At 73.5% G+C, this 54229-nt stretch carries 51 protein-coding genes and 1 pseudogene (1 of these 52 cut by a window edge); 20 read left to right on the top strand and 32 right to left on the bottom strand.

What is annotated here, in order from left to right:
• On the bottom strand, nt 1–542 hold the 5' portion of the coding sequence (locus ACQ5SO_RS13730) for a 3-oxoacid CoA-transferase subunit A (protein WP_430942180.1). Its footprint begins 160 nt before the window's first position; 542 of the gene's 702 nt are visible here — the first part of the coding sequence; it begins with the start codon at nt 540–542; the stop codon falls past the left edge of the window.
• Nucleotides 543–995: 453 nt separating this feature from the next.
• On the opposite strand from ACQ5SO_RS13730, the gene ACQ5SO_RS13725 reads away from it, so the two are divergent.
• From ACQ5SO_RS13725 to ACQ5SO_RS13695, 7 genes are all read left to right on the top strand, one after another.
• A complete protein-coding gene (locus ACQ5SO_RS13725; protein WP_430942179.1) occupies nt 996–3014 on the top strand; it encodes an FAD-dependent oxidoreductase in 2019 nt (672 codons plus the stop codon).
• Between the two features lie 13 nt (nt 3015–3027).
• The gene (locus ACQ5SO_RS13720) at nt 3028–4554 is read left to right on the top strand and encodes a cytochrome c3 family protein (protein ID WP_430942178.1); all 1527 of its coding nucleotides are present in this window, start codon (nt 3028–3030) and stop codon (nt 4552–4554) included.
• A 59-nt stretch (nt 4555–4613) separates the two neighbouring features.
• A complete protein-coding gene (locus ACQ5SO_RS13715) occupies nt 4614–5192 on the top strand; it encodes a Tll0287-like domain-containing protein (RefSeq protein WP_430942177.1) in 579 nt (192 codons plus the stop codon).
• The gene (locus tag ACQ5SO_RS13710) at nt 5192–5650 is read left to right on the top strand and encodes a c-type cytochrome (RefSeq protein WP_430942176.1); all 459 of its coding nucleotides are present in this window, start codon (nt 5192–5194) and stop codon (nt 5648–5650) included. The genes ACQ5SO_RS13715 and ACQ5SO_RS13710 overlap by 1 nt, the downstream gene beginning before the upstream one ends.
• Complete coding sequence (locus ACQ5SO_RS13705) at nt 5647–6108, top strand: globin family protein (protein WP_430942175.1); 462 nt, start codon at nt 5647–5649, stop codon at nt 6106–6108. The genes ACQ5SO_RS13710 and ACQ5SO_RS13705 overlap by 4 nt, the downstream gene beginning before the upstream one ends.
• A 447-nt stretch (nt 6109–6555) precedes the next feature.
• The gene (locus ACQ5SO_RS13700; protein ID WP_430942174.1) at nt 6556–8808 is read left to right on the top strand and encodes a hypothetical protein; all 2253 of its coding nucleotides are present in this window, start codon (nt 6556–6558) and stop codon (nt 8806–8808) included.
• 96 nt (nt 8809–8904) lie between these two features.
• Nucleotides 8905–10047 carry an acyl-CoA dehydrogenase family protein gene (locus tag ACQ5SO_RS13695; protein ID WP_430942173.1) on the top strand — a complete coding sequence of 381 codons (1143 nt, stop codon included), beginning with the start codon at nt 8905–8907 and terminating at the stop codon, nt 10045–10047.
• Nucleotides 10048–10163: 116 nt separating this feature from the next.
• On the opposite strand, the gene ACQ5SO_RS13690 is transcribed toward ACQ5SO_RS13695, so the two are convergent.
• Nucleotides 10164–11051: an NAD(P)H-binding protein gene (locus tag ACQ5SO_RS13690; protein WP_430942172.1), complete on the bottom strand. Its 888-nt coding sequence runs from the start codon at nt 11049–11051 to the stop codon at nt 10164–10166.
• A 109-nt stretch (nt 11052–11160) separates the two neighbouring features.
• On the opposite strand from ACQ5SO_RS13690, the gene ACQ5SO_RS13685 reads away from it, so the two are divergent.
• On the top strand, nt 11161–11820 hold the full coding sequence (locus ACQ5SO_RS13685; protein ID WP_430942171.1) for a TetR/AcrR family transcriptional regulator: 660 nt from the start codon (nt 11161–11163) through the stop codon (nt 11818–11820).
• An 87-nt stretch (nt 11821–11907) separates the two neighbouring features.
• Nucleotides 11908–12840, top strand: coding sequence for a hypothetical protein (locus ACQ5SO_RS13680; protein ID WP_430942170.1), 933 nt, complete (start codon nt 11908–11910; stop codon nt 12838–12840).
• Between the two features lie 185 nt (nt 12841–13025).
• On the opposite strand, the gene ACQ5SO_RS13675 is transcribed toward ACQ5SO_RS13680, so the two are convergent.
• The 12 genes from ACQ5SO_RS13675 to ACQ5SO_RS13620 form a co-directional block, all read right to left on the bottom strand.
• The gene (locus ACQ5SO_RS13675; RefSeq protein ID WP_430942169.1) at nt 13026–14186 is read right to left on the bottom strand and encodes an amidohydrolase; all 1161 of its coding nucleotides are present in this window, start codon (nt 14184–14186) and stop codon (nt 13026–13028) included.
• A gap of 443 nt (nt 14187–14629) precedes the next feature.
• Nucleotides 14630–16606, bottom strand: coding sequence for a sensor histidine kinase (locus ACQ5SO_RS13670; RefSeq protein WP_430942168.1), 1977 nt, complete (start codon nt 16604–16606; stop codon nt 14630–14632).
• A gap of 421 nt (nt 16607–17027) precedes the next feature.
• Nucleotides 17028–18377, bottom strand: a complete 1350-nt coding sequence (locus ACQ5SO_RS13665) for a sigma-54-dependent transcriptional regulator (RefSeq protein WP_430942167.1) — start codon at nt 18375–18377, stop codon at nt 17028–17030.
• 28 nt (nt 18378–18405) lie between these two features.
• Nucleotides 18406–19170: an SDR family oxidoreductase gene (locus ACQ5SO_RS13660; RefSeq protein ID WP_430942166.1), complete on the bottom strand. Its 765-nt coding sequence runs from the start codon at nt 19168–19170 to the stop codon at nt 18406–18408.
• Nucleotides 19171–19253: 83 nt separating this feature from the next.
• Nucleotides 19254–19412: a hypothetical protein gene (locus ACQ5SO_RS13655; RefSeq protein WP_430942165.1), complete on the bottom strand. Its 159-nt coding sequence runs from the start codon at nt 19410–19412 to the stop codon at nt 19254–19256.
• A 13-nt stretch (nt 19413–19425) separates the two neighbouring features.
• Nucleotides 19426–20787 (bottom strand): formate dehydrogenase subunit gamma, encoded by a 1362-nt coding sequence (locus ACQ5SO_RS13650; RefSeq protein ID WP_430942164.1) that lies wholly within the window; start codon nt 20785–20787, stop codon nt 19426–19428.
• 250 nt (nt 20788–21037) lie between these two features.
• On the bottom strand, nt 21038–21631 hold the full coding sequence (gene fdh3B / locus ACQ5SO_RS13645) for a formate dehydrogenase FDH3 subunit beta (RefSeq protein WP_430942163.1): 594 nt from the start codon (nt 21629–21631) through the stop codon (nt 21038–21040).
• 12 nt (nt 21632–21643) lie between these two features.
• Nucleotides 21644–24538 carry a formate dehydrogenase subunit alpha gene (locus ACQ5SO_RS13640; RefSeq protein WP_430942162.1) on the bottom strand — a complete coding sequence of 965 codons (2895 nt, stop codon included), beginning with the start codon at nt 24536–24538 and terminating at the stop codon, nt 21644–21646.
• A gap of 141 nt (nt 24539–24679) precedes the next feature.
• Nucleotides 24680–24874 carry a twin-arginine translocation signal domain-containing protein gene (locus tag ACQ5SO_RS13635; protein WP_430942161.1) on the bottom strand — a complete coding sequence of 65 codons (195 nt, stop codon included), beginning with the start codon at nt 24872–24874 and terminating at the stop codon, nt 24680–24682.
• A gap of 73 nt (nt 24875–24947) precedes the next feature.
• The gene (locus ACQ5SO_RS13630) at nt 24948–25583 is read right to left on the bottom strand and encodes a TorD/DmsD family molecular chaperone (RefSeq protein WP_430942160.1); all 636 of its coding nucleotides are present in this window, start codon (nt 25581–25583) and stop codon (nt 24948–24950) included.
• A gap of 28 nt (nt 25584–25611) precedes the next feature.
• A complete protein-coding gene (locus tag ACQ5SO_RS13625; protein WP_430942159.1) occupies nt 25612–26379 on the bottom strand; it encodes a DUF3306 domain-containing protein in 768 nt (255 codons plus the stop codon).
• A complete protein-coding gene (locus tag ACQ5SO_RS13620) occupies nt 26376–26927 on the bottom strand; it encodes a DUF3305 domain-containing protein (RefSeq protein ID WP_430942158.1) in 552 nt (183 codons plus the stop codon). The genes ACQ5SO_RS13625 and ACQ5SO_RS13620 overlap by 4 nt, the downstream gene beginning before the upstream one ends.
• 381 nt (nt 26928–27308) lie before the next feature.
• Between ACQ5SO_RS13620 and ACQ5SO_RS13615 the strand changes: the two genes are divergently transcribed.
• Nucleotides 27309–29270 carry a 4Fe-4S binding protein gene (locus ACQ5SO_RS13615; protein ID WP_430942157.1) on the top strand — a complete coding sequence of 654 codons (1962 nt, stop codon included), beginning with the start codon at nt 27309–27311 and terminating at the stop codon, nt 29268–29270.
• 20 nt (nt 29271–29290) lie between these two features.
• Here the strand turns inward: ACQ5SO_RS13615 and ACQ5SO_RS13610 are convergent, their stop codons facing one another.
• Nucleotides 29291–30040: a hypothetical protein gene (locus tag ACQ5SO_RS13610; protein WP_430942156.1), complete on the bottom strand. Its 750-nt coding sequence runs from the start codon at nt 30038–30040 to the stop codon at nt 29291–29293.
• An 80-nt stretch (nt 30041–30120) separates the two neighbouring features.
• Between ACQ5SO_RS13610 and ACQ5SO_RS13605 the strand changes: the two genes are divergently transcribed.
• The 5 genes from ACQ5SO_RS13605 (at nt 30121) to ACQ5SO_RS13585 (ending at nt 33670) form a co-directional block, all read left to right on the top strand.
• The gene (locus tag ACQ5SO_RS13605; protein ID WP_430942155.1) at nt 30121–30327 is read left to right on the top strand and encodes a DUF6494 family protein; all 207 of its coding nucleotides are present in this window, start codon (nt 30121–30123) and stop codon (nt 30325–30327) included.
• Complete coding sequence (locus ACQ5SO_RS13600) at nt 30324–31409, top strand: Mrp/NBP35 family ATP-binding protein (protein ID WP_430942154.1); 1086 nt, start codon at nt 30324–30326, stop codon at nt 31407–31409. Before ACQ5SO_RS13605 ends, ACQ5SO_RS13600 begins: the two co-directional genes overlap by 4 nt.
• Nucleotides 31410–31432: 23 nt before the next feature.
• Nucleotides 31433–32161: a DUF4444 domain-containing protein gene (locus ACQ5SO_RS13595; RefSeq protein WP_430942153.1), complete on the top strand. Its 729-nt coding sequence runs from the start codon at nt 31433–31435 to the stop codon at nt 32159–32161.
• Between the two features lie 4 nt (nt 32162–32165).
• Nucleotides 32166–32651: a DUF6505 family protein gene (locus ACQ5SO_RS13590; RefSeq protein WP_430942152.1), complete on the top strand. Its 486-nt coding sequence runs from the start codon at nt 32166–32168 to the stop codon at nt 32649–32651.
• Between the two features lie 203 nt (nt 32652–32854).
• The gene (locus ACQ5SO_RS13585) at nt 32855–33670 is read left to right on the top strand and encodes a hypothetical protein (protein ID WP_430942151.1); all 816 of its coding nucleotides are present in this window, start codon (nt 32855–32857) and stop codon (nt 33668–33670) included.
• A gap of 20 nt (nt 33671–33690) precedes the next feature.
• On the opposite strand, the gene ACQ5SO_RS13580 is transcribed toward ACQ5SO_RS13585, so the two are convergent.
• The 5 genes and pseudogenes from ACQ5SO_RS13580 to ACQ5SO_RS13560 form a co-directional block, all read right to left on the bottom strand.
• Entirely contained in the window at nt 33691–34182 is a 492-nt protein-coding gene (locus ACQ5SO_RS13580; RefSeq protein ID WP_430942150.1) for a cupin domain-containing protein, read from the bottom strand.
• 174 nt (nt 34183–34356) lie between these two features.
• Nucleotides 34357–35172: a substrate-binding domain-containing protein gene (locus ACQ5SO_RS13575; RefSeq protein WP_430942149.1), complete on the bottom strand. Its 816-nt coding sequence runs from the start codon at nt 35170–35172 to the stop codon at nt 34357–34359.
• A 211-nt stretch (nt 35173–35383) separates the two neighbouring features.
• Nucleotides 35384–35771, bottom strand: a pseudogene (locus tag ACQ5SO_RS13570) (ATP-binding cassette domain-containing protein); the annotation flags it as partial.
• 104 nt (nt 35772–35875) lie between these two features.
• On the bottom strand, nt 35876–36580 hold the full coding sequence (locus ACQ5SO_RS13565) for an ABC transporter permease (RefSeq protein ID WP_430942148.1): 705 nt from the start codon (nt 36578–36580) through the stop codon (nt 35876–35878).
• Nucleotides 36581–36790: 210 nt separating this feature from the next.
• Nucleotides 36791–37312, bottom strand: coding sequence for a DUF2478 domain-containing protein (locus ACQ5SO_RS13560; protein ID WP_430942147.1), 522 nt, complete (start codon nt 37310–37312; stop codon nt 36791–36793).
• A 99-nt stretch (nt 37313–37411) separates the two neighbouring features.
• On the opposite strand from ACQ5SO_RS13560, the gene ACQ5SO_RS13555 reads away from it, so the two are divergent.
• Genes ACQ5SO_RS13555 through ACQ5SO_RS13535 form a run of 5 tightly spaced genes read left to right on the top strand, consistent with a single transcriptional unit; the run spans nt 37412 to nt 41751 of the window.
• Nucleotides 37412–38278: a formate dehydrogenase accessory sulfurtransferase FdhD gene (locus tag ACQ5SO_RS13555; RefSeq protein WP_430942146.1), complete on the top strand. Its 867-nt coding sequence runs from the start codon at nt 37412–37414 to the stop codon at nt 38276–38278.
• Nucleotides 38275–38820 (top strand): hypothetical protein, encoded by a 546-nt coding sequence (locus ACQ5SO_RS13550; RefSeq protein WP_430942145.1) that lies wholly within the window; start codon nt 38275–38277, stop codon nt 38818–38820. Before ACQ5SO_RS13555 ends, ACQ5SO_RS13550 begins: the two co-directional genes overlap by 4 nt.
• A complete protein-coding gene (mobA, locus tag ACQ5SO_RS13545; protein WP_430942144.1) occupies nt 38817–39440 on the top strand; it encodes a molybdenum cofactor guanylyltransferase MobA in 624 nt (207 codons plus the stop codon). The genes ACQ5SO_RS13550 and mobA overlap by 4 nt, the downstream gene beginning before the upstream one ends.
• Nucleotides 39437–39961, top strand: a complete 525-nt coding sequence (gene mobB / locus ACQ5SO_RS13540) for a molybdopterin-guanine dinucleotide biosynthesis protein B (protein ID WP_430942143.1) — start codon at nt 39437–39439, stop codon at nt 39959–39961. Before mobA ends, mobB begins: the two co-directional genes overlap by 4 nt.
• Nucleotides 39958–41751, top strand: a complete 1794-nt coding sequence (locus ACQ5SO_RS13535) for a molybdopterin-binding protein (RefSeq protein WP_430942142.1) — start codon at nt 39958–39960, stop codon at nt 41749–41751. The genes mobB and ACQ5SO_RS13535 overlap by 4 nt, the downstream gene beginning before the upstream one ends.
• A gap of 9 nt (nt 41752–41760) precedes the next feature.
• Here the strand turns inward: ACQ5SO_RS13535 and ACQ5SO_RS13530 are convergent, their stop codons facing one another.
• The 12 genes from ACQ5SO_RS13530 to ACQ5SO_RS13475 all read right to left on the bottom strand — a co-directional run bounded on the left by ACQ5SO_RS13530 (nt 41761) and on the right by ACQ5SO_RS13475 (nt 54075).
• The gene (locus tag ACQ5SO_RS13530; RefSeq protein WP_430942141.1) at nt 41761–41991 is read right to left on the bottom strand and encodes a sulfurtransferase TusA family protein; all 231 of its coding nucleotides are present in this window, start codon (nt 41989–41991) and stop codon (nt 41761–41763) included.
• A 278-nt stretch (nt 41992–42269) separates the two neighbouring features.
• On the bottom strand, nt 42270–42485 hold the full coding sequence (locus ACQ5SO_RS13525; protein ID WP_430942140.1) for a formate dehydrogenase subunit delta: 216 nt from the start codon (nt 42483–42485) through the stop codon (nt 42270–42272).
• A 16-nt stretch (nt 42486–42501) separates the two neighbouring features.
• Nucleotides 42502–43293 (bottom strand): formate dehydrogenase accessory sulfurtransferase FdhD, encoded by a 792-nt coding sequence (gene fdhD, locus ACQ5SO_RS13520; RefSeq protein WP_430942185.1) that lies wholly within the window; start codon nt 43291–43293, stop codon nt 42502–42504.
• A 77-nt stretch (nt 43294–43370) separates the two neighbouring features.
• Nucleotides 43371–46262, bottom strand: coding sequence for a formate dehydrogenase subunit alpha (gene fdhF, locus ACQ5SO_RS13515; RefSeq protein ID WP_430942139.1), 2892 nt, complete (start codon nt 46260–46262; stop codon nt 43371–43373).
• 13 nt (nt 46263–46275) lie between these two features.
• A complete protein-coding gene (locus ACQ5SO_RS13510) occupies nt 46276–47787 on the bottom strand; it encodes an NADH-ubiquinone oxidoreductase-F iron-sulfur binding region domain-containing protein (protein ID WP_430942184.1) in 1512 nt (503 codons plus the stop codon).
• 5 nt (nt 47788–47792) lie between these two features.
• Nucleotides 47793–48272 carry a formate dehydrogenase subunit gamma gene (locus ACQ5SO_RS13505; RefSeq protein WP_430942138.1) on the bottom strand — a complete coding sequence of 160 codons (480 nt, stop codon included), beginning with the start codon at nt 48270–48272 and terminating at the stop codon, nt 47793–47795.
• Between the two features lie 87 nt (nt 48273–48359).
• Nucleotides 48360–49256, bottom strand: coding sequence for a LysR family transcriptional regulator (locus tag ACQ5SO_RS13500; RefSeq protein WP_430942137.1), 897 nt, complete (start codon nt 49254–49256; stop codon nt 48360–48362).
• Between the two features lie 294 nt (nt 49257–49550).
• The gene (locus ACQ5SO_RS13495) at nt 49551–50591 is read right to left on the bottom strand and encodes an RDD family protein (protein WP_430942136.1); all 1041 of its coding nucleotides are present in this window, start codon (nt 50589–50591) and stop codon (nt 49551–49553) included.
• Nucleotides 50588–51652 (bottom strand): stage II sporulation protein M, encoded by a 1065-nt coding sequence (locus ACQ5SO_RS13490; RefSeq protein WP_430942135.1) that lies wholly within the window; start codon nt 51650–51652, stop codon nt 50588–50590. Before ACQ5SO_RS13490 ends, ACQ5SO_RS13495 begins: the two co-directional genes overlap by 4 nt.
• Complete coding sequence (locus ACQ5SO_RS13485) at nt 51649–52947, bottom strand: DUF58 domain-containing protein (protein WP_430942134.1); 1299 nt, start codon at nt 52945–52947, stop codon at nt 51649–51651. The genes ACQ5SO_RS13490 and ACQ5SO_RS13485 overlap by 4 nt, the downstream gene beginning before the upstream one ends.
• Nucleotides 52948–52952: 5 nt before the next feature.
• Nucleotides 52953–53906, bottom strand: coding sequence for an AAA family ATPase (locus ACQ5SO_RS13480; protein ID WP_430942133.1), 954 nt, complete (start codon nt 53904–53906; stop codon nt 52953–52955).
• The gene (locus tag ACQ5SO_RS13475; RefSeq protein WP_430942132.1) at nt 53896–54075 is read right to left on the bottom strand and encodes a hypothetical protein; all 180 of its coding nucleotides are present in this window, start codon (nt 54073–54075) and stop codon (nt 53896–53898) included. Before ACQ5SO_RS13475 ends, ACQ5SO_RS13480 begins: the two co-directional genes overlap by 11 nt.
• Nucleotides 54076–54229 lie beyond the last annotated feature (154 nt).

Below are 54229 nucleotides of genomic sequence, written 5' to 3'. Positions count from 1 at the left end.
ATCAGCGGCGAGAAGTTGCGCGCCAGCTTGTCGTGGTCGAGGTTGCCCCAGCGGTCCCCGCGCCGCGCCTTGATCAGCGCGAACTGGGCGGGCAGGGCGTATTCCAGCACGTGGCCGCGGCCGTCGAACTCGCGGGTCTCCTTGCCCTCGGCCACCACGGTGCCGAAGGAGGTCGGGGTGTAGAAGGCGGGGATGCCCGCGCCCGCGGCCCGGATCCGCTCCGCCAGCGTGCCCTGGGGCATGACGTCGAGGGTCAGCTTGCCGGCGCGCACCAACTCCTCGACCTGCGCCGCCATCGCGCCGCGGGGGAAGGAGCAGACCAGCTTCTCGACCCGGCCCGCCAGCAGCAGGGCGGCCATGCCGTGGGTTCCTTCCCCGGCATTGTTGGAGATGACGGTGAGCCCCCGCGCCCCGCCGTCGAGCAGGGCGGCGAGCAGGCGGTTGGGCCGCCCGGATTCGCCGAATCCTCCGACCATGACGGTCGCGCCGTCCGGAATGCGGGAGACGGCCTCTTCCGGGCCGCCCGCGCGTTTGTCGATCATGTCCGCCCTCCCTGTACGCAGCGATCGCGGCGGGTCCGCCCGCCGTTTCGCGGCAGGGTAGTTTGCAGAATAGAATATCGCAAAGCGAAACTGCCCATGGCGCCGTCCTGTGGAACGGGGGCGGCGGCGGGGCGGCGGGGCGGGGCTGATTCGCCGCCCTTGCGCCGCCGCGCCGGGGGTTTGGCGCCTGAAAAGACGGCGCCGGAAGCTGATTTGATCTGAATCAAGGCGCCGATAACGGGCCGCGCCCCGCAATGCAGCAAAAGGTGCTTGCGTCGTGAATGTTTTTGACGAAAGCTTGAGACATCGCCAATGACGGCGATGACCTGCGGCCCAATGGCGGGACGCGCGACGACGAACCCCCCGGCGCCTGCCGGGCCGCCGCACACGCGGACGGCCGGGCGCACCGGGATCCCGCCAGCCCCCGCCAGCTTTCACAGGTCATCGCCCGCCATGCACATGCAGGCCGTCCCCTCCGCCCAGGATCCGTTCGACTGGACCGCGCCGCCCGCGTCCCGGGCCGCCCGTTTCGACGCGGTGGTGATCGGCGGCGGCCCCGCCGGGTTCAAGGCGGCGCAGGAGCTGACCCGCCGGGGCCGCTCCGTCGCGCTGCTGAACGCCGAGGGCTGGGCCCCTTACAACCGCGTCAAGCTCACCCCGCTGCTGGCCGGAGAGGTCCAGATCGGCCAGGTCATGCAGCCGCGCGACCCGGAGGGCGACGGGCTGGGGCGCCACTATGTCGGCGCGCGGGTGGTGGAGATCGACCGCGACCTGCGCATGGCGCGCACCGCGGGCGGCCGCTGGTTCGCCTATCGCGACCTGCTGATCTGCACCGGGTCCCGCGCCTTCATCCCCGCCATCCCCGGGGTCGAGGCGCGCCACGTCTACACCTTCCGCAATGTCGACGACGCCCAGGCCCTGCGCGCGCGCAGCCGGCAGGCCCGCGCCGTCGCGGTGATCGGCGGCGGGCTGCTGGGGCTCGAGGCCGCCCGCGCGATGGCCGCCCACGGCGCCGCCGTCACGGTGATCGAGCACGAGCCGCGGCTGATGCCGCGCCAGCTCGACCCCGCCGCCGCCGCCATGCTCGCGGACCAGCTCGCCGCGCTCGGCGTCGCCGCCCGGTGCGGGGTGCGGGTCGAGAAGATCGTCGCCCCCTTCGGCGCGGTCGACGGGCTGCTGCTGTCGGACGGGCGGATGCTCGACGCCGACACCGTGGTCATCTGCACCGGCCTGCGCCCGAACAAGGAGCTGGGCGCCGCGGCCGGCCTCGCCCATGGCCGCGCGATCAAGGTGGACGCGCGGATGCGGACCTCGGACCCGCATGTCTTCGCCGCGGGCGAATGCGCCGAGATGGACGGGCGCATCGAGGGGCTGGTCGGCCCCTGCCTCGCCCAGGCCGAGGCCGCCGTGCGCGCGATCTGCGGCGAGGACGGGCCCTACGCGCCCCCCGCGCCGTCCACCAGGCTCAAGGTCGTGGGGGCCGAGGTGTTCTCGGTCGGCGACATCGAGGCGCTGGAGGCGGCGCCGGGCGTGCGCGACGCGGTGTGGCGAAACGAGGCGGAGGGGCTGTACCGCCGTATCTTCGTGGTGCGCGGGCGCATCGCCGGGGCCATCGGCGTCGGCGCCTGGCCCGAGGCGCACCGGGTCCAGCAGGCCGTCGCCCTGCGCCGGCCGCCGCCGCCCATGGGCCGCTGGCGCTTCACGCGCCATGGCTGCCTCTGGCCCGAAAGCGCCCCGGCCTCGGCCGCGGCGCTGCCCGCGGCGGCCACGATCTGCAACTGCACCGGGGTCACCCGCGGGCGCATCGGCGAGGCCGTCGCCCGCGGCGCGGACAGCGTCGAGGCGATCCAGGCCGAGACCGGCGCCGGCGCCGTCTGCGGCTCCTGCCGCCCGCGGATCGAGGAGATCCTCTCGGGCGCCGCGGCCCCGCGGGCGATCCGCATGTGGAAGCCGCTGGTCTGGGCCTCGACCGCCGCGCTGGCGCTGGCGCTGCTGTCGCTCCTGGCGCCGCGCATCCCCTTGCCGGGCGGCTATGCGCCGGGGAGCTGGGCCGAGACGCTGTGGCGCGACGACATCGCCAAGCAGTGGACGGGCTACACGCTTCTGGCCCTCTCCGCGGCGCTGGGCCTGCTGGGCCTGCGCAAGCGGATCGGCGTGCTGAAGCGGCTCGGCGGCTATGACTGGTGGCGGATCGTGCATCTCGGCCTCGGGGCCGCGGCGGCGCTGGGGCTGGCGGTGCATACCGGCTTCCGCCTCGGGCATGGCCTGAACATGTGGCTGATGCTGGCGATGCTGGCGGCGATGGTGTTCGGCGCCGCCGCGGGGCTGGCCACCGGCGGCGCCCACAAGCTGCGCGAAGCGGGCGTGCAGGGCGAGCGCCCGCGCACCATCCCGCTCTGGCTCCATATCCTCGCGCTCTGGCCGCTGCCGGCGCTGCTGGCGGCGCATGTCCTCGCCGTCTACGCGTACTGAGGGGGCACGGACGATGCGCAACGCCCTTCTCTGGATTCTCTGGCTGACGGCCACCCTGCTCGGCGCCGGGGCGCTGGGCGCCGCCGTGTTCCTCGGCGGCGACCGCTCGCCGCTTGCGCCGGGGGAGACGACGGGCGTCCACCACCAGGTCGAGCTGGCCTGCGAGACCTGCCACGCCGCCGATCCCTGGGATGATTTCGCGGATTCCAAGGCGCAGCTGAAGGATCTGAACAAGACCTGCCGCGGCTGCCATGACGACGAGCTGAAGGTCTCCAACGACTCCCACCCGCGCAAGAAGTTCCGCGACCCGCGGATGGCGGATTACTGGGCGAAGATCGACGCGCGCGACTGCACCTCCTGCCATGTCGAGCACGCGCCGGAGATCACCCGCCCGATGGGCGTCACGCTGGCCGAGGATTTCTGCGTCGCCTGCCATTCCGAGGGCGACCAGGACGTGCGGGTGAACCGTCCCTCCCATGCCGGGCTGGGCTTCGACACCTGCGCCTCCGCCGGCTGCCACAACTTCCACGACAACCGCGCGATCTACGAGGATTTCCTCGTGAAGCACGCGGACGAGCCCTGGCTGAAGGACCATGCGGTGCTGCCGCTGCGCGCCGCGCGGCTGGAGGGCGGCGAGCCGATCGCAAAGATCCGCGGCGACGCGCTGACGCTGGCGCAGGCCGACGCGCCCGCCGAGGCGCTGGAGCGGACGCTGGAGGCGCAACTTGCGGGCTGGGAAGGCTCGGCCCATGCCGCGGGGGGCGTGAACTGCGCCGGCTGCCATGCGCCCAAGGGGGCCAAGAAGGGCGAGGCGGAGAAGATAGCCGCCGAATGGGACGACGCGGTCGAGATCAAGACCTGCGCCAAGTGCCACCGGTCCGAGGCGCAGACTTTCACCGAAGGGCGCCACGGCATGGCGTTCAACAAGAACGTCGAAGGGCCGCGCAAGCTCAAGAAACGCCTCAAGGCCGTGGGCCTGAAGGGGATGGAGGAGGAACTGCCCGCGGCGATCCTCGCCTTCCTCGACGACCCGTCCCCCGAGGACGTGCCGATGCAGGTCTCTCGCGCCCGGGTCGCGCTGGCGCCCGACGCGCCCCATGACGCGCTGACCTGCGCAAGCTGCCACGACCCGCACACGGCCGACACGCAATTCGCCCGGGTCGAGGCCTGCGCCTCGTGCCACGTGGACGATCACAGCCGGGCCTATTTCGACAGCCCCCACTACGCGCTGTTCCAGGCCGAGGCGGCGGGCGAGGGCGCCCCCGGCTCCGGCGTCGGCTGCGCCGACTGCCACATGCCGCGCCTCGAGCATCCCGACACCGGCCAGGTCTTCGTGACCCATAACCAGAACGAGACCCTGCGCCCGAACGAGAAAATGATCCGGCCGACCTGCCTGAGCTGCCACGGGCTCGGCTTCTCCATCGACGCGCTGGCCGACGCCGCGCTGGTCCGGGGGAATTTCGCCGGAAAGCCTTCCGCCCGCATCGAGAGCATCGACTGGGCGGTCAAGAGAGTGACGACGGAGGGTTCACGCCAATGAACGCCCCCCGCCGTCCTCGCCGCCCGCAAACTGCATCGCCGACAGAGAGGTCCCGAGAAATGCGCAAAGTTTCCGTGAAAAGCAAGCTGCTCGCCGCCGCCCTCGCCCTGCCCATGGGCGTCGCCGCCGCCCCCGCCGCGGCCGAGGGCATCCCGCCGCAGGACGTGGCCGACATGCTCCATGCCGTCATGAACTCCGACCGCACCGTCTACACCCGCATGGTCGTCGGGCGCCTGGCGAACAAGGAGAAGGTGATCAAGGCCTCCGAGCACTTCCAGGACGACAAGGCCCTGCCGCTGCCCGCGCAGATGTTCCGCTTCGGCGCCGAGATGGTCGCCGACAAGACCGAGAAGTTCTCCTACTCGCTCCTCTCCATGTGGCCGATCAACGCCCAGAACGCGCCCAAGACCGAGGCCGAGAAAGAGGGCCTCGAGTACGTGGCCGAGAATATCGGCGAGAACTGGTACGGCGAGGAAGAGCTGGGCGGGACCACCTATTTCACCGCCGTCTACGCCGATACCGGCGTCGCCGAGGCCTGCGTGAGCTGCCACAACGATCACAAGGACAGCCCGAAGACGGATTTCGAGCTGGGCGACGTGATGGGCGGCGTCGTCATCCGCATCCCGATGGACGACTGATGCGCGCCCGCGCCCCGATGGCGGCGCTCGTCCTGGCCCTGGCGGCCGGGGCGGGCGCCGCCGCGGGGGCGCCCGCCGACCCGGCCTCGCCGGCCGGCATGGCGGGCCCCGTGAAGGCCGACCGGCTGCCCCCGACCCCCCATCCCGCGCTGGAGACAGGCCGCGCGGTCTGGGCCGGGCGCTGCTTCGCCTGCCACGGGATCTCGGGCGATGCGGGCGCCCCGAAAATCACCCGCCGAAAGGCCTGGGACACCCGAATCGCGCAGGGTCTGCCGGTCCTGTTCGACCACGCCCTGAACGGTTTCATGGGCCCCCGCTACACCGAGATGCCGCCCCGGGGCGGCGACCCGGACCTGACAGACGACCAGGTGAAGGCGGCCGTCGCCTTCATGGTTTGGATGAGCGGCGGGCGCGCCCCCGTCGCCGCATGGCTTGACCAGATGGAGACCTCCCGATGACCCCCGAAAAGATCGCCCTCGTCCAGGGCTCGTTCAAGAAAGTCGCCCCGATCGCGGAACCGGCCGCCGACATCTTCTATGACAAGCTGTTCGAGCTGGACCCGGCGCTGCGGTCCCTGTTCCCCGAGCAGATGGGCGACCAGAAGAAGAAGCTGATGCAGATGCTGGCGACGGCGGTGAACAACCTGCACCAGGTCGACAGCGTCCTGCCCGCGGTGCAGGAACTGGGCCGCCGCCACGTCGCCTACGGCATCACCGCGCCGATGTACGACACCGTGGGCGCCGCGCTGCTGTTCACCCTGGAAAAGGGCCTCGGCGACGACTGGACGCCGGAGGTGGCCGAGGCCTGGGCCGAGACCTACGGCCTGGTGGCCGGGGTGATGAAGGACGCCGCCGCCGAGGTCCCGGTCGCCGAGGCGGCGAAAAAGGGCTTCCTGTCCCGCATGTTCGCGCGCTGAGGGCGCGGCGCAGGCCCGGCCCGCGCGCGGAAGGAAGCGCCGCGCCGGAACGGGCCGCGCCCGTCCCCCCGCCCTCGTGCGCCCCGGCGGGCGCGGGGTCCGGGCCGTCCCTTCGGGGGCCCCGACCGGCCCCGGCCCTTTCCCCCCGCGTCCCGCCCGCGCCCGTCCCCGCCCCCGGGGGCGGGCGCTTTTCGCTCCGGGGCGCCGCGGCGTCAGGCGCCGTTACGTCAGGCGCCGGTTGAGCGGGGCCGCGGGCGTGCACTTGCACCCCGTCGCCGCCCAGGGTTGCGTCCGCGCTTTGATTCCGGGCCTGAAACGCATACGATCCCCCCCGGCCCGCGACGTTCGCGGGCTCCCGGGGCGTCTCGCGCCGCTTCGGGGCGTATCAAATCAAGGGCCCCGCCCCGCGCCGACGTTCGGCGACCGGAGGGGGGGAGCGTTTCGCGTATGCCTGCCGACGTCAGGAACAGAGCGCCCGGCGCCCCTGCGATCTGCCCGCTTGAAGCCGGGCTGGCGCTGGCGCGTCGTCGCCGCAGCCCGGCCGCGCTGCGCGCCGCCGCCGCGCCCGATCCGCGGCAGGAACCCGCCGCCGCGCCGACCGATCTTCTCTCCGACGCGCTGACCGGCGCCGCCCCCCGGCGGCACGAGCCCGCCTCGGCCCTTCGCCCCGCCGCCCTGTCCCCGTCCTGGGAGCGGGCCGAATCGCCTGACGCCCCGGTGCGCCGCGCCGTCGGGCCGCCCCGGCGCCGCGGCGGGGTCGACATGGGCGCCCTGCTGGGCGGAACCGCGATCGCCGCCGCCGCCGCCTTCGTGCTGGCGGGCGGACCGGCGTTGCTGGGGCTGACGCCGCCCGGGGCGCCGGGGATGGCGGACGCCGCCGCGCCCTCCGCCGCGGTCGAGGCCGCCGGGGTCGAGGCCGCCGGGGTCCAGGCCGCCGGGGTCGAGGCCACCGCGGTCCAGGCTCCCGGGGTTCCGGCGCCCGTTGTTCCGGCCCCCGCGGTCGATATGGCCGCCGCGCCCGCGCCGGACGCGCCCGCCGCCGCCGCCGCTCCCGCTCCCGGCGCCGCTCCCGACGCCGCGGATCCGGCCCCCGCGACCGGGCTGGCCGCCGCCGATTCTGCGCCCGCCGCCGCCGCGCCCCTCTCCGCCGGTCCCCCCGCCGAACCGGCGCCCGCGGGCCATGCCGCGCGCTCCGGCCCGACGCCGCCCGCCGCGCCGTCCGAGGCCGCGCCCGCCGCCTTGCCGCGCCGGCTCGCCGCCGCGCCCGCGATCCCCGTCGCGCCGGGCCTGCCCGCCGCGCCCGCCGCCGCCGCCGCCGCCGCCGCCGCCGCCGCGTCCCCCGCGGCGCCCGCCGCCTCGGCCGAACCCGCAGCGGCCGCGCCCGTCGCCCTCGCCGCCTTCGCGCCCGCCGCGTCCGCGCCGTTCGCCGCGCCCGCCGCGCTCTCGCCCGCGCCGGGGCAGGGGGCCGCGCCCGCGCGCCTCGTCGCCGCGGCCCGCACCGGGCGCCCCGCCGCCCCGCAGGAGGAATACGCCCTCGCGCCCGGGGCCATGGCGATGCCCTTCGAGGCCGCCCTCGCGGTCGAGCCCGCCGCCGCGCTGCCGCTCTTCGCCGCGCTCTCGGCCCCCTCCGGCCCCGACCTGGCCGCGCGCACCGCGCCGGTGGGCGAGCCCGCGGGCCACATGACCCCGCCGCCGCCGCGCTTCACCTCGCCCGGCGCCCCGGCCGAGCCGCGCGCGGGGACCGAGCCGCTGGTCCCCGGCCACGCGCTGGCCGAGCTCGAGGGCGCCCCGGCGGTGCCGCTGCCCACCGCGCGCCCCGCGCCGGGCGCCCCGGATGGCGGCGAGCCCGCGGCGCAGCAGGCGCTCGCGCTTCTCGTCGACGCCATGCCGGTGATGGAGCCCGCGCGCTCCGGCCCCCTCTCGGCCGCGCCCGCCTGGCCGCTTGGCGCCGCGACGCCGGTCCTGGCCGCCGTCGAAGCGACCCCCGGGGATCTCGCCTCGGACCCGCAGGACCCGTTCAAGCAGGCCGTCGGCGCGCCCGCCCCGGTGCCGCGCCCCGGCTCGGACTGGGCCGCGGCGGTGGCCGACCTGCTGGCGCGCGACCGGCCCGCGGGGTTCGGCTTCGGCTTCGGCCCGCGCATCGTGATCCAGCACGCCCCGGGGGCCGAGGACGTGGCCGCGGCCCTGCGCGAGGTGCTGCGCGGCGCCGGGCACGAGGCGGTGGAGCTGCGCCCGACCCGGGACGCCTCCGGGCCCGCCCACCTGCGCTTCTTCCACGAGGCGGACCGCGAGCGCGCCGCCGCGGTGGCCGCGCGGCTCGGGGCGCTGCCGCTCGAGGATCACGGCGCCGCGCGCCCCGCCCCGCGCGAGGGGCTGATCGAGGTGCGCCTCGGCGGATCGGGCGTCGCCGGGTCCGACCCGGCCCCGGCCCCCAAGGTGGACCCCGGAGCGGAACCCGGGGCGGCGCAAGGGGCGGAACCCGCCGCCGCGCCCGCCGCCGTCGCCTCGGGCGCCGCCGCCGCGCCGCGCCCGCGCCTGCCCGGCGGGGTCCGCGCGCCCTCGGCGCCGCCGACGCTCGCCCCCGGCGCCCCGGACGCCGCCGCCCCCGGCGCCCCGGACGCCGCCGCCGCCGGGGACGCGGCCTCCCGCGCCGCGGGCGCCCTTGCGGAACCCTCGGTCCGGCCCGCGCAGGGCGAGTGAAGCGCCGCTTTACTTCCTGCCGTCCCCAAGGCTAGCCTTCCCGCCAGACCGGTCGCCCCGCCCGAACGGGGCGCCGCCATCCTGGGAGGGACAACCATGCTCGACGCCGCCGGACGCGCCGTCTACGACGACGACCACCACCAGTATCGCGACACCATCCGCAAGGTCTTCGACCGCCACCTGGTCCCGAATCTCGACCGCTGGGAGGCGGAGGGGAAGGTCGACCGCGCCTTCTGGCTGGCCGCGGGCGAGGCGGGCCTTCTGTGCCAGACGGTCCCCGAGGAATATGGCGGCATGGGCCTCGACTATCGCTGGAACGCGGTGGTGGCGGAGGAGCTGGCCTATGCGGGCTCCTCGGCCGGGATCACGCTCCAGTCCGACATCGTGGCCGATTACATCGTCGCTTACGGCTCGGAAGAGCAGAAGAAGACCTGGCTGCCGAAGATGGTGTCGGGCGAGGTGATCACCGCCATCGCCATGACCGAGCCGGGGACCGGCAGCGACCTGCAGGGCATCCGCACCAGCGCCGTGCGCGACGGCAACCACTACGTCATCAACGGCCAGAAGACCTACATCACCAACGGCCAGAACGCCGACCTGGTGATCGTGGTGTGCAAGACCGACCCCGATGCGGGCTCGAAGGGCATGAGCCTGATCCTGGTGGAGGCGACGCGCGAGGGCTATGCGCGCGGGCGCAACCTCGACAAGATCGGCCAGCATTCGGCGGACACGTCCGAGCTCTTTTTCGACAATGTGCGCGTGCCGATCACCAACTGCCTCGGGGACGAGGGGATGGGGATGCGCCAGCTGATGTCCCAGCTGCCGCAGGAGCGGCTGTCGATCGCCGTCTCCGCCCAGGCCGCGGCGCAGAAGGCCTTCGACCTGGCCGTCGAGTTCACCACGAACCGCAAGGCCTTCGGCAAGACGGTGGCCGAGATCCAGACCGTGCGCTTCGCGCTGGCCGAGATGAAGACCCGGCTGCAGGTCGGCTGGGCGCATCTCGACTGGGCGCTGGCGCGGCACGCGGCGGGGGCGCTGACGGCCTCCGAGGCCTCGGCGGCGAAGCTCTGGCATACCGAGCTGCAGTGGGACCTGTGCGACCAGTCCCTGCAGCTGCATGGCGGGGCGGGCTACATGAATGAATACCCCATCGCCCGCCTCTGGCGCGACGCGCGGGTGCAGCGGATCTATGGCGGCACGTCCGAGATCATGAAGGAAATGGTGGCGCGCGGCATCTGACGCGCCCCCGTCACGACGCGCCGGGCCGGGTCTTGCAAGGGGCCCCTTCCCAACCCGTCGCGTCCGCCGGGCCCCTGGGGGTTTTCCTCCCGCCCGGGGCCCGGCCCGCGCGAGGGTCAGCCCGCCATCTTCCAGGCCGGGCCGGCGGCGACGGCGCGGGCATAGTCCCCGAAGTCCCGCGCCTTGCGGCCCAGCGCCCGCTCGACCCCGTCCGCGAGATGCGCGTTGCGCCCGTCGAGCACGGTCGAGAACAGGTAGTCCATCAGCCAGGCCATCCCCTCGTCCACGCCCGCGGCGCGCGCCCCGGCGATGAAGTCCGCGCGCGGGATTTGCACGAAGGCGACCTCGCGCCCCAGCGCGGCCGAGATCTCGGCCGCCACCTCGGGGAAGGACATCAGGCGCGGGCCGGTCAGCTCGTAGACCTCGCCCGCATGGCCGGTTTCGGTCAGCGCCGCGACGGCGACCTCGGCGATGTCGTCCACGTCGACGAAGGGCTCGGGGACCTCGCCCGCGGGCAGGGCGATGACGCCGCCATGGACCATCTCGGCGAAGGGGCCTTCCGAGAAGTTCTGGTTGAACCAGGCGCAGCGCACCACCGTCCAGTCCGGGCCGGCATCGGCCACGATCCGCTCGCAGACCTGCGCCTCCTCCTCGCCGCGGCCGGAGAGGAGCACGAACCGCTCCACCCCCTGCGCCGCGGCGCGGGCGGTGAAGGCGGCGATGATGTCGGCGGCGCCGGGGACGGCGAGGTCGGGCGCGAAGCTGATGTAGACGCGGGTGACGCCGACCAGCGCCGCGTCCCAGGTCGCCGGGTCGTTCCAGTCGAAGGCGGGGGAGGCGCTGCGCGAGGCGGCGCGCACCCGCATGCCGCGGGCCTTGAGCAGGGCGGCGACGCGGGCGCCGGTCTTGCCCGTGGCGCCGGTCACCAGGGTCAGGTCCGAGGGGCCGAAATCGGCGGGGCGGGGGCTGTTGGCGGCGGCGGCGGTCTGGGTGGGGGCGGTCATGGTCGGTCTCCTCCGGGGTTCGCTTGACAGGGTGTCAACTTGACATGCTGTAAACTGGTGGTAGCTTGTCAGCATGTCAAGCGCCCCCGATGCAGAAAATCGCCCCGCCATGGAAACCGTCCCCGACGCGCCGCCCGCCGCCGCCCCCCTCCACGGGCGGCCCGAAACGCAGGCCCGGATCCTCGCCGCCGCGCTTGCGCTGCTCGAAGAAGCCCCCACCAAGCCCCCGTCGATGAGCGCCATCGCCAGGCGCGCCGGGGTCAGCCGCCAGGCGCTTTACCTGCACTTCGAGACCCGCGCGCAGCTGCTGGTGGAGGCGGCGCGGCGGCTGGACGAGATCAAGGGCTCGGACGCCCGCCTCGCCCCCAGCCGCGCGGCGACGGACGGGCGCAGGCGGCTGCGCGAGTTCATCGCCGCCTGGGGTGGCTTCATCCCGGAAATCCACGGCGTCGCCCGCGCCTTCCTCGCGATGCGGGCCGAGGACCCGGACGCCGCGGCGGCGTGGGAGGACCGGATGGCGGCCCTCCGCCACGGCTGCGCCGCCGCCGTCGCGGCGCTGAAAGCCGATGGCGCGCTGGCCGAGGGGCTGGCGGAGGAGGCCGCGACGGACCTGCTCTGGGCCCTGCTGTCGGTGGGGAACTGGGAGATGCTGACGACCGAGCGCGGCTGGTCGCAAGAGGCCTACGTGGCCGGGATGCAGCGGGCGGCGGAGGCGATGCTGACCTGTGCGCCCGAAGCGGGAGGCGGGGCGGGAGACGGGGGCGGCTGAAAGCACATCGTCCGACGATCTGCGCTTGCGCCCTTCGGGTCTTCGAAATACCGTTTCGCAAAACCAGATGACGCCCCGGGAGGCCCCATGCCCTATTCCACCGACCTCGTGCTTTCAGGCCCGCTGCGGGCCCCGCGCCAGATGCTCGCCGACCAGGAATATGGCGGCCATTCCTCGATCCATGACGACGCCACCGCCGAAACCCTCGGCTTCCGCGCCGGACCGATCGAGGGGCCGACGCATTTCTCCCAGTTCGACCCGCTGATGGCGCGGATCTGGGGGCGGGACTGGTTCGAGAAGGGCTGCATCTCCTCCCACTTCCTCAACATGGTGGTGGAGGGCGAGGAGGTCCGCGCCTTCGCCTCGATGCCCGCGCCGGGGGCGACGACGACCCGCGCCTGGGCCGAGAAGGCCGACGGAACCCCGGTGCTGGAAGCCTCGGCTTCCATCGGCCCGGATCATGGCGAGACGCTGCTCGAGGCGCGGGTGAAGGCGCTGCGGCCCCATGGCCCGCTGGTGATCCTCGGGGACATGCGGCCGGGGCTGGAGGGCGCCGAGGCGCCGCCCGAGGCGATGGGGATGGAGGAGCACAACGGCCCCCTCTACCCCTTCACCCTGGCGCAGAAGCTGGAGCGGATGACCGAAATCAGCCCCTGGCACGCGGGCGACAACCCCTGGGGGCGGCCGATCATCCCGACCGAGATGGTGTCGGTTCTGGCCGAGCGGAACGCGGAGAAGGCGGGCTGGCCGGTGAAGCACCCGGCGGTCGGGCTCTATGCCGACCTTGAAGTGCGGATGGTGGACGGGCCGCTCTTCGTGGACGAGCCTTACCTGATCCGGCGTGAAATCGTGGCGCTGGCGGAAACCCGGCGGACCGAGAGCTACTGGGTGCGGACCCGGATCTTCGACGCGGCGGGGAAGGTGGAGAAGGCGCGCACGCTGCTGAACCACGCGGTGCTGAAGCAGTCGCACCCGGGCTATGACGAGAAGCGCGCGGCGCTGGAGGCGGCGGCGGGCTGAGAGGCCGTCGCGGCGGAAGAGACGCGGCGCCGGGCGGGCCTGCCCAGCGCCGTTTTGCGTTCGGGGGGAGGCCGCGGGCTCGGGGGGACAGGCCCCCCGCTCGCCCGCGCCGCGCGCGCCCCCCGGGCGGCGGCGCCTGCGGGCGGCGTCGGCGCGGGCGCGCGGGGCGTGGCAGGGGTTGCGGCTCAGGAGAGGCGTTCGTGCAGACAGCGCAGGAACACCCGCGCGCCGGTGGGGATCAGCGCGTCGGGGAAGTCATAGTCCGGGTTGTGCAGGGCGGGCGCGTCCTCTCCGGCGCCGAGCAGGAACATCGCCGCCGGGGCGACGGCGCCGAAGCGCCCGAAATCCTCGGAGGCGCGCATCGGCAGCCCGGCGGGCGAGACCGGCACGTTCTCGGCCGCCAGCGCGCGGGACAGGATGTCCACCGCCTCCGGCGCGTTCTCGCAGTGCAGGAACACGTCGTGCCAGGTGATGGAGAGGGCCAGGCCCGCATCCTCCGCCGCCTGCCGCGCCAGCGCCTCGGCGGCCTTGACCAGGGCGTCCATCGCCGCGTCCCGCTGGGTGCGCAGGGTGGCCCAGATCTCCGCCGCGCCGGGGGCGACGCCGAAGGCGGGCTCGCCCATCCGCGCATGGGTGACGGTGACCAGCGAGAAGCCCGGATCCGCCGGATCCCCCCCGGCCCCCAGCGCCGTCAGCCCCGGGATCAGCCGCGCCAGCGCCGGGCCGGGCGACACCCCCGTCTCGGGCTGCGAGGCATGGGCGGTGCGACCGGACAGCCGGAGGCGCATCCCGCGCGAGGCGCAGGCCATCGGCCCCGGCGCCAGCGCGACGGCGCCGAGCGGCAGGCCGGGGAAGTTGTGCAGCGACAGCGCGAGGTCGGGGCGGATCTCCTCGAAGCGGGGATCCTCGATCACCGCTTTCGCGCCCGCGCCCGTCTCCTCGGCCGGCTGGAACAGCAGGATCGCGCGGCCCCGGGCCGGGCGGGCGCGCCCCAGCGCGGCGGCGACGGCCCCGAGGATCGCCATGTGCCCGTCATGCCCGCACAGGTGCCCCTTGCCGCGGGTCTCCGAGCGCCAGTCGGGCGTCCCCACCTCCTCGATCGGCAGGGCGTCGAGCTCGGCCCGCAGCAGCACCGTGGGGCCGGGGGCGGCGCCCTCGTAGATGGCGGCGAGGCCGTGGCCGCCCAGCCCCTCGATCACCCGGTCGGGGCGGGTGGGGGCGAGCATGGCCGAGACGGCGGCGGCGGTCAGCGCCTCCTCGCCCGACAGTTCGGGACGGCGGTGCAGGTCGCGGCGGAAGGCCTGCATCGCCGCGATGTCCTGCGCGGTGGGGAAGGCGGTGGTCATGCGAATGGCTCCTGTCCTGTCGCGCGGGGTGGCATGCCCAAGGCTTAGGCCCGGACGCGGGCGGCGCCAAGGTCGGGGCGGGGGCGGGGGCAGGGCGAGGCGGGGGCCGAACGCGGAGATGGGGGGACGGGGAGGCGGGGAGACGGGGGGCGGCGATGCCGTCATGCGCCGGAAGCCGCCGAAGGGGGCGATCACGCCCGTCGATGCGATCGCCGCGCCCGCCTGCGCCGCCTCGGGCGGGCCCGCGCCCTGGCCATCCTCCGTGGCCTTCGGTCCGCGCCGGCCTGCGCCGCGCCCCGGCGCCTGCCTCGCGCCGCGGTCCGCCCCCGCGCCGCGCCTGCGCGTCGCCCGCCCCCCTGCGCCCGGCCCGCCGGCGCGGCGCCGGGGCGCCGAGCGGGGGGCGCGTCCCCCCGAGGCGGCCCGTTCCCCCCGCGCGCGCCGCGTCAGGCCGCGGGCAGCCAGAGCGTGAACACCGAGCCCTCGCCCGGCGCGCTCTCCACCCCGATCTCGCCGCCGCCGCGCTCCACCAGCTTGCGGCTGATCGAGAGGCCGAGGCCCGTCCCCTCGCCATGCCGCGTGGTGAAGAACGGGTCGAACACCCGCCCGGCCACCGCCGCCTCCATGCCGCGGCCGGTATCGGCGACCTCGAAGGCCACGCCCGGCGCGCCGCCGCGCGCCTCGTCCCGCACGGCGACCCGCAGCGCGCCGCCGCCCGGCATCGCCTGGATCGCGTTGACCATCAGGTTCACCAGCACCTGCTGAAGCTCGGCCCGGTTCATCCCGACCTGCGCCGTCTGCGGCAGCTCCCGCGTCACCTCGACCCCGGCGCCGCCGAGCATGTGCCCGACCAGGGTCAGCGCCTCCTCCATCGCCGCGGCGGGGGCGTGGCCCTCGGGCGCCTCGGCATATTCCTCGGGGCGCGAGAACTGGAGCAGCTTGCTCACCAGCTCGTGCACCCGCTGGATCTGCTGCTGCACCAGCTGGAACTCGGTCTTCAGGTCGGCGGCCTGGTCGGGCGAGAGGCTGTCGAGGATCACGTCCAGGTTCCCCTGCATCACCGCCAGCGGGTTGTTGATCTCGTGCGCCACGCCCGCCGTGATCTCGCCGATGGCGGCGAGCTTTTCCGACACGATCAGCTGCCGCGTCGCCGCCTCCAGCCGCCGGTTCGCCTCGCGCAGCTCCGCCGTGCGGGCGTCCACCCGGGCCTCCAGCGTCTCGTTGAGGCCCCGCAGCCGGGTCTCGCGCTCCTCGATCACGTCGAGAAGGTGGTCGAGATGCGCCGCGACCAGCGCGATCTCGTCCCCCAGCCCGCCCGAGGCGCCGGCGCGCGCGCGCCGGTCCCCCGCCTCGACCCGGGCGATGGCGCGGGACATCCGCTCCAGCGGCTTGAAGATGCCGCGCGCCCACAGGAGCAGCACCGGAACGCCGAGCACGATGGCCGCCGCGAACACCCCCGCCGCGGTCAGCAGGGTGCGGGTCTTGGCGGCCTCGTAGGGCGCGTCGAGAAAGCCGACATAGAGCATCCCGATGGTCTCGCCCGCCCCGTCGCGCAAGGGCTCGTAGGCCGAGATGTACCAGTCGTCGACCACGAAGGCGCGGTCGAGCCAGGTGCGTCCCTCCTCCAGCACCCGGCGGCGCACGGCGGCCGAGACGCGGGTGCCGAGGGCGCGCTCGGTCTCGAACAGGCGCACATTGGTCGACACCCGCACGTCGTCGAGGAACAGCGTGGCGGTCCCGCGGGAGCCGTCGACCAGCCCGGCCTCGGAATAGACCAGCTCGTTGATCCGGTCGATGAACTGGAGGTTGCGGTTCAGCAGCACCCCGCCGACCAGCGCCCCCCCGTCCGAGGCGGGCGCGGCGGCGAGGACCACGAGGCCGCGATCCTCGACCTCTCGCTCCGTCGGGGCGGCCGCCTCGGTCGGGATCAGCGGCAGCCGGGCGCGGGCGGCGAGGACGGGCGAGATGGCGGAGAGGCGCGCGGCGCCGAACCGCTCGATCCCCGCGGCGGGGCGCCCGGCGAAGGCGGACCAGACCTGCGGCGCGTCGATCAGCGGATCGGCGGCGCCCATGCTCGGGGCGCCGGTCACGTCCCCCGCGGGGTGGATGAAATGCAGGTGGTCGAGGCCGAGCCGCCCGCGCTCGCGCATCAGGAGGGCGGTCATCGCGGCGGGGCGGCCCAGGGCGCGCTCGAACTCGGCCGAGCGGGCGAGGGATTCCAGCCCCGCCGCGGTCCCGTCGATGAGGCCCGAGAGGTGCTGGCGCGCGACGGTGAGGTCGGAGGAGACCTTGGCGGCGGCGAGCTCGTCGAAGCGGCGCAGCCAGCCCGCGCCCGAGGCGGCGAGCAGGATCGGCAGGACGACCAGCAGCGGGATCAGGGCGATCAGCAGCAGCCGGAAGCGGACCGAGCGGGCGAAGGGCACCTGCCCGGGCCAACCGCCGCGGCGGCGGAAGGGGGCGGCCTGGGGGGCGGGGCGCAGGGGCGCGGGGGCGGAGGCGGATGCGTCGGGGGCGGGCGTATCGGCGCGCTGTGCGCCGGGGGCGTGCGGGCGCTCGGGGGGGACGGGCCCCCCGCTCGCGCCCGCAGGCGGCTGCGCCGCCGCGCCGGGGGCGGAGGGCGGCGCGTCATCTGCGCCGCCCGCCCGCGTCGGGGTGCAGGTGCAGGCGTGGTCCGGCGTGCGCGTGGCGGGGGCCTCGCCGTGCGGGGCGTGGGGCGCGCCGTTCGGGGGCGTGGGGCGGCCGTCCTCAGCCATCGCCGCCCCCATGGGGTGCGGCGGGCCCGCCTGCCGTCGCCTTGCCGCGCAGTCTCGTCATTCGGCCCCCGGGTCTTTCCTGTCCGGCCCGTCAGACATCCCACATCGCGCATTTGCGGTCGATGGTCTTGCGGCTGACCCCGAGCCGTCGCGCGGCCTCGGCCCGGTTGCCGCCCGCGGCCTCGAGCACCGCGAGGATGTGCCGCCGCTCCACCGCCTGCAGGCTGTCCGTCGGCTCCGCCGCCGGACCCGCCTTCGGCTCGCCGCCGAAATCGGGCGGAAACTCGCGCAGGATCAGCGCGCGCTCGATCAGGTTGCGCAGCTCGCGCACATTGCCGGGCCAGTCATAGCGGGCGAAGCGCAAGAGGATCGGCTCGGTCAGCGTCAGGGGCTTGGCCCCGAGCTCCCGCGACAGGCGGCCCATGAACATCTGCGCCAAGGGCTCGATGTCGCCGATGCGCTCGCGCAGGGGCGGCATGTGGATCGACACCACGTTGATGCGGTGGAACAGGTCGGCGCGGAAGCGTTTCTCGGCCACCGCGGCCTCCAGGTCGGCGTTGGAGGCGAAGACGAAGCGCAGGCTCAGCGGCGTCTCGCGCTCGGACCCGACGGGGCGGATGCGGTTCTCCTCGATCACCCGCAGCAGCGCGCCCTGCACCTGGAAGGGCAGGTCCGCGATCTCGTCGAGGAACAGCGTGCCCCCGGCGGCATGGGCCATCAGCCCCTCGCGCCCCGAGACGGCGCCGAACAGCTCCGCCGCCGCCGTCTCGGCCGACAGCGCGGCGCAGTTGACGGCGACGAAGGGCAGCCCCGCGCGGTCCGAGGCGGCGTGCATGGCGCGGGCGGCGACCTCCTTGCCCGCGCCGGTCTCGCCGCGGATCAGCACCGGGGTGGGGAGGGGGGCGAGCTTGTCGAGCATCCGCCGCACCTCCTCTATCTTCGGCGAGGCGCCGAGGAGCCGGCCGCGCGCATCCCCGCCGCCCGCCGCCAGTTCGTGCCGCAGCAGGAAGTTCTCGCGCCGGAGCGTCGCGCGGTCCATCGACCGGGCCACGGCGTTGAGGATCTGGTTGGAGCGGAAGGGCTTCAGGACGAAATCGGTGGCCCCCGCCCGCAGCGCCTCGATGGCCGTGTCCAGCTCCGCATAGGCCGTCATCAGGATCGCGTCGGAGAAGAGGCCGACCCGACGCTGCTCGGCCAGCCAGTCGAGGCCGCGCTGTTCGGGCATCACGTTGTCGAGCAGGATCACGTCGAAATGCTCGGCGTCTAGGCGGCGGGTGGCCTCGGCGGCGCTGGACGCCATCTCAACCCGTCGGCAGCGCGGCCCGAGGATGCGGGCGAGGAAGTTCCGCATCCCCGGCTCGTCATCCACGATCAGCACCGCGGCCTGGGCCAGCGCCTCGAACGGGGCGTCGGGGGTCTCGGGCGAGGGGGCGGCGGTCATGGGCGCTCCGTGGCTTGGGATGCGGGCGTCAGACGCCCGCGCGGGGGTCGTCTGCGACGAAGAGGCGGTTCCAGGTGGGCGAGACCAGGATCTCGTTCAGGCAGACCCGCGGATGCGCCTCGGCGATGAAACGCACGATGTCGCCGAGATCCTCGGGCTGGAGCATCTTCGCCTGTTCTTCCGGCGAGGGCGCCACGGGGCGGTTGTCGAGGATCGGCGTCTTCGCCTCGCCCGGCATCAGCGCGGTGCAGCGGATGCCGTGCTTCGCGTTCTCCATGTTGATCGAGTGCGACAGCGCCACCACCCCGTGCTTCGAGGCGTTGTAGGCGGCCCCGGTGAGGCGCGAGGCATGGCGCCCGGCCCAGGAGGAGGTGAGGATCAGCGTCCCCGCGCCCCGTTTCCGCATCCCCGGCAGCACGGCGAGCACGCCGTACATCACGCCGTTGAGGTTCACGTCCACGACCTTCGCGAAATCCTGCGGCGTCAGGCTGTCCTGCGCGCGGTTCGGGACGTTGGTCCCGGCATTGGCCATGAACAGGTCGATCGCGCCGCGCGCGGCCTCGATCTTCGCGGCCAGCGCCTCGGTCGCCCCGGCGTCGGTCGCATCCAGCGGCGCGGCCTCGGCCGAGCCCCCGGCGGCGGCGATGTCGGCGACCACGCGCTCCAGCTGCTCGGCCCGGCGGCCCGAGACGATCACGTGCGCCCCCGCCTCGGCCAGCGCCTTGGCGGCGGCTTCCCCGATGCCGGTGCCGCCGCCGGTGATCCAGGCGGTCTTTCCGTCCAGCTTGCCCATCTCTTTCCCTCCCTGTCCGAAATGGCCCGTCCGAAATGGCGCGGCGCCCCCTTGGGGGCGCCGCATGTCTCATCGCGTCGCGCTCAGTGCGCCGCGCGCCGGTCGTCCGCGGCGTCGCCGACCCGAACATCCATCCCGTAGGTGGTCCGCTCGGCCGCCGAGAACCCGGCGTAGTCCAGCCCGTAATCGGCCCCCACGGTGATGACCGCGGCGGCCAGGAAGGCGAGGAACATGGCTTTCATCTCTCTCTCCTCCTCATTCGGCCGGATGCTTCGCCGGATCGCCCGGGGCTTCGCCGCGGGCCTTCAGCTTGTCGTACCAGATATGGTGATGCTCTTTCGCCCACTGGGCGTCAACCTGGCCCGAGCCCATGGCGTCGAAGGCGCCCTCCATGCCGACCGAGCCGATATAGATGTGCGCCAGCACGATGCACATGAAGCCGATGGCGACGACCAGGTGCCAGATCTGGGCGTACTGCATCTCCTCCTGCGGGGTCAGGACCTCGGGATAGGTCGCCATGCCCAGCAGCTCGGGGACCCCGAGCGCGTTGAGATGCTCGAAGGTCCAGGCGAAGAGCGGCATCTCGAACGGGAACAGCAGCGACAGGCCCGAGACCGAGACCGAGACGCCGAGGCCGATCACCGACCAGAACACGATCTTCTGGCCCGCGTTGAACTTGTCCGCCGGGGGATGGACGTTCTTGGAGAAGAGGCCCCCCGCCACGCGGATCCAGCGCAGGTCGTTGAGGTTGGGGATGTTGTGCGCCACCCAGGCCACGAACACCCACACCAGCGCCAGCATGAAGGCCCAGGCGAGGTTGTTGTGCACCCACTTGGAGGCGGCGGCGATGGGGGCGTAGGCCTCCTTGCCGATCACGTGCATCAGGTAGAGCCGCCCGAACAGCGTCCAGAGGCCGGTGAAGGCCAGCACGACGAAGGAGCCCGCCAGCAGCCAGTGGCCGAACCGCTCCCACCCCGCGAAGCGCGGGACGGTGAAGCCGGCCTTCTCTCCGTCGATGCGGATGCGGCCGCGCAGAAGGAAGAACACCGCCAGAAGGCCGAGCGTGCCGAGCAGCGCGTAGCCGCCCCAGGTGGCCACCGGGCCGCGGCGCCAGTCCAGCCAGGTCATGCCGCCGTCCTGCATGATCACGTCCGCGGCGGGCCCGTGGTTCGAGGCCTGCATCCGGGCGCTGTCATAGCGCAGGGCGCGCCAGATCTCGGCATCCGAGGCGCCGCCCAGCGTGCCGAGCGCGGCCGCGCCGGGATCCGCCGCGGGGTCGCCCACGGCGTTGCGGCGGAACCCCTCGTCCGGCGGGGTCCCGGCCTGGCGGGCGAGGATGTCGTCCAGGGTCTGCGCGCCGCCCGTGGCCGCGCGCTCGCCGCCCGAGGGATGGGGCGCGGGGGGCGCGTCCACGTCGCCGGCGGGCGTGAAGCCGCCGCCGATCCGGGCGGGGCCGGCGGCGTCCGGCAGCCCGTCGGCGGGCGCGGGCGCATGGGCGCGCGCGGCGTCGGCCTCGCCCGCGCCGGGCGGGCGCACGTCGGCCGCGCGCGCATCCGCGGCGGCGGCGAGGGAGAGCAGGGCGGCGAAGGCGGCGCCTGCGAGAATGCGAAGGGTCATTGGTCCGTGTCCCGTCGGTGGGGCGAGGGGCGGTCCCGCGACAGGGGACGCCCCGCCAGGCGCGGCGCCTGCATACGCGCGCCGCGATCCATCATGGCGAATGCGAAGGGCCCGGGCGGCCCGGTCCGGCCCGGCCCGCGAAGCGCGGTCCGGGCGGACGGGCAGGGCGGGCGGGGGCGCGCGGCCCCCGCCCGTCATGCGGTCATCCGGGCGTCGGCGGCGCCCCGGGGTCGGGGCGCCGCGCGGGCGCTCAGTTGGCCTTCTGCTCGTAGGCGGTGCCCCAGCCCCAGGCGCCGGAGCCGAAGCCGCGGGCGACCACGCGCTCACGGTAGATCGCCGAGACCACGTCGCCGTCGCCGGCGAGCAGGGCCTTGGTCGAGCACATCTCGGCGCAGATCGGCAGCTTGCCTTCCGCGATCCGGTTGCGCCCGTACTTGGCGAATTCCGCGGTGGACATGTCCTCTTCCGGGCCGCCGGCGCAGAAGGTGCACTTGTCCATCTTGCCGCGGGAGCCGAAGTTGCCCGCCTGCGGGTACTGCGGCGCGCCGAAGGGGCACGCGTAGAAGCAGTAGCCGCAGCCGATGCACAGGTCCTTGGAGTGGAGCACCACCCCGTCCTCGGTCTGGTAGAAGCAGTCGGTCGGGCAGACCGCCATGCACGGCGCGTCCGAGCAGTGCATGCAGGCGACCGAGATCGACCGCTCGCCCGGCGTGCCGTCATTGATGGTGACGACGCGCCGGCGGTTGATGCCCCAGGGCACCTCGTGCTCGTTCTTGCACGCGGTGACGCAGGCGTTGCACTCGATGCAGCGCTCGGCGTCGCAGAGGAATTTAGCTCGTGCCATTCCAGGTTCTCCTTACGCCGGCATGATCTTGCAGAGGGTGGCTTTCGTCTCCTGCATCTGGGTGACGCTGTCGTAGCCATAGGTCTGCGCGGTGTTGGTGGACTCGCCCAGCACGTAGGGGTCGGCGCCCTCGGGGTACTTGTCCCGCTGGCTCTCGCCCTGGAAGCGCCCGCCGAAGTGGAACGGCATGAAGGCGACGCCCACGCCGACGCGCTCGGTCACCATGGCCTTCACCATGACCTTGCCGCCCTCGGGGCCTTCCACCCACACGTCATGCCCGTCCCGCACGCCCAGGTCGTTGGCGTCGCGCGGGTTGATCTCGACGAACATCTCCTGCTGGAGCTCGGCGAGCCACGGGTTGGACCGGGTCTCGTCGCCGCCGCCCTCGTATTCCACCAGTCGCCCGGAGGTGAGGATGATCGGGTAGTCCTTCGAGAAGTCCTGCTTCTGGATCGAGGCGTACATGGTCGGCAGGCGGTAGAACTTCCGGTCCTCGTAGGTCGGGTAGTCCGCCACCAGGTCGCGCCGGTTAGTGTAGAGCGGCTCGCGGTGCACCGGGACCGGATCGGGGAAGGTCCACACGACCGCGCGGGCCTTGGCGTTCCCGAAGGGCGCGCAGCCATGCTTGATCGCGACCCGCTGGATGCCGCCCGACAGGTCGGTCTTCCAGTTGGTCTTGGGACCGGCCACGGCGTCGATCGCCGCGCGTTCCTCGGCCGTCAGGTCGCCGTCCCAGCCGAGGTCCATCAGCATCTGCATGGTGAACTCGGGGTAGCCGTCCTGGATCTCGGAGCCGACCGAGTAGACGCCTTCCGCCAGCAGGTTGTCGCCGTCCCGCTCCACGCCGAAGCGGGCGCGGAAGGTCAGGCCGCCCTCGGCGACGGGCTTGGACATGTCGTAGAGGTTCGGCGTGCCCGGGTGGCGCATCTCGGGGGTGCCCCAGCAGGGCCACGGCATGCCGTAGTAATCCCCGTCGGCGGGACCGCCCACGGCCTTCAGCGAGGTCTTGTCGAAGGTGTGCTGGTTGGCCATGTGCAGCTTGATGCGCTCGGGGCTCTGGCCGGTGTAGCCCACCGTCCACATGCCGCCGTTGAACTCGCGCGTCACGCTCTCGATGTTCGGCTCGTCCTCGCCGTCCATCTCGATGTTGCGGAAGAAGCGGTCGGCCCAGCCGAACTTCTTCGCGAACTTCGCGATGATGACGTGGTCGGGCAGGGATTCGAACAGCGGGTCCACGACCTTGTCGCGCCACTGGATCGAGCGGTTGGAGGCGGTCACCGAGCCGCGGGTCTCGAACTGGGTCGAGGCGGGCAGCAGGTACACGCCGTCGGTGCGGTCATGCAGCACGGCCGAGACGGTCGGGTAGGGGTCGACCACCACGAGCATGTCGAGCTGCTCCATGGCCGTCTTCATCTCGGTCATGCGGGTCTGCGAGTTGGGCGCGTGGCCCCACAGAACCATGGCCCGGACCTTGTTCGGGTTGTCCATGTTCGCCGGGTCCTCGAGGACGCCGTCGATCCAGCGCGAGACCGGGATGCCGGTGAGGTTCATCAGGTTCTTGGACTTGCCGTCGGCGCCGGTCGTGGTCGCGAACTGGCCCTTGAGCCAATCGAGGTCCTCGCCCCACACCCGGGCCCAGTGCGCCCAGGCGCCGCCCGAGAGGCCGTAATAGCCGGGCAGGGTGTGCGACAGGACCCCGAGGTCGGTCGCGCCCTGCACGTTGTCATGGCCGCGGAAGATGTTGGTGCCGCCGCCGGCGGCGCCCATGTTCCCCAGGGCCAGCTGCAGGATGCAGTAGGCGCGGGTGTTGTTGTTGCCGTTGGTGTGCTGGGTGCCGCCCATGCACCAGATCACGGTGCCGGGACGGTTGTTGGCCAGCGTGCGGGCCACGCGGCGAAGCTGCTCGCCCGGGGTCCCGGTGACGCGCTCGACTTCCTCGGGGTTCCACTTCTTCACTTCGTCGCGGATCTGGTCCATCCCCCAGACGCGGGTGCGGATGAACTCCTTGTCCTCCCACCCGTTCTCGAAGATGTGCCACAGGATGCCCCAGACGAGGGCGACGTCGGTGCCGGGGCGGAAGCGCACGTACTCGTCCGCGTGGGCCGCGGTGCGGGTGAAGCGCGGATCGCAGACGATCAGCGGCGCGTTGTTCTGCTCCTTGGCCTTCAGCACGTGCTGAAGCGAGACGGGGTGCGCCTCGGCCGGGTTGCCGCCGATGATGAAGATCGCCTTCGACAGGTGAATGTCGTTGTACGAGTTCGTCATGGCGCCGTAGCCCCAGGTGTTCGCAACGCCCGCCACGGTGGTGGAGTGGCAGATGCGCGCCTGGTGGTCGACGTTGTTCGTGCCCCAGTAGGCGGCGAACTTGCGGAACAGGTAGGCCTGTTCGTTGTTATGCTTGGCCGAGCCGAGCCAGTAGACCGAATCCGGCCCGCTTTCGTCGCGGATCTTCATCATGCCGTCGCCGATCTCGTCGATCGCCTGCTGCCAGCTGATGCGCTTCCACTCGCCGTTCTCTTTCTTCATCGGGTAGCGCAGGCGCCGCTCGCCATGGGCGTGCTCGCGCACCGCCGCGCCCTTGGCGCAGTGGGCCCCGAGGTTGAACGGGCTGTCCCAGCCGGGCTCCTGGCCCGTCCAGACGCCGTCCTGCACTTCGGCGATCACCGTGCAGCCGACCGAGCAGTGGGTGCAGACGGATTTCACGATCTCGGCGGCCTTGGCGGCGCGGGACTGCGCCTCGGCCTTCTTCACGGCGCCGCCCATGGCGCCGACGGCGGCGAGCCCGCCGATCGCGAGGCCCGAGCCCCGCAGGAATCCGCGCCGGTCGACCGAAGCTTCGGCCACTGGCGACAGGATCGACGACCGGTGGGGGCGTCGCGCAACCCCGTTGGTTTTCTTCCTGAGCATGTCTCTCTCCCAACAGCGGTCCGGCCGGGGCCGTTCCGCGTGTGGCATGATGCGGTCCTTGCGGCGTCAGGGCGTCACGCAACCGTCTGCCTGGACCACGTTGTCATCCCCGCCCGAGGGGCCCCCGGGCGCGGCCTGTCGTCAGAACCGCGCGCTGTCGTAGTAGGCGCGCGTGTGCGGGGTGTCCTGCAGCCCGCTGGACGCCTTCGGGGCGGCCTCGGCCGTCTCCGTCGTCGCCACGCCGGTCGCCGCGGCGACCGCGACGGCGGGCGCGGCGGCCGAGAGCTTCAGGAAGCCCCGGCGGCTCTCGTCGGCCGTCTCGTTGGATTTCGCCATCTCGCGATCTCCTCTCGGTGCGCGGCGGAGGCCCCCGCCGCTGGGGTCCGGCCCGGGGGCCGGCAGGGCGGGGTCAGCCGCCCATGCGGAACGCCTCGACCTCCACGGCCATGAAGGCCCGGCCCATCGCGCCGACGGGCTTGTAGAGGGCGGCGTTGTCAGCGCCTTCCAGGTCCGCGAAGAAATGCGGGGCCCAGGGGGCGATGTGCTTGTTGAAGAAGGTCTTCTGGGTCTCGAGGGACGCCGGCTCGCCGAAGCGCCCGGCGATCAGCCCGGCCATCATCTCCATCAGCGCGCCGATATTGTCCTCGGGCTCGAAGACATCGGGGCTGCGTTCGATGCCGAGCGCGGACATGTCCTGGCGCAGCAGCGCGAGCGGTTTCTCGTTGAGGAACCCGGTGAGGTAGAAGGACCCGAAGGGCATCAGCTCGCCGCGGCCGAGGCCGATGAAGAGGGCGTTGAACTCCCGCTCCGCCGCCTTGGCGGAGGTCGCGCGCGACAGGCGCGAGAGGGCGTCGACGGCGCGGCCGAGCTCGGTCTCGTCGCCCACCAGCGTCCCGGCCTGTTCCAGCAGCGCGGCCGGGGGCGGGGCCTGGAGCAGCGCGCCGAGGAAATCGTAGAGGTCGGCGCGCATCCGGTCTTCGGGCGCGATCTCGGGGGTGATCTCGGGGGCGGTGCTCTGGGTCAAGACGGTCTCGGCTGCGGTCATCTGCGTGGCTCTCCGGTCGGCTGGGGCGTCAGGCTTCGTCATAGGCGAAGCGCATGCGCCGCCGGGTCGGGGGGGCGAAATCGGGCGCGTCAGGGGCGCCGTCGGGGGCGGGGCTTTCGCCCTCCTGCGGGACGGCGCGGGCGGGAACGGGAATGGCGGGCAGCGGCGTCGCGGCGCGGGGCGCGCGGTCCGGCAGGCGCACGTCGGGGGCGCGGGGGGCGGGGAGCGCCTCGGCGCTCTCGGGTTCGGCCTTGGCCCCGGCCTCGGCGGCGTCCTGCGGGGCGGGGGCGTCCTGCGGGGCGGGGGCGCCGCCCTCTTCCGCCTCCATCGCCGCGGCGTCCGCCTCGGCGGCGGCGGCTTCCTCGGCCCGCTCCGCCTCGGCCTGCTGCGCGAGGGTTTCGACATGCTTCAACATGCCCTTGCCGACCTGGTAGGCGGTCGGCATCTCGGCCAGCACGGTGGCGGCATCGGTGAAGTCCTCGCCGTAATCGACCAGCATGTCGAGATTGGCCAGCGCCGGGTTCAGCCGCCAGAGCCGCCGCAGCGCGCGCTTGCGGATCCGGTCCGGGACGGCGGCCTTCATGAAGCCCGCCACGTCCTGGCCGGGCGCCAGCGCGTCGGGGTCCGGCAGGCCCAGCTCCTCGAGGATCTCCGCGTCGGTCTTCTCCTTCGCCGCGGTCTCGACGGCGGCCAGCTCCTCCGCCGCGCGGGCTTCTTCCAGCGCGCGCGCCTCGGCCTCGGCCTCGGCGGCCACCGCGGCGCGGCGGCGGGACCAGAAATCGGCGCGGTCGGTCATTGCAGCCTCCGGCGGACCGAGGCGGGGGCGCGGTAGACGTCGGCGGTCTGCGGGATGCGGGCGTCGCCGATCCCGTCCTCCACCAGGTCCACCCGCTGGCGGTCGCGGCGACGCTTCACGAAGACCTCTTCCTCGTGGTGCTCCTCGACGAAATCGCGGACCAGGGCGACGAGGCCCTCGGTCATCGGCACCAGCTCGACCTGCTCGTCGCCGCCGTCCTGGTAGTCCTGCGCCTCGTAGGGCGAGGCGGTGGCCAGCAGGATCTCCGGGCGCTCCCCGGTCTCCTGGCGCAGCACCACGGCGATCGAGGGGATGCGGGCCGACAACCCGTTGAGATAGGCCTCTGCGTCGGCGCGGAACAGCTCCAGCTCCACCGTCGCGGCGTGGTATTCCACCGTCTCGCCCTCGCGGCGCAGCTCGCGCCACTCGGCGGGCCCGGCGCCGGGCAGCACCGCGGTGACCTGCCACGACCATTTCGCCCAGCGCGTCGCGCCGGGGGTGCGCCGCACCACGATTCCGAGCGGCATGCTCCAGGTCGCTTCGGTCATGAAGCCGCAATCCTCCCCTGCATCGCCTGCATCCTTCAGCGCCGCCTCGATGCCCCTTGGACGGCTTCGGGGAGACACATTCGCCGCCCGCGGCGGCGGGGCCAAGCGCTATCGGCCGAATCAGCGGCGATTGCCCCGCGCGGGTGCGGGCGGGTGGACATTTTGTCCGTCGGGCCGTCCCGCGCGCGGGCGGCGGGGTCGAAATGTCCGTCTCGCCGCGGGGCGGCGGGCCCGGGACGGGCTTTTGGCGCGAATCAACCCACGCGCGCCCCGGCGCCCCTTGCAGCCCCCCCGCCGTTCATGACCAATTGGCGGCGCGAAGGGACGGGCGGACACGTCCCGCGCGCCGCATCCGCGGCGGCGAAGACGGAGACGCGCGGCATGGCCAAGACGTTGATTTTGTGCAGTTGCGAAGGAACCCAGGCGCCGGATGCGGACCGCATCGGCGCCGCGACCGGCCTGCCCTGCGGGGCGGCGGCCGACGCGCTCTGCACCCGCCAGTCGGCCCTCGCCGTTCAGGCGATGCAGGCGGGCGAAACCGTCATCGCCTGCGCGCAGGAGGCGAGCCGTTTCGCCGAGCTGGCCGAGGAGATCGGCGTCGAGGCCCCCCTGTGCATCGACATCCGCGACCGCGCGGGCTGGACCGATGAAGGCGCCGACGCGAGCCCCAAGATGGCCGCCCTGCTGGCCGAGGCGCTGCGCCCCGCGCCCCCGGTCAAGACACGCGACGTCGCATCCCACGGCATGTGCCTGGTGATCTCCGGCCGCAACGCCGAGGCCGCGGAGAACGCCGCCGCGGCGCTGGCCGATGCGCTGTCGGTCACGCTCCTCGTCGCCCCCGGCGCCACGCCCACGCTGGACCGCGGTTTCGAGACGGTGGCGGGGCGGCTGACCGCGCTGACCGGCTCGCTCGGCCGGTTCGAGCTGCGCCTCGACGCGCTGGCCGAGGCGGTCCCGGGCGGGCGCGGCGCGCCGCGCTTCGGCCCGGCCAGGGACGGCGCCCGCACCGCCTGCGACATCGTCCTGGACCTGTCGGGCGAGGCGCCCCGCTTCCCGGCGCATGAGAAGCGCGACGGCTACCTGCGCGCCGACCCGAACGACCCCGCCGCCGTGGCCGCCGCGATGCGCGAGGCCGCCGAGCTGGTCGGGACCTTCGAGAAGACCCTCCACATCGCGCTCGACCCGGTGATCTGCGCCCATTCGCGGGCCGGGAAGACCGGCTGCGACCGCTGCCTGACCGCGTGCCCCACCGGCGCCATCACCCCCGACGGCGACAGCGTGGCGGTGGACCCGATGATCTGCGCGGGCTGCGGCGCGTGCTCGGCCCTCTGCCCCTCCGGGGCGATCAGCTACGACGCGCCGCCGGTCTCGGACGTGCTGGCGCGGATGCAGCTGCTGCTCGAGACCTACCGCAAGGCGGGCGGCGCGGGCGCGCGGCTGCTGATCCATGACCGTGGCCACGGGGCCGAGGCGATCTCGCTCGCCGCCCGCTTCCACCGCGGGCTTCCGGCCGACGTGATCCCGCTCGCCGTCGACGCGCTGGCGGGGTTCGGCCATGCCGAGATGCTGGCCGCGCTGGGCCTCGGCTTCGACGACTGCACGCTGCTGCTGTCGCCGAAATCGGACCGCGAGGTGATCGGGCGCGAACTGGCCCTCGCGCAGGCGCTGGGCGGCATGGGCCGCCTGTCGCTGGTGGACGAGGCCGACCCCGAGGCGATGTCCGAGGCGCTCTACGCCGCCGCGCCCGAGCCCTCGACCGTCGCCCCCATCCTCCCCCTCGGCTCCCGCCGCCAGGTGGCGCGGCTGGCGGCGAAGGCGCTGACCCCGGCGCCCGAGGCGCCCCTGCCGCTGCCCGAGGGCGCGCCTTATGGGGCCGTGGCGGTGGACGCGGACGCCTGCACGCTCTGCCTCGCCTGCGCGTCGCTCTGCCCCGCGGGGGCGCTGTCGGACAATCCCGACGCGCCGCAGCTGCGCTTCCAGGAGGACGCCTGCCTGCAATGCGGCCTGTGCGTGAACATCTGCCCCGAGAAGGCCATCGCGCTCGTGCCCCAGATGGACCTCTCGGACGCGGCGCTCTCCCAGAAGGTGCTGCGCGAGGAAGAGCCCTTCGACTGCATCGAGTGCGGCAAGCCCTTCGGCGTGCGCTCGACCATCGAGAAGATCACCGAGAAGCTCGCCGGCAAGCATTCCATGTTCGGCGGCGACGCGGCGAAGCTGATCCAGATGTGCGACGATTGCCGGGTGCAGGCGCAGTACCACTCGACGAACAACCCGTTCCAGGGCGGGGCGCGCCCCAAGGTCCGCACGACCGAGGATTACCTCAAGGAGCGCAAGCTGCATTGACCCGGCGGGCCGGCCTTCCCTCAGCGCGCCTCGACCGGGGCGCCCAGGTCCGCCGCCTCGACCGAGGCGGCGTAGGCCTGGATGTGCTCGGCCTCTTCAAGGGTGATCTCGATGGGGATCATGGGGGGCGGGCGCTGCGGGTCGAAGGGGGGTGTGATGCCCTCCACCTGCATGATCGCGGGATGGGGGTTCAGGGCGTAGAAGGCCATGAAGCGGTCGGCCCAGTCGGGCAGGGCGCGCAGGGCGGCGAAACTGGGCGAGGAGCCGATCCCCGCGGTCAGCATCGTGCCGCCGACCGCGTGGCAGCGCCCGCAATGGGCGGCGGCGAGGGCGCGGCCCTGCACCGGGTCGCCGTCGAACTCCGGCGCCTCCTCGGCGATGGCGGCGAGGTCGGGGGCAGTGAAGGGGGCGCCGTCCTTCGGGGTGAAGCTCTCGATGGTGCCGCGGCCGATATCGCCCAGCAGCCATTCGGCGAACATCTGCGCGGCGGGGTTGTCGGTGCGGGCGGCGAGGCGCCAGAGCGTGCCCTCCCGCGCGATGGCGGGCGTGCCGCGCCCCGTCGCCAGCAGCGTGACATCCGCCGCGCCCTCGGCCATCACCGCCGACCGGCGCGTCTTCAGCCGGAACCGCACCAGCAGGTGCTTCAACAGCCCCGCCTCGGCCAGCGCCGGATCCGCCTTCAGGGCGAACTCGCGCGTCCCGGAATCCTGCGCCGCGGCGGGCGAGCAGGCGAGCAGGGCGCCCAGCCCCGCCGCGATCAGTATCTTCATGGCGTCCTCCCGGCCTTCAGGCTGGGGCGCCCACGCGGGCCGGTCAACGCCCGCCATGCAAGCACAAGGAGAGCGCCGCGATGAGCAGCGACGATTTCAACATGTCCATGCGCAAGTTCCTCAAGCAGGTGGGCGTCACCTCGCAGCAGGCCATCGAGGCCGCGGTGCGCGAGGCCGGCGCGGACGCCGCCGGCAAGACGCTGACCGTCAAGGCGGTCGTGACCATCGAGGAGCTGGGGACCGAGCATGTCGTCACCGGCGAAATCCAGGGCCCGGACGCGGAATGAGCTTTTCGCGCGATGATGCGCTCGCGGCTCTGCGCGGGCTGACGGACCCGGTTTCGGGCAAGGATTTCGTCGATGCCGGGCTGGCGCGGGCGCTGAACGTCTCGGACGGCGCCGTGCGCTTCGTGATGGAGATCGACCCCGCGAAGGCGCCCCAGATGGAGGCGGCGAAGGCCGAGGCCGAGGCGGCGCTGACCGCGGCCGGGGCGGCGAAGGTCTCCATCGTCATGACCGCCCATGCCGCCGCCCCCGCGGCCCCCGCGGCGGGCAAGGGCCCGGCGCCCGAGCTGGTGGCCCGCAAGCCGCAGGCGGACGGGCCGCAGAAGGTGCCGGGGGTGGCGAAGATCATCGCCATCTCCTCGGGCAAGGGCGGGGTGGGCAAGTCCACGCTCTCGGCCAACCTCGCCTGCGCGCTGGCCGCCGAGGGCAAGCGGGTGGGGCTCCTGGACGCCGACGTCTACGGGCCGAGCCAGCCTCGGATGCTCGGCGTCTCGGGCCGCCCGGCCTCGCCTGACGGCAAGACCATCCTGCCGATGCGCAACCACGGCGTCACCATGATGTCCCTCGGGCTGATGACCGCCGAGGACGAGGCCGTTGCCTGGCGCGGCCCGATGCTGATGGGCGCGCTGCAGCAGATGATGACCCAGGTGCAGTGGGGCGCGCTCGACGTGCTGGTGGTCGACCTGCCGCCGGGCACCGGCGACGTGCAGATGACGCTGTGCCAGAAATTCGTGGTCGACGGCGCCGTCGTCGTCTCCACCCCCCAGGACGTGGCGTTGATCGATGCGCGCAAGGGCATCGACATGTTCCGCCGCATGGGCCTGCCGATCCTGGGGCTGGTCGAGAACATGAGCGTGCATGTCTGCTCGAACTGCGGGCACGAGGAGCATATCTTCGGCCATGGGGGCGTGCGCGCCGAGGCCGAGAAGCTGGGCGTCCCGCTCCTCGCGGAGATCCCGCTGCACCTTTCGATCCGCCAGGCGGCGGACGGGGGCGCGCCGGTGGTGGTCTCGGACGCCGCCTCGCCCCAGGCGCAGGCGTTCCGGGCGCTGGCCCGCGGGTTGATCGACAGCGGCGCGGCATGATCCCCGCGCCGGAAGGAGGAGCGATGCTCGAGGCCGAGGCGGACCCGGTGTTCCCGCCCCTGATGCAGGGCAAGCGCGTGGCCGCGGGCGCGGACCCGATGCTCAAGGCCTGCGCCGAGGCGGCGATGGGCTGCGATTCGGGGCTGATCTGCTGGGCCGCGGGCGAGGACGCGCTGCGCGCCGCCCTCGTGCTCGCGCCCGAAACCCCGCTGGAGGAGGCGATGGCCGCCCTGCCGGTCTGCGGGGTCGCCCTGCAGAACGCGCTGGGCGCGCTGGCCCCGCCCGAGGTGTCGGTGCATCTCGAGTGGTCCGGCGGCATCCGCGTCAACGGCGCCGGGTGCGGGCGGCTGCGCGTGGCGGCGTCGGGCGCGGACCCCGCGGCCGAGCCCGACTGGCTGGTGGTGGGGCTGGAGCTGCCGCTCATCCCCCCCTCGATCGACGCGCCGGGCGAGACCCCGGACCAGACCGCCCTCTACCTCGAGGGCTGCGCCGACGTCTCGCCGATCCGGCTGCTGGAAAGCTGGTCGCGGCACGTGCTGCACCACCTCTCGCGCCTCGAGGATGACGGGGGCCGGGCGGCGCTGCACCGCGACTGGCGCGGCCTCGCCTGGGCGATGGGCGAGGAGGTCTCGCCCGTGCCCGGCGCCGCGGGAACCTTCCTCGGCGTCGACGAGAATTTCGGCATGTTGCTGCGCCCCGAGGGCGGCGAGACGCGCCTCATCCCCCTGTCCGCCTGCCTCGAGAAGGACTGACCCCATGCATCTCGCCCGCGCCGTCCATTTCGATGAAAGCGACCGCAACGTGTTCCGCGTCGGGGCCCGCACCGGCGAATGGTGCATCGCCGGGGGCTTCGAGTTCTCGGACTGGGGCCAGGGCGACCTGGTGGGCAAGGCCCGGCAGGAATTCGCCAATGGCTGGCTGGGGCTGGAGACCTTCGGGCGCGCCACCTTCGTCGCCGTCACCGCCATCACCGGGCCGGAGCTGACGGCGCTGGAAGACGCGCTGGCCCGCCATTTCGTGACCCATTACGGCGCCCCGTCGGAAGAGGCCGCGCTGCCGGTGGCCCGCGAGGAGCTGCGCCAGATGCGCGAGCTTTGCGACGACCACGCGCCCAACACCGTGCTGACGGTGCTGCGCGAGCTGACCGAGGCCGGGGTGAAGGAGCAGTACCGCTTCATCGAGCCCCAGGACGCGCAGCTCGAAGCTTTCGCGGTGCATGGGGATGCGGGCGGGGACCACTGAGACCGCGCGCGGGGGCGCCGGGGGGCGAGGCCCGGATTTCGGACCCTCGGCGCGCCGCCGCGTGACCCAGGTCAAGGCCGGGGCCGCGGCGGGGGCGCAGGCTGACCGGTGCGGCGGGTCCGGTCGGGCCTGCCGCCCGTCGCCGCGCCGATGGCCCGGGCGCAAGGCGGCGGCCCCCAGGGCGGGCCGAGAGGACCCGCGCCATGCCCGTTCCCGTTCTTGCTTCCGCCGCCCGCCCGCCGATCCGGCTCCTCGCCGCCTGCGCCGCGACCCTCGCCCTTCTCGCCGCTTGCCAGGGCGCGGCGCCGCCGCAGGCCGCTCGCCCAGCCGCCGCCGCGAGCCCCGCGCCCGCCGCCCAGCCCGCCGGCGCCGCGCTGGTGGATGCGCCGGTCGCCTCGGTCCTGCCCGAGTACGACGGCCGCCCCCTGCGCGCCGCCCGCGCCGCCATCGACGCGACCTACCAGGCGCTCTGGGACAAGGGCGCCGGGACCGGGGTCGCCGCCCTGCGCACCGAGACCTTCCCGGGCTTCCCCTTCCTGGTGCTCGAGGACCGCGACCGCGACGGGACGCCCGAGTTCTACTCCTACAACACCGCGCCGAAGATCGGCCCGACGCAGGAATTCGGCTGGTTCGGGGACCTCTCGGGCGACGGGCGCCCCGACTGGATCGTGTTCTACGGCGGCAGCCTGATGGACGAGAACAAGCGCCTGCTGTGGTGGAGCCGCCATATCGCCGACCGCAACCATGACGGCCGGTTCGACACGATGGCCTTCGACCGGGTGGACATGGATCGCGACGGGCTGGTCGAGGCCGGGGACACGGTGTGGATCTTCGACGCCGATTTCGACGGCCGCATCGACGCGGTGGAGCACGTGATCGGCGGCGTCCCCCGCCCCGCGCCGATGAAGGGCGGCCGGTTCGACCTGCGCATCGGCCCGGCGACCGAGGGGCCGAAGCCCGGGGATCCGATCGGCGGCGTCTTCGACCGCATCGCCGCCGACATCGCTGCGGCGATGTAAGGGGCGCGGCGCGGGGCGCGCTATTTCTTCCCCGCGCTCCCGCCCGGGACCACGATGTCGGCATGATCGACCATGTTCCACCCGGTCCCCTGCTGGCGGAACAGCCGCTTGCCGAGCTTGGGGTAATCCGCCACGTCCTGCGCCAGCCGCTGGCCCACCACCAGCATCCGCAGCGGCGCATCCCCTGTCGCCCGGATCGTGTGCGCCAGGCCCCCGGCGCGGTAGCCGATGAAATCCCCCGGTCCGACCGGGCGTTCCTCCTCGCCGATCACCGCCGTGCCGGTCCCCGAGAGGATGTAGACCGCCTCCTCCTCGTGGTGATGGACATGCAGCTCGGTCGAGAGGCGCCCGGGCTCGACCTCGACCATGTGGACGCCGATGGCCTTCAGGCCCGTCATGTCGCCCAGGGATTTATTGGTCCGCACGGCCTGGTCATTGAGGAAATGCACCTTGTGCGTCCCCTCCATCGCCGCGATCTGCGCCGCCGCCAGGTGATAGGTCTCGTCGCTCATGCCCGTCCTCCGCGTCTTGCACCGGGGCGGAGCATAGCGCCCCCCGGCCCCCCGGATACGCAAAAAGGCGAGGGCCTGGGCCCTCGCCTTTCCGGCGCCGGGGGAATGCGCACCCCCCCGGCGGCTTCGGGCGCCCGTGGGGGGAGCGCCCGCGCCCCCGCGTCACGGGGCGTCTCAGTCCATCGGCTGCGCGTTGTAGGTGAAGAGCTGCTCGCCCCCCAGCCGGTAGCCGTCGATCAGCTCTTTCGCGCGCGGCGACAGCAGCCAGCCTTCCAGCTTCGCGGCCAGCTCGCCCTTCGCATGGGGGTGCTTCTCGGTCGACACGGGCATGTAGGCGTACTGGTTGAACAGCACCGGGTCCCCGGCGAACAGCAGGGCCATGCCGTCCTTGTTGCCGAAGTTCAGCCAGGAGGCGCGGTCGGACATGATGTAGGCGCCCATGCCCGCGGCGGTGTTCAGCGACGCGCCCATGCCCGCGCCCACGGCGCGGTACCAGTCGCCCTCGGGGGCGATGCCGGCGGCGGTCCAGAGGGATTTCTCCTTCTTGTGGGTGCCGCTGTCATCGCCGCGGGACACGAAGGCCGCCTCGGCCGCCTTGATCTTCCGCAGCGCCTCGGCGGCGTTCGCGGCGTCCGCGATCCCCGCGGGATCGTCCGCCGGGCCGACGAAGACGAAATCGTTGTACATGATCTCGGTCCGGTGCGGGCCGTTGCCCTCGGACAGCCATTTCAGCTCGGCCGGTTTCGAATGCACCAGCACCGCGTCCACGTCGCCCGCGGCGCCGAGCTTCAGCGCCTGGCCGGTGCCGACGATCAGCAGCTGCACCTCGAGGCCGAGATCCTTCTTGATCTCGGGCAGCAGCACGTCGGCGAGGCCGGAATTGGCGAAGGAGGTGGTGACGGACATCTTCATCACGTCCTCGGCCTGCGCCGCGGTGGCGGCGGCAAGGGCGAAGGCGCCGGCGGCGAGGCCTTTCAGGAACATCTTCATGGCAGCAGGTCTCCGTTCAGGAATGCGCGGGCTTCAGGGGTTTTCGGGCCGGACATGAATTCCGGCCCCGGGGCGGTTTCGCGCAGCCGCCCCTTGTTCAGGAACAGGACCTCGTCCGCGAGGCGGCGGGCCTGTCCGAAATCATGCGTGGACATCACGATGCGCGCGCCGCCGTCGCGGGCGTCGCGCAGGATGCCCTCGATCTCCCGCGTCGCGCGCCCGTCGAGGGCGGCGCAGGGCTCGTCCAGGAACAGCACCTCGGGGGCCGGGGCCAGCGCGCGCGCAAGGGCCATCTTCTGCCGCTCGCCGCCCGAGAGGGAGACGGCGGGGTGGGACAGGACATGGGCGATGCCGACCTTCTCGCCCCAGATCTGCGCGCGTTCGCGGGCGGCGCGCCGGGTCTGGCCGCGCAGCTGCAGCGGGTAGGCGATGTTGTCGAGCGCCGAGCGGCGCATCAGGATCGGGGTCTGGAACACGAAGGCCTGCGCCTCGCGCGCCTCGGCCTGGGGCGCGTTCCAGAAGGCGCGCCCGGCGGCGCAACGCTCCAGCCCGTGCATCAGCCGCAGCAGGGTGGATTTGCCCGCGCCGTTGGGGCCCATGACCATGGTCAGCCCGGCGCCTTCGAGCCGCCAGTCGATGGGGCCGACCAGGGTCTTGCCGCGGCGGCGCGCCTCGGCGCCTTCAAGGGTCAGGGGCAGGATGCTCACCAGCGGCCCTCCGCCTCGGTGCGCGACAGGGCGTGGGCGCCGATATTGACCATGATCGCCAGCGCGATCAGCACGAAGCCGAGCGCGAGGGCGAGGCCGAATTCGCCCTTGCCGGTCTCGAGCGCGATGGCCGTGGTCAGGATGCGGGTGGCGTGGTCGATGTTGCCGCCGACGATCATCACCGCGCCGACCTCTCCGATGGCCCGCCCGAAGCCCGCCAGCGACGCGGTCATCAGGCTGCGCCGCCCGTCCCACAGAAGCGCGCGCATGCGCTGGCCGCGGGTGGCGTTCATCGAGATCAGCAGGTCGTGGTAGTCGGCCCAGAGTTCGCGCACCGCCTGGTGGGCGATGGAGGCGATCAGCGGCGTGATGATCACCGCCTGCGCGATGATCATCGCCGTCGGGGTGAACAGCAGCCCCAGCACCCCCAGCGGCCCGGAGCGCGACAGCATCACGTAGATCATCAGCCCCACCACCACCGGCGGCAGGCCCATCATGGCGTTGAGGAAGGCGACCGCGGCGCGCCGGAAGCGGAAGCGCTTGACCGCCAGCCAGGCGCCGAGCGGCAGCCCGACCGCGGAGGCGATCAGCGTGGCCGAGGCCGTCACCTGCAAGGAGCGCAGGGATATCTCCACCAGGTCCGGGTCGAGCGTGACGGCGAGCCGCGCGGCCTCGACCAGGCCCTCGAAGATGTCGTTCATCGGGCAGACGCTTCCGTTTCCCCCCGGGGTCGGCCCGGACCGTCTTTTTTCGTTAGGTGGAAGAGCCTACCGGGAACGGGGCGCGGGTTGAACGGTCTAGTTGGCCATGCCCGCGACGGGGGAGTGTGGACTTTTTGTCCTTCGCGCCCGCGGCGCCGCTTGCGGCGGGCGGTCGCAGGGGGGCCGCGCGTCGGGCGCGCGCCCGGCGCCTCAGTCCAGCGCCTCGGCCTCGGCCCCGCGCCCGGCCTGCAAGAGCGCCCAGCGCTCCATCCGCCGCGGCTCCACCAGCGTCGCCATGTCCCCGGCCCAGTCGAGGAATCGCACGCTGTCCGTCGGCCCCGCCGCCGTCAGCACCGGCACGCCTTCCTCAAGCGCCTTGGCGATCAGCGGCCGGAACCCGCCGCCCTCCGCCTCGCGCTTGCCGAACTTGTTGACGATCAGCAGCTCCGCCCCGTCCAGCGCGGCCTCCACGAGGCCCGCGACCTCCTCCAGCGCGCCCACGTTCAGGCGGCAGCCGGTGGCCTCGGCCCCGAGCCGTTCCGAGATCAGCACCACCCGCGGCGCCTCGCCCAGCACGTGCAGGTTCATGTCGCAGGCCCGGTCCGGGTCCCATTCGTCATTGGTCTGCACGGCGCCCGCCAGCCGCATCCCGCGGGCCGCGAGGCGCTTCGCGAGGTCCACCAGCAGGCGGTCCGCCTCGCCCCTTTCCTCGACGCAGATATAGGCCAGCATGACGGCGCCCTCCCGGCGGTTGAACAGATCGGCCCGACCATACAAGCTGCGCGCAAAAGCGAAAGGCGCGCTTCGTCCGCGCCCCGAAGGACATGCCGCATGACCACGCCCCTGATCCTGCCCACCCCCGACGACCCGCGCCTGACGCGCAAGGTGACCGGCCATGACCAGACCGGCGCCCCGGTCGACATCTCGGTGGTCGAGGAACGGCCCCTGACCATCTACCTCAACAGGCAGGAGATCGTGACCGCCATGACCATCGGCGATCACCCGGAGCTGCTGGCGCTCGGCTTCCTGCGCAACCAGGGCATGCTGCGCGCCGACGACGTGGTGACGGGCGTCGATTTCGACGAGGAGATCGAGACGGTCGTGGTCCGCACCGCGCGCGAGACGTCCTACGAGGAGAAGCTGCAGAAAAAGACCCGCACCTCCGGCTGCGCCGTCGGCACCGTGTTCGGCGACATGATGGAGGGGCTGGAGGGCGTGACCCTTCCGGCGGCGGAGCTGCGGACCTCCTGGCTCTATGCGCTGGCGAAACAGATCAACACGATGCCGAGCCTGTACCTGGAAGCGGGCGCCATCCATGGCACGGTGCTGTGCCGGCAGGACCAGGTGCTCGTCTACATGGAGGATGTCGGCCGTCACAACGCGGTGGACAAGGTGGCGGGCTGGATGTTCCGGGAAGGCTGCGCGGCGGAGGACAAGATCCTCTACACCACCGGCCGCCTGACCTCTGAGATGGTGATCAAGACCGCGCAGATGGGCATTCCCGCGCTCGCCTCCCGCTCCGGCTTCACCGCCTGGGGGGTGGAGATCGCGCGGCAGCTGGGCCTGACGCTGATCGGCCGCCTGCGCGGGCGCCGCTTCGTGTGCCTGTCGGGCGAGGAGCGGCTTGTGCGCGACGCGGACCTCTCGGCGGTCGAGGACGAGCCGCGCAAGGCGGGCCGCAAGGGGGCGGGTGCATGAGCGACGCCATCGAGATCGACTACGCCCCGACCGGGCGGGAGCTGGCCTTCGCCCGCGCGCAGGCGGGCAAGGCGCTGCCCGGCGCCAGGGGGCGCACCCTGCGCAAGATCTGGCTCGGCCTGACGGCGATCGTCGCCGCCACGATGACCGGGCGCATGGCGGCCTCGGCGCAGATCGAGGCGGCGAGACGGGGCGAGCCGTGGCTGGACCCGGAGGCGACCGCGCTCCTCGTGCTGGTGTTCGCATCTGCGGCCTGGGTCATGTTCGGCATGGTCAGGCGCGAGCGTGACGCGCTCGCCGCCCGCATTCCCGCGGACAGCCGCCTGCGCTTCGACGCCTCGGAGGTGACCCGCACCAGCGCGCGCAGCCGCAGCTTCCACGACTGGCGCGACACCTCCGCGATGGTCGAGCGGCCGCAGGTCGCGGCGATGCTGGCGGGCGAGGAGGCGTTGGCGCTGCCGAACCGTCTCCTCTTCCCCGCGGGGTCCCCCGGCGCCCTGCGCGCCCGCATCAAGACCTGGCACGCGGAGGCGACCGCATGACCCCCTCGAGACCCCTCGGCGTGATCCTCGCGGGCGGGCGCGCGACCCGCATGGGCGGCGGCGACAAGGGCCTGCGCCTGGTCGGCGGGCGGCCCCTGCTGGCGCATGTGGTGGATCGCCTCTCGCCCCAATGCGCGGCGCTGGCGCTGAATGCCAATGGCGATCCGGCGCGGTTCGCGGACTGGGGTCTGCCGGTGCTCCCGGACGGGATGGCCGACTATCCCGGGCCGCTGGCGGGGGTGCTGGCGGGGCTGGACTGGGCCGCCGAACAGGGCGCCGAGGCCATCGTCACCGCCGCCGCCGACACGCCCTTTTTCCCGGTGGACCTGGTCGCCCGCCTGCAGGAGGCCGCCGGGCCGTCCGGCCTCGCCCTCGCCGCCTCGGTCGATCCCGAGAGCGGCAAGATCTGGCGGCAGCCGACCTTCGGCCTCTGGCCCACGGCCCTGCGCGACGACCTGCGCGCCGCGCTGCAAGACGGCCTGCGCAAGATCGTGCTGTGGACCGACCGCCACGGCGCCGGGCAGGCGGTCTTCACCGCCCCGCAGGACCCGTTCTTCAACGTCAACACGCCCGCGGACCTCTCAGCCGCCGAGGCGATCCTGGAAGGGGGCGGCGCATGAGCGCGCAGCGCATCTTCGGCGTCACCGGCTGGAAGAACGCCGGCAAGACAGGGCTGATGGAACGGCTGGTGGAAGAGATCACCGCGCGGGGCTTCTCCGTCTCCACCCTCAAGCACGCGCATCACGACACGGATGTGGACGAGCCGGGCCGCGATTCCCACCGCCACCGGACGGCAGGCGCGCGGCAGGTGCTGCTGGCCTCGCCGCGGCGCTGGGCGCTGATGACCGAGCTGCGCGAGGCGCCGGAGCCGGATGTGGAGGCGCTCGTCGCGCGGCTCGACCCCGTGGACCTGGTGCTGATCGAGGGCTGGAAGCGCGGCCCGCATCCGAAGATCGAGGCGCACCGGGCCGAGACCGGCAAACCCCCGCGCGCGGGCGTAGACCCCACGATCCGGGCGCTGGCCTCGGACGGCGCGGAGGCGGAGGGCCTGCCGGTCTTCGACCTCGACGCCACCGCGGCCATCGCCGATTTCGTGCTGGGGCAGGTGGGTCTGCCGCTGCGCGCCGAGGGCGCGGCATGAGCGCCGCCGAACCCCGCGCCGTCGCCGTCCTGACCCGCGGGGCGGACGGGATCGCGCGCCTCGCCGTCTCGGGCGGCGCCGCGCGGCGCCTTGGCGATGCGCAGATCCACGAGGCGCTGAACGCGCTCGCCGCCGCCGGGCCGCTGCTGCTGGGGGTGGACGCGCCGCTGGGGGGGGACGGGCTGCGCGAGACGGACCGGCTCTGCGGCCTGACCGCCCCCCGCCGTCACGACCCGGCCCTGACCGACGGGCTGTCGGCGCTGCATGAACACGGGCTGGCGGTCTGGCCCTTCGATGCCGCGGAAGGCCACGCGCTGGCGGTGGAGCTTCTGTCGGCCATGCTCGCCCCCGATTTCGCCGCCGCCGGGGCCGCCGCGGGCGCCGATGACGACGCCGCCGCGCTGATGCTGGCCGAGGCGCTGGCGGGGCTGCAGGAGGGCGGCGCGCTTTCCGCCCTCGCCCCCCTGCCGCGCCCCGCGATCCTGTGCGAGGGGCGGGCCGAGCTGCTGCGCGCCGCGCTTCCCGCCGCCGTGCAGCCGCCGCGGCTCAAGGACGACTGTTTCGCCATGCCCCAGGGGGTCGACTGGATCCCGGTGGACGAGGCGCTGGCGAAGCTGCGCGCGGGCCTGTCGCCCGTCACGGGGACCGAGTTCCTGCCCCCCGCCGCCGCCCTCGGCCGCCCGCTCGCCGCCCCGGCGCGGGCCGCGCGCTCCAACCCGCCCGCGCCCAATTCCGCCGTCGACGGCTATGGCTTCGCCCATGCCGCCACCGGCGCGGGCGTGCAGCGCCTGCCGCTGGTGGACGGCCGCGCCGCCGCCGGGGGGCCTTACGAAGCCGCCGTGCCGCCGGGCATGGCGATCCGCATCCTCACCGGCGCGATCCTGCCCGAGGGCGTGGACACTGTGGTGCTCGAGGAAGACTGCGCCCGCGACGGCGCCGCGGTGGTGTTCGACGGCCCCGTCAAGCCCCGCGCCAACACCCGCCGCGCGGGTGAGGACGTGGAGGCGGGGGCCGAGGCGCTTCCCGCGGGCCATGTCCTGCGCGCCCCCGACGTGGCGCTGCTGACCGCGCTGGGGGTCGACACGGTCGCCGTGCGCCGCCCCCTGCGGGTCGCGGTCCTGTCCACCGGGGACGAGTTGATGGAGGCGGGCGAGGCCGATGCCGGTCCCCACCGCATCTATGACGCCAATCGCCCGATGCTGCTGGCGCTGCTCCGCGGCTGGGGCTGCAAGGCGGTGGATCTCGGCCGCGCGCCGGATGACGAGAGCGCCATCGCCGCGGCGCTGGACCGCGGGGCGACCGGGGCGGACGTGATCCTGACCTCGGGCGGCGCCTCGGCGGGGGATGAGGACCACGTGAGCCGCCTCTTGCGCACTCGCGGCGACCTGCAGAGCTGGCGCATCGCGCTGAAGCCCGGGCGACCGCTGGCGCTGGCGCAGTGGAACGGGGCGATGGTGTTCGGCCTGCCGGGCAACCCGGTGGCGGCGCTGGTCTGCGCGCTGGTCTTCGCCCGCCCGGCGCTGTCGCTGATGGGCGGCGCGGGCTGGCGCGCGGCGCAGGGCTTCACGGTCCCGGCGGCGTTCTCGAAACGCAAGAAGCCGGGGCGGCGGGAATACCTGCGCGCGCGGCTGAACGCCGAGGGCGCGGCGGAGGTCTTCGCCTCGGAAGGCTCGGGGCGGATCAGCGGGCTGAGCTGGGCCGAGGGGCTGGTGGAGCTTCCCGACGGCGCCGTCGACGTAGCCCCGGGGGATCCGGTGCGCTTCCTGCCCTATGCGGGCTTCGGGATCTGAGGGGGGGCCTCAGCCGCCCTTGCGGATCAGGAAGATGCGGTCGACGCCATCGCGCTCGGTTGCGATCAGCTGATGCCCGGCCTCGGCGCAGAAATGCGGCACGTCGACGGCGGCGGCGGGGTCGTCCGCGGTCATGCGCAGCACCGCGCCGGGCGCGAGCGGCCCCAGCCGCTTGCGCGCTTTCAGGACGGGAAGCGGGCAGAGCAGCCCGCGGGCGTCGAGGTCTTCGTCGAAGGTCATGCAACGGGTGTAGGGCCAAGCCGGGCCGCTGTCCATCGGGGCGGCGCCGCGCCGGGTGCGGCCGGCCTCGGGGAGGGGCAGGCCCTCCCGCTCGTCCGCCCGGCCGCGCCGCCCCTGGGCGCAGGCGCGGAGGGGAAACGAAGGGGCAGGGCGCGGCGTCCGGGCGGCGCCGGGGCGCCCCCGGTTCAACGGCGCGCCCCCGGCGGCGCAGCCGACGGTCCGTCCGCGAACGGGGGCTTGTCCCCCTGAGCGGGAGGAAGCCGCCCCGCCCGCGGTCTTCAGGCCGGGACGTGCACCTGGTCCATCGCCTCCAGCACCAGCGGATGCAGACCCGCGCCGCCCGCGGCGACATGGGCGATCAACTGGGCGCGCATCCGCGGCTCCCAGAAATCATTGATATGCGCCGCCACGCCCGCCGCCTGCCCGTCTCCGGGCTGCGAGGCGAAGAAGGACGCGATCTGGTTGGCCATCATGACCATCTTCTCAGTCTTCATCCGCTCAGGTCCTGCTTCACGAAACGATGCGCGCGGGATGCGCGAAGATCTCGGCCCCGCCGCCGCGGGCGAAGGCGGCGAGGGTCAGCCCCGCGCCCTGCGCGATCCGCAGCGCCGCGGCGGTGGGGGCGGAGACGGCGATCACCGCCGGGATGCCCGCCGAGACGGCCTTCTGCACCATCTCGGTCGACACCCGGCTGGTCAGCACCGCGGCGCCCGAGGCGGGGTCGATCCCCGCCCGCGCCAGCGCCCCGATCAGCTTGTCGAGCGCATTGTGCCGCCCGACATCCTCGCGCGCCAGCACCACGCCGCGCCCGGGCACGAGGAAGCCCGCGGCATGGGTGGCGCGCGTCTCGGCGTGCAGCGGCTGGAGCGCGCGCAGCGCGTCGGGCGCCGCCGCGACCTCGGCCGCCGGGATGCGCAGCGCGTCGGCGGGCAGGGGCGCGAGCGGGCGCAGCGCCTGCTCGAGGCTCTCGATCCCGCACAGCCCGCAGCCGACCGGCCCGGCCAGCGCCCGGCGCCTTGCGGCCAGCGCCTCGGCCCGGTCGGGCGAGAGCCACATCCGCGCCTCGATCCCCGCCTCGCGGGCCACGATCTCGGGCGCGCCAAGGTCGGACGGCCCCCGCGCGATGCCTTCCGACAGCGCGAAGCCGAGGGCGAAGTCTTCGAGGTCCGCCGGGGTCGCCATCATCACCGCGTGGCTGGCGCCGTCGAAGACCATCGCCACCGGCGTCTCCTCGGGCAGCATCCGCAGCGCGGCGCCGCCCGAGAGGGTGGTGGAGGGCGCAGGGGCGCGGGGCGCGGGCATGGCGGCGCCTGGGGCCTCCGCCCCCTCGCCCCCGGCCTGCACCGCGTCCCGCGGATCGCCCATGAACCCCCCGTCCATCATTCCGCCGCCGGCAGGATCCGCCGCGCGCGGGCGGCCTGGGCGGCGTATTCTTCCTGCCAGTCGGTGGGCCCGTTCGAGGGGCTCACCTGCACCGCGGTCACCTTGTACTCGGGGCAGTTGGTCGCCCAGTCCGAGAAGTCGGTGGTGATCACGTTGGCCTGCGTGTCCGGGTGATGGAAGGTGGTGTAAACGACGCCCGGCGCCACCCGGTCGGTCAGGTGCGCGCGCAGCGCCGTCTCGCCCGAGCGGGAGGCCAGCCGCACCCAGTCGCCTTCCTTCACCCCGCGCTGCTCGGCGTCATGGGGGTGGATCTCCAGCAGGTCGGCCTCGTGCCACACCGTGTTCTCGGTGCGGCGGGTCTGCGCGCCCACGTTGTACTGCGACAGGATGCGCCCCGTCGTCAGCAGCAGCGGGAAGCGCGGGCCGGTGCGCTCGGCGGTGGCGATGTACTCGGTCACGATGAACCGCCCCTTGCCGCGCACGAAGCCGTCGACATGCATCAGGGGCGTTCCGTCCGGGTGATCCTCGTTGCACGGCCACTGGACCGAGCCCTTCTGGTCCAGCACCGCGTAATCCACGCCCGCGAAGCTCGGCGTCGTCGCCGCGATCTCGGCCATGATCTGCTCGGGATGGGTGTAATTCCACCCGGCGCCCATGGCGTTGGCGAGCATCTGGGTCACCTCCCAGTCCTCGTAGCCGTTCTTCGGGGCCATCACCTTGCGCACGCGGTTGATGCGGCGCTCGGCGTTGGTGAAGGTGCCGTTCTTTTCCAGGAAGGACGAGCCCGGGAGGAAGACATGGGCGTAGTTCGCGGTCTCGTTCAGGAACAGGTCGTGGACGATGACGCAGTCCATGGCCGCGAGGCCCGCGGCGACGTGCTTGGTGTCGGGGTCGGACTGCAGGATGTCCTCGCCCTGGCAGTAGATGCCCTTGAACTCGCCCTCGACCGCCGCGTCGAGCATGTTGGGGATGCGCAGGCCCGGCTCGGGGTCGATCTCGACGCCCCAGGCCTTCTCGAAGATCGCGCGCACATCGGCGTTCTTCACGTGGCGATAGCCCGGCAGCTCGTGCGGGAAGCTGCCCATGTCGCAGCTGCCCTGCACGTTGTTCTGGCCGCGCAGCGGGTTCACGCCCACGCCCTCGCGCCCGATATTGCCCGTCAGCATCGCGAGGTTGGCGATGCCCATGACGGTGGTCGAGCCCTGGGAGTGTTCGGTGACGCCGAGGCCATAGTAGATGGCCCCGTTGCCGCCGGTGGCGAAGAGGCGCGCCGCGGCCCGCAGTTCGGCCGCCGGGACGCCGGTCAGCGCCTCGGTGGCCTCGGGCGCATGGCGCGGGTCGGCGATGAAGGCGCGGTAATCGTCCCAGGCGTCGCCGTCGCAACGCTCGGCGATGAAGGCCGTATCCTCGAGCCCCTCGGTCACGATCACATGCGCCAGCGCCGAGACGACGGCGACGTTGGTGCCGGGGCGCAGGGCCAAGTGGTGCGACGCCTCGACATGGGCCGAGCGCACCAGGTCGATCCGCCGCGGGTCGATGACGATCAGCTTCGCGCCCTGCCGCAGCCGCTTCTTGAGGCGCGAGGCGAAGACCGGGTGGCCGTCGGTCGGGTTGGCGCCGATCACGATCACCACGTCGGTCTGCTCGACGCTGTCGAAATCCTGGGTGCCGGCCGAGGTGCCGAAGGTCTGCCCGAGGCCGTAGCCGGTGGGCGAGTGGCACACGCGGGCGCAGGTGTCGGTGTTGTTGTTGCGGAACACCGCGCGGGTCAGCTTCTGCACCAGGTAGGTTTCTTCATTGGTGCAGCGGGACGAGGTGATGACCCCGACCGAGTTCTTGCCGTGCTTGTCCTGGATGCCCTTGAGGCGGGTCGCGGCGAAGCCCAGCGCCTCGTCCCAGGACACCTCGCGCCACGGCTCGTCGATGCTGTCCCGGATCATCGGCGACAGGATCCGGTCCTTGTGCGAAGCGTAGCCATAGGCGAAGCGGCCCTTCACGCAGGAATGCCCGCGGTTCGCCTTGCCGTCCTTCCAGGGCACCATGCGCACCAGCTGATCGCCGTTCAGCTCCGCCTTGAACGAACACCCGACCCCGCAATAGGCGCAGGTGGTGACGACGGAGCGGGACGGGGTCCCGAGCTCGATCACCGATTTCTCCTGCAAGGTCGCGGTCGGGCAGGCCTGCACGCAGGCGCCGCAGGACACGCAGTCCGAGGCGAGGAAATCGTCGAGGCTGCCGCCCGCGCAGACCCGGCTGTCGAAGCCGCGGCCCTCGATGGTCAGCGCGAAGGTGCCCTGCACCTCCTCGCAGGCCCGCACGCAGCGCGAACAGACGATGCATTTCGACGGGTCATAGGTGAAGTACGGGTTGGACTCGTCCTTCGCCATGTATTGGGGGTTCGGGGCGCCCGCCTCGCGTTGGGCGAAGTGGTTGGCGAGGGACCCGCCCTCGGGCGCTTCATACCGCACGTCGCGCAGGCCGACCTCGCCCGCCATGTCCTGAAGCTCGCAATCGCCATTGGCGGCGCAGGTCAGGCAGTCGAGCGGGTGGTCGGAGATGTAAAGCTCCATCACCCCGCGGCGCAGGCGGCGCAGCTTGTCGGTCTGGGTGCGGACCGCCATGCCCTCGGCCACCGGCGTGGTGCAGGAGGCGGGCGTGCCGCGCCGCCCCTCGATCTCCACCACGCAAAGACGGCAGGAGCCGAAGGCCTCGACCGAGTCGGTGGCGCAGAGTTTCGGGATCGACAGCCCCGCCAGCGCGGCGGCGCGCATCACCGAGGTGCCCTCGGGCACGGTGATCGAGGCGCCGTCGATGGTCAGGGTGACCGGCGCGCCGGACTTCGCCGGGGTGCCCAGGTCGCGGTCGTCGGGGAGGATGAAGTCCTTCATGATCGCGTCTCCCTTATTCGGCGGCTTCGGCGGCGGGGGCGCCGAATTCTTCGGGGAACAGGCGCAGGGCGCTCAGCACCGGATAGGGGGTGAACCCCCCGAGGGCGCAGAGCGAGCCGTCCTTCATCGTCTCGCACAGGTCTTCGAGGAGCGGGACCGCCGCCGCGTCGCCCTGGGCGATCCGGTCGATGGTCTCGACGCCGCGCACCGCGCCGATGCGGCAGGGGGTGCATTTCCCGCAGCTCTCCACCGCGCAGAACTCCATGGCGAAGCGGGCGAGGCCGCGCATGTCGGCGCTGTCGTCGAACACGCTGATGCCCGCATGGCCGATCAGGCCCCCGGCGCCGTCGAATTCTTCATAGCAGAAGGGGGTGTCGAACTGGTGCGGGGCGAAATAGGCGCCCAAGGGGCCTCCGACCTGCACCGCCTTCACCGGGCGGCCGGATCGGGTTCCGCCGCAGACCTCCATCACCAGCTCTTGCAAGGTGATGCCGAAGGGAACCTCGTAGAGGCCGCCATGCTTGATGTTGCCCGCCACCTGCAGCGGGATGGTCCCGCGGGAGCGGTTGATGCCGAGGTCCGCATAGGCCTGCGCGCCCTCGGCGAAGATCGCCGGGACCGAGGCGAGCGACAGCACGTTGTTCACCACTGTCGGCTTGCCGAACAGCCCTTCAAGGGCCGGAAGCGGCGGTTTGGCGCGCACCACGCCCCGCTTGCCTTCCAGCGAGTTCAAGAGCGACGTCTCTTCCCCGCACACGTAAGCGCCCGCGCCCACGCGGACCTCCATGTCGAAGGCCTTGCCCGACCCGGCGACATCCGCGCCCAGCAGGCCCGAGGCCCGGGCGGCCTCGATCGCCGCCTCCAGGATGCGGATGGCGATCGGGTATTCCGAGCGCAGGTAGACATAGCCCTTGGTCGCCCCGACCGAGAGGCCCGCGATGGCCATGCCCTCGATCAGCACGAAGGGGTCGCCCTCGATGATCATGCGGTCGGCGAAGGTGCCGCTGTCGCCCTCATCCGCGTTGCAGACGATGTATTTCTGCGGGGCCTCGGCGGTGCGCACCGTCTCCCACTTGATGCCGGTGGGGAAGCCCGCGCCGCCGCGGCCGCGCAGGCCGGAGGCCTTGACCTCAGCCACCATGTCCGCCGGGTCCATCGACGCGGCGCGGCGCAGCCCGGCCATGCCGCCATGGGCCTCGTACTCGGTCAGCGAGAGCGGGTCGATCACGCCGCAGCGCGCGAAGGTCATGCGGGTCTGGGCGGCGAAGAAGGGAATTTCTTCCACGGGGCCGAGGCTGTCCGCCGAGCCGTCCACGATGGCCGCGGCCTGGTCCGGCGTCGCCTCGGCGTAACCGACACGCACGCCGTCGCCGCGGTCGACCTCCACCAGCGGCTCCAACCACAGCATGCCGCGGGAGCCGGTGCGGATGATGGTCGCCGCGGGCGCGGCCTTCGCCAGCGCCTCGGCCACCTGGTCGGCGCCCATCGCCACGGCGGCGGTGTCGAGGGGGACGTAGATCTTCAGCGCGCTCATGCCCGCGCCTCCTTCAGCAGGGCCGCGAGGCGGGCTTCGTCGTCAAGGCGCGCGACCGGCTTGTCGCCCAGCATCGCCGCCGGGCCGTTGGCGCAGAGGCCGAGGCAATAGACGGGCTCCACCGTCACCGCGCCGTCCGGGGTGGTTTCGTGCCAGTCGACCCCGAGTTTCGCCAGCGCCGCCTCGGCGATGGCGGCGCCGCCGACCGACTGGCAGCTTTCCGCCCGGCAGATCTTGAGCACCTTGCGCCCCGCCGGGGCCTTGCGGAAGTCGTGGTAGAACGAGACCACGCCATGCACCTCGGCCCGGGTGAGGTTCAGCGCCGCGGCGGCCAGGGTCACGGCCTCCTCGGGGATATGGCCGAACGCGGCCTGCAAATCGTGCAGGATGGGCAGAAGCGGGCCTTCAAGCGAAAGGCGCGCGTCGATGATCGCCTGGATCTCCGCCGCCTCGGGCTGCCGGTCAGGGTGGCTCATGGTGGTCTCCGGATGCATTCCGGCCCTCCATGCACCCCTGCGCATGTGGAAATCAATATCGTTGTTCCGTGGATTGATAGGGGTCGCCTATCGCGTCTCGGCGATGCGGTCCGCGGCGGCGAACAGGGCCTCGAGCACCGGGGAGGGCGGGTCCTGCCGCGGGGCGACGAGGCCCACGGGCGGGGGCGGGGCGCCGCCCTCGACGGGAATGGCGGCGAGGTCCTTGCCTTGCGCCAGCCAGGCGCACATGTCGCGCGGCAGGATCGTGGCCCAGCCCCCTTCCTGCACGATGGCGGCGAGGGCGACGGTGGAGTTCGATTCGATCCGCGCGCCGGGGACCGCCCCCGCCTCGCGGAAATTGCGGTCGATGATGCGGCGGTTCTGCATGTCGGGGGTCAGCAGGCACAGGCGCAGGTCGCCGAGATCGGCCCAGCGGGCGGCGTCCATCGCCGCCGCGGGGTGGCTGCGCGCGCACAGGATCGCGTAGCGTTCGGCATAGAGCGGCCGGGCCTGGTCGTCCCCCGGCGCGGCGTCCGCGGGATCGGACAGGTAGGTCAGCCCGGCATCCACGTCGAAGGCCTCCATCATGTCCCGGATCTCGCGCGAGGAGCGCGACAGGATGGTCAGCGCGATGTTGGGGTGGCGGGCTTCGAGCGTGGTGGCGAGGCGCGCGGCCCAGGTCAGCGCGGTGGGAATGACGGCGAGGCGCAGCCGCCCCGAGAGGCCCTTGTCCGAGGGCCGCAGCTCGGCCCGCATCCGCCGCGCGCCCTCGCAGATCCGGCGGGCATGTTCGAGCGCGCGCTGGCCTTCCGGCGTCAGCCCCCCGAAGCGCGAGCCGCGGCGCACGAGCTGGGCGCCGAGCTGGTCCTCGAGCTGCTTGATGCCGGAGGAGAGGGTGGGCTGGGCGATGCCGAGGCTGGCCGCCGCGCGGCCGAAATGCTTCTCGCGCGCCAGGGCGATGAGCATCTCGAGCTTGTTGATCATGGTTTTCTATCGCCCGCGCCGTTGGTGACGGTGAAAGGCTATGGTCGCCGCCGGGCGCTGTCCAGCGGGCCGGGGCGCGCGGGCGGCCGGGCGCGCGGGCGGCGGCGCAGCCGTCCGCCTCCGCCCGAGAACGGGGGCCTGTCCCCCTGAACGGGCGGACCCCCGGGGAAGGGTGCGCGACGGTCGCGGGCTAGGGCCGGGGCATGGGCCCGGGTGCGGGCCGGGGCGCGGGCGGCCTCGGGGGACGTGAAGCCCCCGCTCGGCCGCCCGCCCGCGCCGGGGGCGCGGCGGCGCTCAGCCCCCGCCGCCGTCCTGGCCGCGGCCGTGGAACTTGTCGGCCCGGTCCTCGCCGAACAGGCGGCGGCTTTCCAGGTGCTCGCGCTGGGCGGCGTAGAAATCGGTCAGGAAGGCCCAGGCGCGCGGCTCCGTCACCGGCTCGGGATAGCCGATCTTGCCCTCGATGGTGCGCGCGACGCGCAGCACCTCGGCCCGCTGCTGGTCGTTCTGGGGCGGGTTGCGCAGGATCCGCTCCAGCGCCTGGAGCTCCCGCCGCCCGTAGATCGACAGCTGCGCGGGGTCGAAGACGAAGCCCGGCGGCTTCGGCGCCCCGGGCCAGGCGCCCTTGTCCGGGCCCTTCACCGCCAGGTCCGGGCGCAGCGCCGCGTCGGGGCGGTTCACCACGATGGTGCCGCCGATCATGTCCCCCAGCCGCCGCCGCCGCCGGTTGAACAGCGGCACGCAGACCGTGCCCAGCATCCACAGCGCCAGCAGCGCGTCGGCCCCGTCGGACAACGAGGCCCCGGCGAAGACCAGCCCGACGGGCAGGAACACCTCCGCCTCCTTCAGAAGGTTGCGCGCCACGATCCGCTGCGGCGTCAGGCGCCGCCCGTCGGCGCTGATCACCCTTATCCCCACCATCCGCTTGCCCGGCGTCGCGCCGTTCCACAGCAGCTCGGACAGGATGTAATAGGGCGTGCGCGCCAGGAACGAGAGCAGGATGAACAGCGTCGCCGCCGTCTGCCAGGTGAAGACCTCGCTCAGCGTCACCAGCAGGAACAGCACGCCGAGCGCCATGTTGGGCAGCGCCAGGTCGATCAGCTGCGCCCCGACGCGGGAGCCGTAGGGCGCGATGGAGAAGGCGATGGGCGTGCCCTCGGGCGGGGTCAGCCAGACCTTGCGCGGCCAGCCCTTGCCGGTCCCTTCAAGCGGCGCGGCGGCGGGCGCCGCGGGGATCGGCCCGGGGGCGGGGGCCTTCGCGCCGCCGCCGCCCGCCGCGTCCCGGCGCTTCCGGCCCACCTTCGGGACCCGCAGCACCAGGCCGCGCGGCGCGCTCATCGTCCGTCCTCCGGGCCGCCCGGCGCAGGCGCGTCATCCTCGCCCCGCCCGCCGAACCAGAACCACGCCGCCCACAGCGCCCCGAGGCCCCAGCCGATCGCCAGCCGCGCCCCGGTGTCCTGCACCATCTGCCGCAGGAACCCCTCCACCAGCGCCGCGGCCACCAGCATCAGCACCGCCGCGCCGAACAGCAGCACCGCGTCCGAGCCCGCCTCGCGCAGCGCCTCGCCGCGGGTGCGGTCCCCCGGCAGCAGCGCCGCCAGCCCCAGCCGCGCCCCCGCCGCCGTGGTGATGCACAGGGCCGAAATCTCGGTCACCCCGTGGATCGAGAGCCACCCGGCGACCTCGACCCCCAGCCCTTTCGAGACGAAGACCGCAACGAAGGCGCCCAGCACGCCGCCATTGTAGACCGACAGGAACAGCGTCGGCAGCATCGCGAAGATCCCCAGCGCGAAGACCAGGATCGACACCTGCGTGTTGTGCGAGAAGAGGTATGTCGCGAACACCGCCAGCGGGTCCCCCTCGCCCGCCTTCTCGTCGAACAGCGTCGCGCGCAGCGCCTCCTCGGACGCTTCCGGCCCGCGCCCCTGCGCCAGCCCGCCGGGCACGAAACTGTCGAACCAGCTCGGGTCCGCCATGGTCAGCGCATAGCCCAGCAGGGCGCCCAGCAGCATCCCCCCGAAGCCGATGGCCAGCGGGATCGGGTTGGCCCGCATCGCCCGCGGGATGTCGCGCCCCAGCATCCGGCGGATGGCGCCGCCCAGCCCCTCCTGCGGGGCGTAGATCGCCATGTAGGCCCGCGCGCACAGCGCCTCGAGATACTCCAGCAGCGCCGCGTCGAGCGAGATCGCCCGCGCCACCGAGAGCGCGTTCACCGCCTGCCGGTAAAGGCCCGTCAGCTCCTGCGCCTCGGCATAGGCCAGCGAGGCCACGCCCCGCTTCTCCACCTGCGCGACGAGGGCCTCGAGCCGCGACCACCCGGCCTCGCGCTCGGCGCGGAACCGGGCCGAGCGCATCGCGGGCGCGTCGATCCGCTGCGGGTTGGGGCTCTCGAGGGTCATAGCAGCTCCCGCGACTTGATCTCGATATAGCGCGACAGCAGCGCCGGGGTCAGCGCGCCCGGCGGGGTCTCGAGCGGCGAGACCCCGATCCGCGCCATCCGCTCGAACACCAGCCGCCGCTCGGTCAGCATCTGCCGCGCCGCCACGGCGCGCGAGACGCCCGCCATGTCGGCGCGCCCCGAAGCCGCCGCCGTCGCGGCCAGCCCCGGGTCCTGCAGGGTGACGAACATCGCGAGATGCCTGCGGGAGAACGCCGCCGAATGCTCCACCAGCAGCTCGGCCGAGACCGGGTCGGCGAAGTCCGAGAAGATGGCCACCAGGCTGCGCCGCTTCAGGACCGCGTTCAGGTGGCTCAGCCCGAAGGCGTGGTTGGTCTCGGCCGCATCGAGCGCCAGCCCGGCCGAGAGGTCCAGGATCCGCGCGAAGGCCGCGGTCCCCGAGCGCGGCGGCTCGTAATGCCGCGGGCGGCTGTCGAAGACGTAGAAGCCGACGGAATCGCCGGACAGTCCCGCCGCCCAGGCCAGCGCCAGCGCGGCGTTCAGCGCGTGGTCGAGCTTCGAGAGCCCGCCCAGCCGCTCGCCCATCAGCCGCCCTGCATCGATGCACAGGATCACCTGGTGGTTCCGCTCGGCCCTTGTTTCGCGCGCCACCAGCGCCTGTCCGCGGGCCGAGCGCTTCCAGTCGATGCTGCGCGGGTCCATGCCGGGCAGGAAGTCGCGCAGCTGGTGGAATTCCGAGCCCTCGCCGCGCAGCCGCATGTCCTTGCGCCCGTCGGTGAGCGGCAGCAGCTGCGTCTCGATCTGGCCGTTCAGGACCGGGCGGATGTTGGGAATGGCCTCGACCGCCAGGTCCAGCGCCCGGCGCGGCGTGATCTCGAACAGCCCGAAGCGCGAGGCCCAGCGCAGGTGCGCCGCCTGCACCCGCAGGGCGCCGCGGGCGGCGGCGCGGATCGCGACCTCGGCCCCGGCCTCCGGCCCCTGCGGGCGCAGGGGGGCGGGGGTCTCGGCCGAAAGGTCCTCGCCCGTTTCCACCCGCAGGTCGATCCAGCCGGGCAGGGACGGGCCGGACACCAGCAGCCGCAGGGCCGCGTCCTCGCCCACGAAGACCCGCGGCGGGGCCTCGGCCTCGACCCGCACGCCGCGGGCCGAGCGGGTCAGCGCCAGGTCCAGCGCCGCGGCGGCGGCCAGCACGGCCCACACGAGGATCGAGGCGTCCGCATCCCCCCCGATCGCCAGCATGGCGGTCAGGATGGCGGCGATGACCGCGAGCAGGATCAGGCGCGGGGCGGGACGCATCGGGATCAGCGCGGCGCGTCGGTGCGGTTCACGAGGGCGGCGAGCACGTCATCCGCGCCGCGCCCCTCGATCTCGGCCGCGGGGGACAGCGCGATGCGGTGGCGCATCGCGGGCAGGAACAGCGCCTGCACGTCGTCGGGGATCACGTAGTCGCGCCCGTCCATCGCCGCCCAGGCCCGCGCCGCCCGCGCCAGCGCCGAGGCCGCGCGGGTCGAGGCGCCGGTCGCGATCTCCGGGTCGTCGCGGGTCGCCCGCACCAGGTCCACCACGTAGGCGGCGATGGAGGGGTCGAGCCGCACCGCGTCCACCAGCCCCCGCGCCGCGGCCAGCGCCGCGGCGTCGAACACCGGCGTCACCCCCGCCGCGCCGTCGCCGCCCCCTTCCCGCGCGGCCTCGCCGCTCACCACGTCGATCTCGGCGTCGCGCTCGGGGAAATCGACGGTCAGCTTGAACAGGAAGCGGTCGAGCTGCGCCTCGGGCAGCGGATAGGTGCCGTGCTGCTCGATCGGGTTCTGCGTCGCGATGACGAAGAAATCGTCGCCCAGCGGCCAGGTCTCGCCGTCGATGGTCGCCTCGCGCTCCTGCATCGCCTGCAGCAGGGCCGACTGGCACTTGGGCGGGGCGCGGTTGATCTCGTCCGCCAGCAGGATGTCGGTGAAGATCGGCCCCTTGGTCAGGTGGAAGCTGGAGGAGCGGAAGTCGAAGATGTTCACGCCGATGACGTCCGAGGGCATCAGGTCGGGGGTGAACTGGATCCGCCCGAAGCGCACGTCGCAGGCATTGGCGATGCAGCGCGCCAGCAGGGTTTTCGCCGTGCCCGGCGGGCCTTCGAGCAGGCAGTGCCCGCGCGCGAGCAGCGAGACGAGGGCGAGGCGGGTCAGCGCCTCCTGCCCCTTGACCACGGCGCCCACGCGGGCGGCGGCGTCGGCGATGCGGGTGCGGAAATCTTCAGGGTCCATCGCGTCGGGTCACCTTCTCGTGCAGGTCCGCGAAAGCCGCGAGGCGGCGTTCGAGGGTGGAAAGGGGCATGTCCTCGGGGGCGGCGAGGGCGATCTCCTCGGCCGCCTTGCGCCAGGCGTCGGCCAGCGGCTTGTCGCGGCGCGCGAGATGGGCGTGAAGGCGCGCCATCCCGGGGATCTGGGTCGTTGGGCCCGTTGCGGGGCCGGTCGCGGGGGGGGGGGGGGGGGGGGGGGGGGGGGGGAGCGCCTCCCTCCCCCCCCCCCCCCCCCCCCACAAACCCCCCCCCCCCCCCCCACACCCCCCCCCCCCCCCCCCCCCCCCC

This window comes from Rhodovulum sp. DZ06 (genome assembly GCF_050586345.1).
Classification (GTDB): Bacteria; Pseudomonadota; Alphaproteobacteria; order Rhodobacterales; family Rhodobacteraceae; genus JBOCEF01.
The sequence above is the reverse complement of the archived record's forward strand: the minus strand, read 5'-3'. Positions and strand labels throughout refer to the sequence as shown.

Excerpts from the sequence above, each read along its gene's own strand:
- ACQ5SO_RS13725 (WP_430942179.1), top strand. The coding sequence starts at position 996 with ATGCACATGCAGGCCGTCCCCTCCGCCCAGGATCCGTTCGACTGGACC.
- ACQ5SO_RS13720 (WP_430942178.1), top strand. The coding sequence starts at position 3,028 with ATGCGCAACGCCCTTCTCTGGATTCTCTGGCTGACGGCCACCCTGCTC.
- ACQ5SO_RS13715 (WP_430942177.1), top strand. The coding sequence starts at position 4,614 with ATGCGCAAAGTTTCCGTGAAAAGCAAGCTGCTCGCCGCCGCCCTCGCC.
- ACQ5SO_RS13710 (WP_430942176.1), top strand. The coding sequence starts at position 5,192 with ATGCGCGCCCGCGCCCCGATGGCGGCGCTCGTCCTGGCCCTGGCGGCC.
- ACQ5SO_RS13705 (WP_430942175.1), top strand. The coding sequence starts at position 5,647 with ATGACCCCCGAAAAGATCGCCCTCGTCCAGGGCTCGTTCAAGAAAGTC.
- ACQ5SO_RS13700 (WP_430942174.1), top strand. The coding sequence starts at position 6,556 with ATGCCTGCCGACGTCAGGAACAGAGCGCCCGGCGCCCCTGCGATCTGC.
- ACQ5SO_RS13695 (WP_430942173.1), top strand. The coding sequence starts at position 8,905 with ATGCTCGACGCCGCCGGACGCGCCGTCTACGACGACGACCACCACCAG.
- ACQ5SO_RS13690 (WP_430942172.1), bottom strand. The coding sequence starts at position 11,051 with ATGACCGCCCCCACCCAGACCGCCGCCGCCGCCAACAGCCCCCGCCCC.
- ACQ5SO_RS13685 (WP_430942171.1), top strand. The coding sequence starts at position 11,161 with ATGGAAACCGTCCCCGACGCGCCGCCCGCCGCCGCCCCCCTCCACGGG.
- ACQ5SO_RS13680 (WP_430942170.1), top strand. The coding sequence starts at position 11,908 with ATGCCCTATTCCACCGACCTCGTGCTTTCAGGCCCGCTGCGGGCCCCG.
- ACQ5SO_RS13675 (WP_430942169.1), bottom strand. The coding sequence starts at position 14,186 with ATGACCACCGCCTTCCCCACCGCGCAGGACATCGCGGCGATGCAGGCC.
- ACQ5SO_RS13665 (WP_430942167.1), bottom strand. The coding sequence starts at position 18,377 with ATGACCGCCGCCCCCTCGCCCGAGACCCCCGACGCCCCGTTCGAGGCG.
- ACQ5SO_RS13660 (WP_430942166.1), bottom strand. The coding sequence starts at position 19,170 with ATGGGCAAGCTGGACGGAAAGACCGCCTGGATCACCGGCGGCGGCACC.
- ACQ5SO_RS13655 (WP_430942165.1), bottom strand. The coding sequence starts at position 19,412 with ATGAAAGCCATGTTCCTCGCCTTCCTGGCCGCCGCGGTCATCACCGTG.
- ACQ5SO_RS13650 (WP_430942164.1), bottom strand. The coding sequence starts at position 20,787 with ATGACCCTTCGCATTCTCGCAGGCGCCGCCTTCGCCGCCCTGCTCTCC.
- fdh3B (WP_430942163.1), bottom strand. The coding sequence starts at position 21,631 with ATGGCACGAGCTAAATTCCTCTGCGACGCCGAGCGCTGCATCGAGTGC.
- ACQ5SO_RS13640 (WP_430942162.1), bottom strand. The coding sequence starts at position 24,538 with ATGCTCAGGAAGAAAACCAACGGGGTTGCGCGACGCCCCCACCGGTCG.
- ACQ5SO_RS13635 (WP_430942161.1), bottom strand. The coding sequence starts at position 24,874 with ATGGCGAAATCCAACGAGACGGCCGACGAGAGCCGCCGGGGCTTCCTG.
- ACQ5SO_RS13630 (WP_430942160.1), bottom strand. The coding sequence starts at position 25,583 with ATGACCGCAGCCGAGACCGTCTTGACCCAGAGCACCGCCCCCGAGATC.
- ACQ5SO_RS13625 (WP_430942159.1), bottom strand. The coding sequence starts at position 26,379 with ATGACCGACCGCGCCGATTTCTGGTCCCGCCGCCGCGCCGCGGTGGCC.
- ACQ5SO_RS13620 (WP_430942158.1), bottom strand. The coding sequence starts at position 26,927 with ATGACCGAAGCGACCTGGAGCATGCCGCTCGGAATCGTGGTGCGGCGC.
- ACQ5SO_RS13615 (WP_430942157.1), top strand. The coding sequence starts at position 27,309 with ATGGCCAAGACGTTGATTTTGTGCAGTTGCGAAGGAACCCAGGCGCCG.
- ACQ5SO_RS13610 (WP_430942156.1), bottom strand. The coding sequence starts at position 30,040 with ATGAAGATACTGATCGCGGCGGGGCTGGGCGCCCTGCTCGCCTGCTCG.
- ACQ5SO_RS13605 (WP_430942155.1), top strand. The coding sequence starts at position 30,121 with ATGAGCAGCGACGATTTCAACATGTCCATGCGCAAGTTCCTCAAGCAG.
- ACQ5SO_RS13600 (WP_430942154.1), top strand. The coding sequence starts at position 30,324 with ATGAGCTTTTCGCGCGATGATGCGCTCGCGGCTCTGCGCGGGCTGACG.
- ACQ5SO_RS13595 (WP_430942153.1), top strand. The coding sequence starts at position 31,433 with ATGCTCGAGGCCGAGGCGGACCCGGTGTTCCCGCCCCTGATGCAGGGC.
- ACQ5SO_RS13590 (WP_430942152.1), top strand. The coding sequence starts at position 32,166 with ATGCATCTCGCCCGCGCCGTCCATTTCGATGAAAGCGACCGCAACGTG.
- ACQ5SO_RS13585 (WP_430942151.1), top strand. The coding sequence starts at position 32,855 with ATGCCCGTTCCCGTTCTTGCTTCCGCCGCCCGCCCGCCGATCCGGCTC.
- ACQ5SO_RS13580 (WP_430942150.1), bottom strand. The coding sequence starts at position 34,182 with ATGAGCGACGAGACCTATCACCTGGCGGCGGCGCAGATCGCGGCGATG.
- ACQ5SO_RS13575 (WP_430942149.1), bottom strand. The coding sequence starts at position 35,172 with ATGAAGATGTTCCTGAAAGGCCTCGCCGCCGGCGCCTTCGCCCTTGCC.
- ACQ5SO_RS13565 (WP_430942148.1), bottom strand. The coding sequence starts at position 36,580 with ATGAACGACATCTTCGAGGGCCTGGTCGAGGCCGCGCGGCTCGCCGTC.
- ACQ5SO_RS13560 (WP_430942147.1), bottom strand. The coding sequence starts at position 37,312 with ATGCTGGCCTATATCTGCGTCGAGGAAAGGGGCGAGGCGGACCGCCTG.
- ACQ5SO_RS13555 (WP_430942146.1), top strand. The coding sequence starts at position 37,412 with ATGACCACGCCCCTGATCCTGCCCACCCCCGACGACCCGCGCCTGACG.
- ACQ5SO_RS13550 (WP_430942145.1), top strand. The coding sequence starts at position 38,275 with ATGAGCGACGCCATCGAGATCGACTACGCCCCGACCGGGCGGGAGCTG.
- mobA (WP_430942144.1), top strand. The coding sequence starts at position 38,817 with ATGACCCCCTCGAGACCCCTCGGCGTGATCCTCGCGGGCGGGCGCGCG.
- mobB (WP_430942143.1), top strand. The coding sequence starts at position 39,437 with ATGAGCGCGCAGCGCATCTTCGGCGTCACCGGCTGGAAGAACGCCGGC.
- ACQ5SO_RS13535 (WP_430942142.1), top strand. The coding sequence starts at position 39,958 with ATGAGCGCCGCCGAACCCCGCGCCGTCGCCGTCCTGACCCGCGGGGCG.
- ACQ5SO_RS13530 (WP_430942141.1), bottom strand. The coding sequence starts at position 41,991 with ATGACCTTCGACGAAGACCTCGACGCCCGCGGGCTGCTCTGCCCGCTT.
- ACQ5SO_RS13525 (WP_430942140.1), bottom strand. The coding sequence starts at position 42,485 with ATGAAGACTGAGAAGATGGTCATGATGGCCAACCAGATCGCGTCCTTC.
- fdhD (WP_430942185.1), bottom strand. The coding sequence starts at position 43,293 with ATGCCCGCGCCCCGCGCCCCTGCGCCCTCCACCACCCTCTCGGGCGGC.
- fdhF (WP_430942139.1), bottom strand. The coding sequence starts at position 46,262 with ATGAAGGACTTCATCCTCCCCGACGACCGCGACCTGGGCACCCCGGCG.
- ACQ5SO_RS13505 (WP_430942138.1), bottom strand. The coding sequence starts at position 48,272 with ATGAGCCACCCTGACCGGCAGCCCGAGGCGGCGGAGATCCAGGCGATC.
- ACQ5SO_RS13500 (WP_430942137.1), bottom strand. The coding sequence starts at position 49,256 with ATGATCAACAAGCTCGAGATGCTCATCGCCCTGGCGCGCGAGAAGCAT.
- ACQ5SO_RS13495 (WP_430942136.1), bottom strand. The coding sequence starts at position 50,591 with ATGAGCGCGCCGCGCGGCCTGGTGCTGCGGGTCCCGAAGGTGGGCCGG.
- ACQ5SO_RS13490 (WP_430942135.1), bottom strand. The coding sequence starts at position 51,652 with ATGACCCTCGAGAGCCCCAACCCGCAGCGGATCGACGCGCCCGCGATG.
- ACQ5SO_RS13485 (WP_430942134.1), bottom strand. The coding sequence starts at position 52,947 with ATGCGTCCCGCCCCGCGCCTGATCCTGCTCGCGGTCATCGCCGCCATC.
- ACQ5SO_RS13480 (WP_430942133.1), bottom strand. The coding sequence starts at position 53,906 with ATGGACCCTGAAGATTTCCGCACCCGCATCGCCGACGCCGCCGCCCGC.
- ACQ5SO_RS13475 (WP_430942132.1), bottom strand. The coding sequence starts at position 54,075 with ATGGCGCGCCTTCACGCCCATCTCGCGCGCCGCGACAAGCCGCTGGCC.